The organism is Pantoea sp. V106_11 (assembly GCF_029967885.1).
Classification (GTDB): Bacteria; Pseudomonadota; Gammaproteobacteria; order Enterobacterales; family Enterobacteriaceae; genus Pantoea; species Pantoea ananatis.
The window spans coordinates 1-57,671 of sequence record NZ_JASCAK010000028.1 but is presented as its reverse complement, the minus strand read 5'-3'; the positions used below and the strand labels follow the sequence as shown (position 1 = coordinate 57,671).

At 52.7% G+C, this 57,671-nt stretch carries 52 protein-coding genes and 2 pseudogenes (1 of these 54 running past the window's edge); 16 read left to right on the top strand and 38 right to left on the bottom strand.

Annotated features, from left to right (window positions below; translation table 11 throughout):
- Positions 1-117, bottom strand: partial view of a fructokinase gene (gene mak, locus QLG08_RS10925; protein ID WP_024472066.1) — the start only. Its footprint begins 789 nt before the window's first position; 117 of the gene's 906 nt are visible here — the first part of the coding sequence; the start codon lies at positions 115-117; the stop codon falls past the left edge of the window.
- 144 nt (positions 118-261) lie between these two features.
- On the opposite strand from mak, the gene rdgC reads away from it, so the two are divergent.
- Complete coding sequence (rdgC, locus tag QLG08_RS10920; protein WP_013024839.1) at positions 262-1,173, top strand: recombination-associated protein RdgC; 912 nt, start codon at positions 262-264, stop codon at positions 1,171-1,173.
- 35 nt (positions 1,174-1,208) lie between these two features.
- Here the strand turns inward: rdgC and ppnP are convergent, their stop codons facing one another.
- The 3 genes from ppnP to aroL form a co-directional block, all read right to left on the bottom strand.
- Positions 1,209-1,499 carry a pyrimidine/purine nucleoside phosphorylase gene (gene ppnP, locus QLG08_RS10915; protein ID WP_013024838.1) on the bottom strand — a complete coding sequence of 97 codons (291 nt, stop codon included), beginning with the start codon at positions 1,497-1,499 and terminating at the stop codon, positions 1,209-1,211.
- A gap of 152 nt (positions 1,500-1,651) precedes the next feature.
- The gene (locus tag QLG08_RS10910) at positions 1,652-1,843 is read right to left on the bottom strand and encodes a YaiA family protein (protein WP_014606461.1); all 192 of its coding nucleotides are present in this window, start codon (positions 1,841-1,843) and stop codon (positions 1,652-1,654) included.
- Positions 1,844-1,954: 111 nt separating this feature from the next.
- Positions 1,955-2,479, bottom strand: coding sequence for a shikimate kinase AroL (gene aroL, locus QLG08_RS10905; protein WP_014593048.1), 525 nt, complete (start codon positions 2,477-2,479; stop codon positions 1,955-1,957).
- Between the two features lie 282 nt (positions 2,480-2,761).
- Here aroL and QLG08_RS10900 point away from each other — a divergent pair, with 282 nt between their 5' ends.
- The gene (locus QLG08_RS10900) at positions 2,762-3,481 is read left to right on the top strand and encodes a DUF2076 domain-containing protein (protein WP_022622675.1); all 720 of its coding nucleotides are present in this window, start codon (positions 2,762-2,764) and stop codon (positions 3,479-3,481) included.
- Position 3,482: 1 nt separating this feature from the next.
- Here QLG08_RS10900 and QLG08_RS10895 read toward each other — a convergent pair whose 3' ends face one another.
- The gene (locus QLG08_RS10895; RefSeq protein WP_014593046.1) at positions 3,483-3,932 is read right to left on the bottom strand and encodes a YaiI/YqxD family protein; all 450 of its coding nucleotides are present in this window, start codon (positions 3,930-3,932) and stop codon (positions 3,483-3,485) included.
- 296 nt (positions 3,933-4,228) lie between these two features.
- Here QLG08_RS10895 and proC point away from each other — a divergent pair, with 296 nt between their 5' ends.
- Positions 4,229-5,041, top strand: coding sequence for a pyrroline-5-carboxylate reductase (gene proC / locus QLG08_RS10890; protein WP_022622676.1), 813 nt, complete (start codon positions 4,229-4,231; stop codon positions 5,039-5,041).
- A gap of 49 nt (positions 5,042-5,090) precedes the next feature.
- Here the strand turns inward: proC and QLG08_RS10885 are convergent, their stop codons facing one another.
- From QLG08_RS10885 to QLG08_RS10870, 4 genes are all read right to left on the bottom strand, one after another.
- Positions 5,091-6,623, bottom strand: a complete 1,533-nt coding sequence (locus QLG08_RS10885) for an FAD-dependent oxidoreductase (protein WP_282472908.1) — start codon at positions 6,621-6,623, stop codon at positions 5,091-5,093.
- Positions 6,624-6,845: 222 nt separating this feature from the next.
- The gene (locus QLG08_RS10880) at positions 6,846-7,148 is read right to left on the bottom strand and encodes a PsiF family protein (RefSeq protein WP_014606464.1); all 303 of its coding nucleotides are present in this window, start codon (positions 7,146-7,148) and stop codon (positions 6,846-6,848) included.
- Positions 7,149-7,267: 119 nt separating this feature from the next.
- Positions 7,268-7,522: an anti-adapter protein IraP gene (gene iraP / locus QLG08_RS10875; RefSeq protein WP_013024830.1), complete on the bottom strand. Its 255-nt coding sequence runs from the start codon at positions 7,520-7,522 to the stop codon at positions 7,268-7,270.
- A 145-nt stretch (positions 7,523-7,667) separates the two neighbouring features.
- A complete protein-coding gene (locus QLG08_RS10870) occupies positions 7,668-8,057 on the bottom strand; it encodes a hypothetical protein (RefSeq protein ID WP_078829200.1) in 390 nt (129 codons plus the stop codon).
- A gap of 397 nt (positions 8,058-8,454) precedes the next feature.
- Here QLG08_RS10870 and QLG08_RS10865 point away from each other — a divergent pair, with 397 nt between their 5' ends.
- Positions 8,455-8,706, top strand: coding sequence for a biofilm development regulator YmgB/AriR family protein (locus QLG08_RS10865; protein ID WP_014606466.1), 252 nt, complete (start codon positions 8,455-8,457; stop codon positions 8,704-8,706).
- 12 nt (positions 8,707-8,718) lie between these two features.
- Here the strand turns inward: QLG08_RS10865 and QLG08_RS10860 are convergent, their stop codons facing one another.
- Both QLG08_RS10860 and QLG08_RS10855 read right to left on the bottom strand, forming a co-directional pair.
- Positions 8,719-9,039 carry a hypothetical protein gene (locus QLG08_RS10860; RefSeq protein WP_015700863.1) on the bottom strand — a complete coding sequence of 107 codons (321 nt, stop codon included), beginning with the start codon at positions 9,037-9,039 and terminating at the stop codon, positions 8,719-8,721.
- 208 nt (positions 9,040-9,247) lie between these two features.
- Positions 9,248-9,544, bottom strand: coding sequence for an I78 family peptidase inhibitor (locus tag QLG08_RS10855; protein ID WP_014606468.1), 297 nt, complete (start codon positions 9,542-9,544; stop codon positions 9,248-9,250).
- 520 nt (positions 9,545-10,064) lie between these two features.
- Here QLG08_RS10855 and QLG08_RS10850 point away from each other — a divergent pair.
- Both QLG08_RS10850 and QLG08_RS10845 read left to right on the top strand, forming a co-directional pair.
- A complete protein-coding gene (locus QLG08_RS10850) occupies positions 10,065-10,712 on the top strand; it encodes a type II CAAX endopeptidase family protein (RefSeq protein ID WP_014606469.1) in 648 nt (215 codons plus the stop codon).
- A gap of 94 nt (positions 10,713-10,806) precedes the next feature.
- Positions 10,807-11,820, top strand: a complete 1,014-nt coding sequence (locus QLG08_RS10845) for a LacI family DNA-binding transcriptional regulator (RefSeq protein ID WP_064374273.1) — start codon at positions 10,807-10,809, stop codon at positions 11,818-11,820.
- Between the two features lie 25 nt (positions 11,821-11,845).
- Here the strand turns inward: QLG08_RS10845 and QLG08_RS10840 are convergent, their stop codons facing one another.
- The 4 genes from QLG08_RS10840 to QLG08_RS10825 form a co-directional block, all read right to left on the bottom strand.
- Positions 11,846-13,276: a glycoside hydrolase family 1 protein gene (locus QLG08_RS10840; protein ID WP_282472907.1), complete on the bottom strand. Its 1,431-nt coding sequence runs from the start codon at positions 13,274-13,276 to the stop codon at positions 11,846-11,848.
- A gap of 13 nt (positions 13,277-13,289) precedes the next feature.
- Positions 13,290-13,604: a PTS lactose/cellobiose transporter subunit IIA gene (locus tag QLG08_RS10835; RefSeq protein ID WP_013024822.1), complete on the bottom strand. Its 315-nt coding sequence runs from the start codon at positions 13,602-13,604 to the stop codon at positions 13,290-13,292.
- 3 nt (positions 13,605-13,607) lie between these two features.
- Positions 13,608-14,912: a PTS sugar transporter subunit IIC gene (locus tag QLG08_RS10830; RefSeq protein WP_282472906.1), complete on the bottom strand. Its 1,305-nt coding sequence runs from the start codon at positions 14,910-14,912 to the stop codon at positions 13,608-13,610.
- An 83-nt stretch (positions 14,913-14,995) separates the two neighbouring features.
- Positions 14,996-15,304, bottom strand: coding sequence for a PTS sugar transporter subunit IIB (locus QLG08_RS10825; RefSeq protein WP_015700865.1), 309 nt, complete (start codon positions 15,302-15,304; stop codon positions 14,996-14,998).
- A 411-nt stretch (positions 15,305-15,715) separates the two neighbouring features.
- Here QLG08_RS10825 and QLG08_RS10820 point away from each other — a divergent pair, with 411 nt between their 5' ends.
- Both QLG08_RS10820 and QLG08_RS10815 read left to right on the top strand, forming a co-directional pair.
- Positions 15,716-15,895 (top strand): hypothetical protein, encoded by a 180-nt coding sequence (locus tag QLG08_RS10820; protein ID WP_013024819.1) that lies wholly within the window; start codon positions 15,716-15,718, stop codon positions 15,893-15,895.
- 98 nt (positions 15,896-15,993) lie between these two features.
- Complete coding sequence (locus tag QLG08_RS10815; RefSeq protein WP_014606474.1) at positions 15,994-16,224, top strand: hypothetical protein; 231 nt, start codon at positions 15,994-15,996, stop codon at positions 16,222-16,224.
- Between the two features lie 329 nt (positions 16,225-16,553).
- Here QLG08_RS10815 and QLG08_RS10810 read toward each other — a convergent pair whose 3' ends face one another.
- The 5 genes from QLG08_RS10810 to QLG08_RS10790 all read right to left on the bottom strand — a co-directional run bounded on the left by QLG08_RS10810 (position 16,554) and on the right by QLG08_RS10790 (position 22,035).
- Positions 16,554-16,982, bottom strand: a complete 429-nt coding sequence (locus QLG08_RS10810) for an OsmC family protein (protein WP_014606475.1) — start codon at positions 16,980-16,982, stop codon at positions 16,554-16,556.
- 63 nt (positions 16,983-17,045) lie between these two features.
- Complete coding sequence (gene lldD / locus QLG08_RS10805; protein ID WP_013024816.1) at positions 17,046-18,218, bottom strand: FMN-dependent L-lactate dehydrogenase LldD; 1,173 nt, start codon at positions 18,216-18,218, stop codon at positions 17,046-17,048.
- Positions 18,218-19,003, bottom strand: coding sequence for a transcriptional regulator LldR (lldR, locus tag QLG08_RS10800; protein WP_210494630.1), 786 nt, complete (start codon positions 19,001-19,003; stop codon positions 18,218-18,220). The genes lldD and lldR overlap by 1 nt, the downstream gene beginning before the upstream one ends.
- A complete protein-coding gene (gene lldP / locus QLG08_RS10795; RefSeq protein ID WP_210494631.1) occupies positions 19,000-20,655 on the bottom strand; it encodes an L-lactate permease in 1,656 nt (551 codons plus the stop codon). Before lldP ends, lldR begins: the two co-directional genes overlap by 4 nt.
- Before the next feature lie 216 nt (positions 20,656-20,871).
- Positions 20,872-22,035: a cyanate transporter gene (locus QLG08_RS10790; RefSeq protein WP_133344425.1), complete on the bottom strand. Its 1,164-nt coding sequence runs from the start codon at positions 22,033-22,035 to the stop codon at positions 20,872-20,874.
- Between the two features lie 86 nt (positions 22,036-22,121).
- Here QLG08_RS10790 and QLG08_RS10785 point away from each other — a divergent pair, with 86 nt between their 5' ends.
- Both QLG08_RS10785 and QLG08_RS10780 read left to right on the top strand, forming a co-directional pair.
- Entirely contained in the window at positions 22,122-22,982 is an 861-nt protein-coding gene (locus QLG08_RS10785) for a LysR family transcriptional regulator (RefSeq protein WP_042677574.1), read from the top strand.
- A 91-nt stretch (positions 22,983-23,073) separates the two neighbouring features.
- Complete coding sequence (locus QLG08_RS10780; RefSeq protein ID WP_282472905.1) at positions 23,074-24,456, top strand: amidohydrolase; 1,383 nt, start codon at positions 23,074-23,076, stop codon at positions 24,454-24,456.
- Between the two features lie 66 nt (positions 24,457-24,522).
- On the opposite strand, the gene QLG08_RS10775 is transcribed toward QLG08_RS10780, so the two are convergent.
- A complete protein-coding gene (locus tag QLG08_RS10775; protein ID WP_014606481.1) occupies positions 24,523-24,741 on the bottom strand; it encodes a hypothetical protein in 219 nt (72 codons plus the stop codon).
- Between the two features lie 408 nt (positions 24,742-25,149).
- Here QLG08_RS10775 and dbpA point away from each other — a divergent pair, with 408 nt between their 5' ends.
- Positions 25,150-26,529, top strand: coding sequence for an ATP-dependent RNA helicase DbpA (gene dbpA / locus QLG08_RS10770; protein WP_210494633.1), 1,380 nt, complete (start codon positions 25,150-25,152; stop codon positions 26,527-26,529).
- Between the two features lie 33 nt (positions 26,530-26,562).
- On the opposite strand, the gene QLG08_RS10765 is transcribed toward dbpA, so the two are convergent.
- Positions 26,563-26,955 (bottom strand): NirD/YgiW/YdeI family stress tolerance protein, encoded by a 393-nt coding sequence (locus QLG08_RS10765; RefSeq protein WP_022622687.1) that lies wholly within the window; start codon positions 26,953-26,955, stop codon positions 26,563-26,565.
- Between the two features lie 160 nt (positions 26,956-27,115).
- Between QLG08_RS10765 and QLG08_RS10760 the strand changes: the two genes are divergently transcribed.
- Positions 27,116-28,078 (top strand): chemotaxis protein, encoded by a 963-nt coding sequence (locus tag QLG08_RS10760; RefSeq protein ID WP_013024807.1) that lies wholly within the window; start codon positions 27,116-27,118, stop codon positions 28,076-28,078.
- A gap of 63 nt (positions 28,079-28,141) precedes the next feature.
- On the top strand, positions 28,142-28,270 hold the full coding sequence (locus QLG08_RS10755) for a hypothetical protein (protein ID WP_019106665.1): 129 nt from the start codon (positions 28,142-28,144) through the stop codon (positions 28,268-28,270).
- A gap of 102 nt (positions 28,271-28,372) precedes the next feature.
- Here the strand turns inward: QLG08_RS10755 and QLG08_RS10750 are convergent, their stop codons facing one another.
- The 3 genes from QLG08_RS10750 to QLG08_RS10740 all read right to left on the bottom strand — a co-directional run bounded on the left by QLG08_RS10750 (position 28,373) and on the right by QLG08_RS10740 (position 29,810).
- Entirely contained in the window at positions 28,373-28,540 is a 168-nt protein-coding gene (locus tag QLG08_RS10750; RefSeq protein WP_110983139.1) for a cold-shock protein, read from the bottom strand.
- Positions 28,541-28,549: 9 nt separating this feature from the next.
- Positions 28,550-28,762, bottom strand: coding sequence for an RNA chaperone/antiterminator CspA (gene cspA, locus QLG08_RS10745; RefSeq protein ID WP_009091867.1), 213 nt, complete (start codon positions 28,760-28,762; stop codon positions 28,550-28,552).
- A gap of 265 nt (positions 28,763-29,027) precedes the next feature.
- Positions 29,028-29,810: an NAD(P)H-dependent oxidoreductase gene (locus QLG08_RS10740; RefSeq protein ID WP_041457505.1), complete on the bottom strand. Its 783-nt coding sequence runs from the start codon at positions 29,808-29,810 to the stop codon at positions 29,028-29,030.
- A 102-nt stretch (positions 29,811-29,912) separates the two neighbouring features.
- Between QLG08_RS10740 and QLG08_RS10735 the strand changes: the two genes are divergently transcribed.
- Entirely contained in the window at positions 29,913-30,794 is an 882-nt protein-coding gene (locus tag QLG08_RS10735) for a LysR family transcriptional regulator (RefSeq protein ID WP_210494635.1), read from the top strand.
- Positions 30,795-31,034: 240 nt separating this feature from the next.
- On the opposite strand, the gene QLG08_RS10730 is transcribed toward QLG08_RS10735, so the two are convergent.
- The 12 genes and pseudogenes from QLG08_RS10730 to dhaK form a co-directional block, all read right to left on the bottom strand.
- Positions 31,035-31,244: a hypothetical protein gene (locus QLG08_RS10730; protein WP_210494637.1), complete on the bottom strand. Its 210-nt coding sequence runs from the start codon at positions 31,242-31,244 to the stop codon at positions 31,035-31,037.
- Positions 31,245-31,467: 223 nt separating this feature from the next.
- Positions 31,468-31,770 carry a hypothetical protein gene (locus QLG08_RS10725; RefSeq protein WP_210494639.1) on the bottom strand — a complete coding sequence of 101 codons (303 nt, stop codon included), beginning with the start codon at positions 31,768-31,770 and terminating at the stop codon, positions 31,468-31,470.
- A gap of 283 nt (positions 31,771-32,053) precedes the next feature.
- A pseudogene (locus QLG08_RS10720) lies at positions 32,054-32,377 on the bottom strand (transposase); the annotation flags it as partial.
- A gap of 195 nt (positions 32,378-32,572) precedes the next feature.
- Positions 32,573-33,034 carry an immunity 42 family protein gene (locus QLG08_RS10715; RefSeq protein ID WP_210494641.1) on the bottom strand — a complete coding sequence of 154 codons (462 nt, stop codon included), beginning with the start codon at positions 33,032-33,034 and terminating at the stop codon, positions 32,573-32,575.
- Complete coding sequence (locus QLG08_RS10710; protein ID WP_210494643.1) at positions 33,031-33,294, bottom strand: hypothetical protein; 264 nt, start codon at positions 33,292-33,294, stop codon at positions 33,031-33,033. The genes QLG08_RS10715 and QLG08_RS10710 overlap by 4 nt, the downstream gene beginning before the upstream one ends.
- 301 nt (positions 33,295-33,595) lie before the next feature.
- Positions 33,596-34,083, bottom strand: a pseudogene (locus QLG08_RS10705) (transposase); the annotation flags it as partial.
- A gap of 139 nt (positions 34,084-34,222) precedes the next feature.
- A complete protein-coding gene (locus tag QLG08_RS10700; protein WP_210494645.1) occupies positions 34,223-34,825 on the bottom strand; it encodes a hypothetical protein in 603 nt (200 codons plus the stop codon).
- A complete protein-coding gene (locus QLG08_RS10695) occupies positions 34,809-46,946 on the bottom strand; it encodes a hemagglutinin repeat-containing protein (RefSeq protein WP_282472904.1) in 12,138 nt (4,045 codons plus the stop codon). Before QLG08_RS10695 ends, QLG08_RS10700 begins: the two co-directional genes overlap by 17 nt.
- 15 nt (positions 46,947-46,961) lie before the next feature.
- Complete coding sequence (locus QLG08_RS10690) at positions 46,962-48,626, bottom strand: ShlB/FhaC/HecB family hemolysin secretion/activation protein (RefSeq protein WP_210494649.1); 1,665 nt, start codon at positions 48,624-48,626, stop codon at positions 46,962-46,964.
- A gap of 443 nt (positions 48,627-49,069) precedes the next feature.
- The gene (gene dhaM / locus QLG08_RS10685; protein ID WP_028714860.1) at positions 49,070-50,491 is read right to left on the bottom strand and encodes a dihydroxyacetone kinase phosphoryl donor subunit DhaM; all 1,422 of its coding nucleotides are present in this window, start codon (positions 50,489-50,491) and stop codon (positions 49,070-49,072) included.
- A 10-nt stretch (positions 50,492-50,501) separates the two neighbouring features.
- The gene (gene dhaL / locus QLG08_RS10680; protein ID WP_013024796.1) at positions 50,502-51,134 is read right to left on the bottom strand and encodes a dihydroxyacetone kinase subunit DhaL; all 633 of its coding nucleotides are present in this window, start codon (positions 51,132-51,134) and stop codon (positions 50,502-50,504) included.
- Between the two features lie 10 nt (positions 51,135-51,144).
- Positions 51,145-52,215, bottom strand: coding sequence for a dihydroxyacetone kinase subunit DhaK (dhaK, locus tag QLG08_RS10675; RefSeq protein ID WP_109707042.1), 1,071 nt, complete (start codon positions 52,213-52,215; stop codon positions 51,145-51,147).
- Positions 52,216-52,802: 587 nt separating this feature from the next.
- Here dhaK and QLG08_RS10670 point away from each other — a divergent pair.
- Both QLG08_RS10670 and dhaR read left to right on the top strand, forming a co-directional pair.
- On the top strand, positions 52,803-53,900 hold the full coding sequence (locus tag QLG08_RS10670; protein ID WP_041930715.1) for a glycerol dehydrogenase: 1,098 nt from the start codon (positions 52,803-52,805) through the stop codon (positions 53,898-53,900).
- A 97-nt stretch (positions 53,901-53,997) separates the two neighbouring features.
- Positions 53,998-55,914: a dihydroxyacetone kinase operon transcriptional regulator DhaR gene (gene dhaR, locus QLG08_RS10665; RefSeq protein WP_041930714.1), complete on the top strand. Its 1,917-nt coding sequence runs from the start codon at positions 53,998-54,000 to the stop codon at positions 55,912-55,914.
- A 67-nt stretch (positions 55,915-55,981) separates the two neighbouring features.
- On the opposite strand, the gene lpxO is transcribed toward dhaR, so the two are convergent.
- The gene (lpxO, locus tag QLG08_RS10660; protein ID WP_014593021.1) at positions 55,982-56,893 is read right to left on the bottom strand and encodes a lipid A hydroxylase LpxO; all 912 of its coding nucleotides are present in this window, start codon (positions 56,891-56,893) and stop codon (positions 55,982-55,984) included.
- Positions 56,894-57,671 lie beyond the last annotated feature (778 nt).

Sequence of the window (57,671 nt, the reverse complement as noted above, 5' to 3'; positions counted from 1 at the left end):
GGTCGCCCGGTAGTCGTCACGGGGCGTGGAAATCCGATGGCGAAACAGCTCTTTTCCCTCGCCGGACAGCGCAATCACTTCTGTTTTGGTGCCGCCCAAATCAATGCCTATGCGCACGGTTTATTCCTCATTATTCGTTAGGGTGTTTTCTACACTAAAAGGCGAATGCCTGAAAGGCAATGAAACCGCTCCGATGTTTCGCTATCATGCGCACACTTAGTGAGATTTGTGCGCCCGATCGCGCCACGGTAAGGAATCCCGATGTTGTGGTTTAAAAATATGATGGTTTATCGTCTGAATCGTGACATTCCGTTGTCCGCAGACGACATGGAAAAACAGCTGGAGGCTTTCACCTTCTCGCCCTGCGGCAGTCAGGACATGAGCAAGACCGGGTGGGTGGCACCGATGGGCAATCGCAGCGATGCCCTGACCCACGTCAACAACGGTCAGATTGTCATTTGCGCGCGCAAAGAAGAAAAAATCCTGCCCTCTCCGGTCGTGAAGCAGGCGCTGGAGGCAAAAATCGACAAGCTTGAGGCAGAGCAGAGCCGCAAGCTAAAAAAGACGGAAAAAGATTCGCTGAAAGATGAAGTGCTGCACAGCCTTTTACCGCGTGCGTTCAGCCGTTTCAGTCAGACCTATATGTGGATCGACACCGTGAACAACCTGATCATGGTGGACTGCGCCAGCGCTAAAAAAGCCGAAGACACGCTGGCTCTGCTGCGTAAAAGCCTGGGTTCGCTGCCGGTTGTGCCCCTGACGCTGGAAAGTCCGATTGAACTTACCCTGACCGAATGGGTGCGTTCCGGGGATGTTCCGGCCGGTTTTGCCCTCATGGACGAAGCCGAGCTCAAGGCCATTCTGGAAGATGGCGGCGTGATTCGCTGCAAGAAACAGGATCTGGTGTGCGATGAAATTGCCAACCATATCGAAGCCGGTAAGCTGGTGACCAAGCTGGCGCTGGACTGGCAGGAGCGTATTCAGTTCGTCTTATCCGACGACGGCTCGGTGAAACGCCTGAAGTTCAGCGATACGCTGCGTGACCAGAATGATGATATCGATCGGGAAGATTTTGCGCAGCGTTTTGATGCAGACTTTATTCTGATGACCAGCGAACTGGCGGCCCTGACCAGCAATCTGGTTGAAGCGTTAGGTGGCGAAGCTCAGCGTTAATGCATTTGGCCGCAGATTGCCTGCGGCCGTTCTTCTTAGTCTTTCAGATAGCGGCAAAGATATGCGCTCGGCTCGCCTACCTGCAGATGAAACTCGCTGTGGCCCGGTACGTTAAACACCGATCCCGCCTCAAACCATTTCCACTCTGTCTCACCCGGCAGCAACACTTTCATTGAGCCGCTTACCACGGTCATCTCTTCCGGTTGGGCGGTGCCAAACGTGTATTCACCTTCTGCCATAACACCGACGCTGGCACGGCCGGTGCTCGCACTGTCAAAACCGATGGATTTAACTTTTCCGTCAAAATACTCACTTACATTGAGCATAAACCTTCCTCACAGCACATTAGGGTGACTGGCAGTGTAGAAGGGAACTTGCTGATCTGTCACGCGAAATAGTGAGTGATTGTGATCGCCGCGCGGCAATGGCTGCCGCGGGAACCGGGGGAAATCAATGGCTTCCTTGCCAGAGCAGAGGCTTACTCTTTTTCTACATCTTCATAGCGATCTTTTGCATCATGCGCTTCCTGCTCTGATTCGTGCTCGCTGATTAACGAATCTGGCTTGGGATGGTCGGCCCGCAGTTGCCATGACGTCACTTTTTTGCCTTCGGGGCCTTTTTCCACAGTGACAACGCGCGCTTCTCGGGGGTAAGGAGGTCTTGTCGGCATAATGTGTCCCTCTTCGCTAAATGACATTCCACACGACAGGCGATTGCCTGCCATGGGATAAGTATAGTCAATACGGCGGAAAGGACGGCGAAAGCGGGATAAATCTGAGGGTTAACTGGCACGCGCCAGAGATAACGACTGCAGGATCTGTTCAACGACGCGTTCAGGTGCCAGCATGGCGTTCACCTCGTGATGCGCGGCAGAACGGTACAGGTGCGCACGGGCGCGCAGCACTTCACCCATTTCTTCCGCGATGGGGCGTCCGGTTAACGTGGGGCGCTGAGCATTTTCCGGCTGGCTTTCCAGACGACGGGCCAGGATATCAGGCGGTGCACTTAACCAGATCACCTGACCGTGCTCACGCATATAACGGCGATTACCTTCCGCCAGCACCATTCCGCCACCGGTGGCGATAATGGTTGACGGGGCGGTTACGGCTTTGAGCGAGTCGGTTTCACGCGCACGAAAGCTCTCCCATCCTTCCGCAGCCACAATTTCCGCTACGGTACGCTGCGTCGTGAATTGCAGGTGATGATCGGTATCGCGAAACGCATAACCCAACGCATGAGACAGGGCTTCACCGATAGTGGTTTTTCCGCATCCGCGCGCACCGATCAAAAAAATGGACAAGGACATCAGGGCAGTTCCTCCGCCGCGCAGCCCATCACAGCTGCAGGTTAGGCTCAATAATAGGACGCATCATAGCGGGAATTTATTTCGTCCTCTACCCATTGAGCGTATTTTACGCATGATTGCACCCACTCTTGCAAAAAAACAAATAAATACAGAAGGTTAACGATGCACATTTTGTGCATTGGGTAAAAAAGTTTACGTCAGCAACATTTGCTTACCGCCACGAATTTACATTGCTGCACGTCGCCCCCATATACTGTTAACAGTCGCAACGGGAGAGTCATCATGCAACGCGAAGAACAAGAACTGATTGAAAATCTGTTTAGCCGTTTGAAACAAGCTGAAAGCCAGACTGCGGCACGCGATGCTGCTGCCGAACAACTGATCAAACAACACCTGCAGGCGCAACCAGGCGCGCCCTACTATATGGCTCAGGCCATTTTGATTCAGGAAGCGGCACTTAAAAAACTGAATGAGCGGGTTCAGGAGCTGGAAAATCATCTGGCTCAGCAACAGGCTCAGCAACAGCAGCAGCCAAAAAGCAGTGGCGGGTTTTTATCCAGCCTGTTTGGCGGCGGCAGTCAGCAGGCCCAACCGGCTCAGCCATCGCCCCAGTGGAACAGCGCACCGCAACAGCCGCCGCAGCAGCCCTATGCCAGCGCACCTGCGCCCCGTGGCAGCGGATTTCTGGGCGGCGCACTGCAAACCGCCGTGGGCGTAGCAGGCGGTGTGGTCATGGCCGATATGCTGACCAGCATGTTCCACCACTCGCAGCCGGAAGAGATCGTTAACATCATTAACGAACCCCAGTCGCTGCCTCAGGTCGATGACAGCCTGAATACCTTTAATGGCGGGAACGATCAGTCGTTTCTCGATCAGGGAACGGGTGCCGACAATCAGTCCTTCCTGGATCAAAGCAACGGCTGGAGTGACACCTATGCCGACAATGGCGATCTGAATGACTTCGGCGGCAATGATTACGATGACGACGACAGTTTTGTTTGATTTAACGTTGTCGCTGTCTGAGCCAGCTGTCTAGTTCATTGGCAAACTGCTGGCGGTCCCGCGGGCTCATGGCGGCGGGACCGCCTGTCTGTACGCCGCTGGCGCGCATCGTGTCCATAAAATCACGCATCGTCAACCGCTCGCGTATGGTGGCAGGTGAATACCGTTCCCCGCGCGGATTCAGCGCCGACGCCCCTTTTTCAATCACCTCTGCGGCCAAGGGAATATCTGCCGTAATCACCAAATCGCCAGCCTGCACACGCTTCACGATTTCATTATCGGCAACATCAAACCCAGCCGGCACCTGTAGCGTGCGCAACCAGGGCGATGGCGGTACGCGTAAAAATTGATTCGCAACAAAGGTGACCATGGTTTGCGTTCTGTCCGCCGCCCGGTACAGCACGTCTTTTATGACGTTTGGGCAGGCGTCCGCATCGACCCAGATAGACATTGATGTTCCTTATTCTGGAAAATAGCGACGATGTTAACCTGTTTTGCAAAACGGGGTTAAGTAAAATTCCCCGGCTTCCGCTATGGCCAGATCTCGCGTTGAGAACGCACGTCAGCCCCCCGAATATCGTCAACGATGAAGGGAGTGCTCAACGCGCGTTCACCACAAAAACGTGCCGCCATCACTCTCTTTTGCTCTCTGGCACCGGCCGCCGTGCGTTACCGCTAACTTGTTATTAATCCTGTCTGCAGTAAGCTACAGCGTTGATAACGGTGAAAACAGGAAAGGAGACGGTGATGCTGGAAAAGAAAATCGGATTTATTGGCGGTGGCAACATGGCAAAAGCCATCATTGGCGGGCTGATAAACAGCGGGCAAATGACACCGTCAGCTATCTGGATTTACGACCGCAAACCGAGCACCAATCAGCAAATGGCCGAACAGTACGGTATTAACGCCGCGGAGAGTGCGGAAGCGCTGGCCCAGCACGTGGATATTCTGTTTGGTGCGGTCAAACCCAATGTGATCCTCAAAGTGCTGAAAGAACTGGCTAACAGCCTGAAAAAAGAGGCAGTAGTCGTTTCAATTGCCGCGGGCGTGACGCTGGATAACCTGGCTTCCGTGCTGGGGCACGATCGTAAGATCATTCGCGCAATGCCAAACACCCCTTCCCTGGTCGGTGAAGGCATGACCTCCGTTACGCCCAACGTGCTGGTTGAACAGAGCGAGACCGATGAAGTGGTCGCGATATTTGAGAGCTTTGGTCAGGCGGCGGTCGTCGATGAATACCTGATCCACTCGGTGGTTGGCGTCAGTGGTTCAGCTCCGGCTTACGTGTTTATGTTTATTGAAGCCATGGCCGATGCCGCCGTGGCGGGCGGCATGCCGCGCGCGCAGGCTTACCGGTTTGCGGCCCAGGCCGTGAAAGGCTCCGCACAGATGGTGCTGGAAACGGGTAAACACCCCGGTGAGTTGAAAGATATGGTCTGCTCGCCCGGCGGCACCACCATTGAAGCGGTGAAAGTGCTGGAAGAAAAAGGCTTCCGTTCAGCCGTGATCGAAGCCATGCAGCAGTGCATGGCGAAGTCGAACAAGCTGAGCCGCAGTTAACCGATATGTCTGGCAAACATGCCGTTTGCCAGACGGTTTTGCGGGCCCATTATTGTGCAGAATGGTGGGCCTGATACCATGCCAGTGCCTGTTCCATCGTCATGGGCTCCTGCATCTTTTCGACCAGCGCGGCGGTCAGCGTGTAGAGTCCACACGAGAAAACCGCAGCCAGCCGCCCTTCCTTGCCGTAAAAGGCCATAAACGTTTTCTCTTCCAGCGATCCCACCTGCTGGTAGTCGTCCCAGTCTGTGGCATGACCAATATATTCATAGCGGGTACCATAATGCGCGGTCCAGAAAAACGGCACGCGGTCATAGTGATGAATATTTCCCAGCATGTTCATTGCTGCGGTCTGGCCCTGCTGCTCTGCCACGCGAAAATGCTCGATGCGCAGCGGCCCCTGGGCGGAAGGATAGGTTGCAATATCGCCGGCTACCCAGACGTTTTCGGCCACGCGTAGCTGCTCATCCGTTTGCAGGCTGCCATCTTCAACCCGCGGCAGGTCGTGAATAAACGAGGTGGCCGGTTTAACGCCGGTAGCGAACAGCACCACATCGGCAGCGATCTGCTGACCGGTTTTTAACCGCACGCCCGTCACGTGGTTTTCGCCCTGAAGCGACGCAATCTCACCTTCCACAAATGTTACGCCGTTAGCCTGATGCAGTTGATGAAAATAACGGCCGATCGCCTCACCAAACTGCGCCGCAAACGGCAGCGCGTGACGTGCGATGACGGTCACCTCAACGTCACGGTTACGCAGCGACGAGGCCAGCTCCATGCCAATAAAGCTGTTACCGATAATCACAATCTGCTGGCTTCGATCGACGGCCGCTAGCAGGGACGCGGTATGCTGCTTGTTGCGCAGAATATGTACGCCCGCTAAATCAGCGCCAGCAAGCGACGGCTTGACAGGTTCTGCGCCCGTTGCAATTAATAATTTATCGAACTGCAACGTGCTATCGTCGGCAAACACCAGACGGTGCGCCTCATTATCAACTCGCTCAACGCGCTTTTGGATGCGCTCGACGTGATCGAGTATGTCACTGCCAAGCAGCGATGGCACATCATCGATATCCATTTTGCCTGAGGGAACAAATTTCGTCAGCGCCGTGCGGTCGTAAGGGGCTTCAGGCTCACTCTCTACCAGCACCAGGCGGCCCTTAAAGCCGTCGTGGCGTAATCGCCACAGTGCCGCACTCCCGGCCGCGCCCCCGCCCAGTACCACAAAGACCGGGGCGCTGGCACCGCTGCCCACTGGCGAAGCAGGCGACATCGCTTTAGGGTTAACCAGAATCTGGCCATTTTCGATGCGAACGGGATACTGTTTCAGGTCGGCCAGCGCCAGCGGCTCGCACATTTTACCGCTGCTCAGTTCAAACGCCGCTTTATGCCAGGGACAGATGAGCCTGTCGCCGCAGATAGCGCCCTGCTCAAGCGGCGCGCCTGCATGAGGGCATTTTGCCTGGAAAGCCTGGACGCTGTCAGCCTCACGGATGAGTAAAAACTCTGTTTCACCCAGCTTTTTTTTAACCGGCTGACGTTGCGGTAAATCCTGGAGAGCAATAACAAATTGATAGTTCACGACATGGCTCCTTTTCCAACCGTCACGGGTAAAAGCACCGCGCCCGCACGCGCGCGGCGCAATCCCTTATAAACAGTAAGTGTGGCAAAGGATTGGAAAAGCTTGCGCCTCAATGGCGATTTTTTTCGCTAATCATCTGTTTCTTCAGTAATTAAAAGCGTGCTGCAGCGCACTGATGGCAGGCGAAGAGAGGAGGCGGCCACCGAAATGGCCGGCTGAGTATTAGCTTTTTTTGAGGCATTGACTCATAAAGGTTTTACGTGCGTCACCGGTCAGCTTTTTATCTCCGGCCTGGAGATTACAGGTTTTCATTTTTATTTGTTGCGGTGACATGTCCGCGACTTTGCTGTCTTTCTTCAGGCAATCGCTCATAAATTGCTTACGCACATCGCCTTTTAACGATTGGCTGCTGGCATGTTCATTACACATCGCCATTTTTTGCTGCTGCGGCGTTTTATCTGCTGCGCTGGCGTGGCTGCTCATCATTATTCCTGCCAGGACTATCATCAGGATATTGCCTTTCATTGTTTTCACTCCGTTGTGATAAAGACAGTATTTATTCTGGCATGCCAGAAAAGAATCAGACGACTTTTGCTTTGGAATAATACAGAGATCGCAATTTTATTCTGGTGATCGGCGTGATTTCAGCTGTGGGGCCGGTGAAGTAATCGGGTGACAGCGTTTTTTAATAACGCGGCATTGTGATCGTTGTGATCCACTTCGGCATGAATCATGGCCGTATCAATGCTGTTAACGAGGGACTGATGCTGCTCAGGCGGCATCATGCGCAGCATTGCGGTGATCACAAGTTCCAGCGCTTCGATCTGCACGACCTGCTCTTTAGACGCCTCTTCTTTTTCTGCCAGCGTAATTAATAGCTCAGCAATCAGATTTTTCATGCCGGTGCCTCTTCAGCAGGGTGAAGAAAAAAATATCACCCGCCAGAATAAAAACAAAGGAATTTTTTATTCTGTTTATCAGTACATTAAAATAACAGCGCGGGGGCGGTGTTATCTTATTTCATTTATTATGAGCGAAACGTTTTTATTCTACTGACAAGCGAGGCGTAACCATTTTGTCATCATGGTAAGCGTCGATAAATGCCCTGTTTTTGTTGCCAGCACGTTCTGCTCTTAACTGGCAAAGCGTATCAGACGCTTCTCTGGCCACGGATTTGTCATCATGGTAAGCGTCGATAAATGCCTTGTTTTTGCTGCCAGCACGTTCTGCACTTAACTGGCAAAGCGTATCTGACGCTTCTCTGGCCACGGATTTGTCATCATGGTAAGCGTCGATAAATGCCTTGTTTTTGTTGCCAGCACGTTCTGCTCTTAACTGGCAAAGCGTATCTGACGCTTCTCTGGCCACGGAAAGACAGGGCAGGAAATCTTTCAGCGTCACCGCCTCTCGAAAGGTCAGATCCCGCAGTCGCATGCCACGAACCCTGCAGATTCCCTCTCCACACTACGCGTGTGTCGGGCGACGTTTCCCGAGGTAAGCACGATTTTTTTGCCTCTGCCCCGGGTTTTATCTGCGGTAATAATAAATCTATTAATCAGTTAACTACGTGCTAAAACCCTGACGTAACCTGGCGGCATTATTTGAAAATCACTCATCACATTTGAAAAATATTTCAGGTTGTTACTGACAAGACGTAACGGCAGACCTATGTTTAAAAAACCGCCAGATTCGTGCGGGACGTGGGTCGTTCTGATCAACGTAATGCGCCCGATTAAACCCTTGCCGTGCATATCGGGAGCCACTAACTCACCTGACTCTGCCTGCTGCGCATTCGCGTACCGGGCGGGCTGTCTGTTTGCGGAGATGGAGAATGAGAGTGCAATCTAACAGCGCCAGCCGTGCTATCACCGATTATTTCAACAGCCCGGACTGGAATGTCCCGCCAGAGTCGGATTTGCTGGCCGTTATTATGCGGGAACTGATGGAAGCCGGACAGCCCACGACCAATAAAGCCGTTATCGCACGCGTGATCAACAAGCTGGAATTTGAAGGGGATGAGCAACGCCTGCAACGCTATCGTGCCCTGTTAGCCCGGCTGATGGAGGCGCGGCCCCACGAGTGAGCCGCTGTTAACTTACTTCGCCAGCCGGTACTGGTTGGCCTCGCTTACGCTGGCCCGACCGCTGCTGCGCTGAAACAGGCAAAGCTCTCGTCCCCGGCGGTTTTTCATGTGCTTCTGCGGATAGAGCCCTTCAAGCAGTAACGCGCTGTAGCCTACGCTGTCATCGTACTCAACAACCTGACCCAGTACTTTTACCTTGCTTAAGGTGCTGGCGTTGATGCACGCCTGCCGCATCACCTGCTGGCTTTTCTGCCATGCCTCCGGGCTTGAAGCCAGGGCAACCGGGCTGACCAGCAGCAAAAATAAGACTGAAATCCTCTGGAAATATTCCATGCGTTGCTCCTTCTTCGGGCTTAACCAGAAAAAAATTCCCGCCTGAGCGGGAATAAACAAGACGAGCATTGCATATTGATGTAACGAGGAAATCCTTACCCTGTTGATTGAACCGATCGATAACGGTTATCGCCTATCCACAGGGTACAGGCGTTATCTTCGCCTGACGCCATGACAACTCTATGACAATGCGCTGTTTATTTGCCACTTAACCGCAATAGACACGGCTGATATTACCGCTTTTGTCGGCCATAAAGTTCAGACGGGTGAAATTAAAGTCCATCGTTACCGCTGAATTCCACGGGATGGCACGCACTTTTTGCGTGAAACGCTGATTATCGATGGCAGACAACGGCTTGCCCACAAAGTGTTGGTACTGAGATGCGCCACAGCTGTCCGCCTGCGCATCCAGCGGCACGGCGGCCTTGTCGGATTGTGTGGCCGACTGGCAGCCCGTAAGCAGTAAAAAACCGGCGGCCACCAGCGCTTTTCCATAATGATTCACGTGTTTTCTCCTCATGGACGTGTAAAACCTGACTCCGAAGAGTAACAAGCCTGTCAGCAGGTATGAACCGCTAAAATCAAACTTACCGCACAATACCAGGGATTAAATGCTAGGGAATGCGGTTATTGACAGATGAATCGCACTTGCTGGCTAAAATTACCGCGAGAAGCCTCTGATAGTATTTGCGGACTCCCCCATGACACGATGAGTTATTGAGGAAGCGCGAGTGGAACTGATCCTTTTTATTAGCTTTGCCCTCTTGTTGACCCTGATCGCGGTCAGCATCCGCTAGCCAGTCATCATGCCCTTGGTGCTGCACGTCTTTTTTTCAGGCTGCAGCGCAAGCGTCTGGCAGCCTGTTGCAACCCTCTCTGACGGTGGGTTTGCCCCCTGAATCCATGCACATCAAACCGGCATAACGCCCTGACGGCGTTGAACAAAAAATATTGTATCGTACGCTCTCTCGACAGCGATCCGACGCGTTGCTACTATGCGTTTATCATCGCTGGCTGGGTCGCCTATGAACACCAATTCCGACAGAGTGACGCTGACACTGTTTTATGTCGGCAGCTTTGTTGTCTATTACCTCGTTACCATGCTGATTACCCTGTTTCCGAATTACGGTATTCTGCGTAATGACGGTTTGCTGGTGCCTGTACTCTGCCTGTTCGAGTTTGCGGTCATCTATCCGCTGTATCGGTTCTACTGCCAGCGTCGTACGGATATTCCATTGGGCTTTTTACGCTCAGGTCAGACGTTACTTTTTATTGGCGCCCTGTTTATTTTAATGGCGGCGCAAACCCAGTACTTACAACCTGAAGGCTGGCTGGTCGCGCAAACGCAGCAGGGACGCAGCTCGATGCTTATCCTGTTGCTCACCGCCGTCTTGCTGGCCCCGGTATTTGAAGAAGTGCTGTTTCGCGGCTTTTTGTTGCAGGGCTTTCTGCTCTGGGCACCCAACAGCCGTTTTGCCTGCATGCTACTGACCTCCCTGCTCTTTGCACTGATGCATACGCAGTATGTTCACTGGGAAACCGTGGTAGCGCTGACGCTCTTCTCTCTGCTGCTTTGCTATGCCCGCCTGCGCAGCAATTCGCTGGCCTTGCCGGTCTTTCTGCATACGCTGAACAACCTGATTGCTATCCTGCCCGCCTGGTATTTCGCCTGACAGGCTTCATTTTTTTATTGCCCCTCCGTCAATAACCTGCGAAAAATCAGCTAGTATCCTTTTTTAACCGCAGGGATGGATGGTCTGTAAGCCAATGATTACCATGCTGGATGTGGCCCGCAAGGCCGGAGTTTCTAAAGCCACCGTCTCGCGCGTGCTGGCGGGAAATCGTTACGTCAGTAAAAGTACGCAGCAAAAGGTCTATCAGGCCATTGCCGAAACCGGTTATCGCCCCAATCTGCTGGCGCGCAGCCTGGCCACGCAAAAGTCCCAAAATATTGGCTTAATTGTTACCCACTCGCTTTTTAACGGCCCCTACTTCAGCGAGCTGCTGTTTCAGGCTGCCACCCTGACCAATAACTACGGTCGCCAGTTAATTCTGGCTGATGGCAAAACCTGCGCGGACGACGAGCGCGCCGCTATTGAGTTTCTGCTCGACCTGCGCTGTGACGCGATCATTATCTATCCCCGCTTTCTGGACACCGAGGCACTGGATGCCATTATCGAGCAGCACGAAATCCCAATTATGGTGGTGAATCGCCAGCTGCCGCGTCATCCGGCCCACTGTGTCTGGGCTACACATCAGCACAATACCTTTCAGGCGACGCGTTATCTGATCGCGCGCGGGCATCACGACATTGCCTTTATTCGTGGTATGACGGGTTCCCCTACCGCTGCCGCTCGCCTGGCAGGTTATGAGCAGGCCCTGGCTGAGCAGGGGCTTGCGGACAGGGCCTGCATCGTGCAGGGCGCGTGGACGCCGGCCAGTGGGATGGCGGCGGCAAAGCAGCTGCTGGACGCGGGCGTGACATTCAGCGCCCTGATGGCGAGTAACGATGACATGGCAATCGGGGCCGCGCTGGCGCTTCATGCCGCGGGAAAACGGCTGCCACAGGATGTTTCTCTGCTGGGATTTGATGATATCCGTATGGCCGAGTTTTTCCTGCCGCCGCTGACCACCGTGCATGTGCCGGTCGCAGAAATGATTCAGCACACGCTGGCGCAGCTGGTCGCCATGCTGGAAGGTCAGGAGGTGGAAGCCTTGCCGCCCTTTAGTGGACATCTGATTGAGCGCGCCTCGGTCGCGGACGGGCCTCATAAGCGGTAAGTCGCGGCATCCCTGCCGCGCGGTCTTAGTAGTCCACCGACGCGTTCAGCGTTGCGCCGTTACTGCGAATCAGCTTCTGATACCAAAAGAAGCTTTTTTTGCGGTAGCGTGCCAGGTCCTTTAACGCTTTTTCATCGCGGTTCACATAAATAAATCCGTAACGTTTGCTGATGCCCTGATGGGTACTTACCAGATCAATAGCAGACCACGGGCAATAACCGAACAGCTCGACGCCATCGGCAATGGCCAGCTGCAGCTGAGCGATATGCTCACGCAGATAGTCGATACGGTAATCATCATGCACCTTGTTGTCGGCCGCCAGGGTATCAAACGCCCCTAAGCCATTTTCGGTAACGATGAGCGGCAAGGCATAACGTGCATAAATCTGGCGCGCGGTGATGCGAAAGCCCACCGGATCGATATACCAGCCAAACTGATTTTGCTGCAGATGCGGATTATTACAGCCCACGTAGACGGAGCGGTCGATGCCGGCCATTTGCTGATCGGCATGGGGCCGACTGTCGGGGTCATGATGTTCGCCCTCTGCCCCGACGGTGGCCGAAGCATAATAGTTAAAGGCGATAAAATCGGGCTGACCGGCAGCGATGATGGCCATATCCTCATCCTCGATCGTCGGAAGCCAGCCGCGTTGTTTTAAGAAAGCCCATACCACAGGGTTGTAGCGCCCGTGAACGGCTAAATCCAGATAAAGCCAGTTACGGATTGCAGAGAAATTGTCCGCCGCCAGCACATCCTCTGGCCGCGAGCTTGCCGCATAGACGCAGGAAATATTCGGTGCCGGGCCAATTTTAGCGTCTGGCAAGCGTTCGTGGCAGGCAATCATCGCCTTTGCCTGCGCCAGCATCATGTGGTGATTTTGCTGATACAGGGTTTTCTGTGGATCGGCGGTGCCAGGCGGTAACGTCCCGATCACGTCGCCTTTCAGGATCATCATGTTCTGTTCGTTGATGGTCAGCCAGTATTTGACCTGGCTGCCAAACTGCTCAAAACAGGTAATGGCAAAACGTTCAAATGCCGCTACCGTGCGGCGAGAAGACCAGCCTCCGTCCTGCTGCAGGGCCCAGGGCAGATCGAAGTGATAAAGCGTGACCAGCGGTGTAATACCGTGCCGGCAAATCTCATCAATTAACTGCTGGTAAAAGGCCACGCCCGCCTCGTTTAACGCGCCGTCGCCTTCCGGGTAAAGACGGCTCCAGGCGATGGAGAAGCGGTAGGTTTTTAGTCCCATTTCCGCCAGCAGGGCGATATCCTCTTTAAAGCGGTGGTAGTGGTCACTGCAAACGGTAAAATCCGTAATTGTCTGGCTGAACGTGGCTTTGTCAATAACCGACGGCCCTTTACCATCTGCATCCCATCCGCCCTCCACCTGATATGCCGAGGTCGAGGCGCCCCAGAGAAAACCGTCCGGAAATGCGGTCAGTGTCGAATGTTGCATAAAATCTCCTTTTTTAACGTGCGGCAAGCTCCCGACGCAGTTGAATAATTTCTTCTGCCAGCTCGCGGCAAAGCATCGCGTTCATCAGGTGATCCTGGGCGTGAACCATAATCAGGTTGACCGGGATTTTTCCGCTGCCCTCATCAGCACCGATGAGCCGGGTCTGTATCTGATGCGCCGCCTTTGCCGCCGCCGTCGCGGCGGTCAGCATGCTGTCTGCTCGTTCCCAGTTTTGCTGGCGGGCCGCACGCAACGCTTCCATCGAGCAGGAGCGCGCTTCGCCCGCCTGGATAATCAGTTCGATTACCGTGCTTTCATCGATTTCCATGCATTACTCCTTTACCGGTTGTGCTGCGCTCAGTTCCTGCTGCAGCAGTTGACGCTCGTACATTTTAAAAAACGGGTAGTAAATCAACGTGGCAATCGTCACCAGCACGGTAATCAGCACGATGACGCGCCAGTCCCAGCCGGTTGACCAGGCCGCACCAATTGGGGCGGGCGTGGTCCACGGTGCCAGCGAGATGACGTGGTTAATCAGATTGGTTTTAGTGGCGACCCAGGCAATGACGGCATTGACCAAGGGAGCAAGAACGAAGGGAATAAACAGAATGGGGTTCATGACGACGGGCGAGCCAAAAATAACCGGCTCGTTGATGTTGAACATACTGGGCACGATGCTGAGTTTGCCAATGGAGCGCAGATGGGCAGACTGGCTTCGCAAATAAAGTAATACCAGCCCCATGGTGGAACCGGAACCGCCAATTACGATAAAAAACTGCCAAAAGGGTTCGATAAACACATGGCTGACAGGCTCACCCGCATTCAGTGCCTGCTGGTTCAGGCCGAGATTGGTCAGCCAGAAGGCCTGCAAAATCCCGCCGACAATCACGGCACCGTGAATGCCTGCGAACCACAACAGGTGGCACAGCAGGACGGCGACCAGCACGGCGGGCAGTGAATCCGAGGCGGAGATGATCGGAGAGAAGATCGCCATGATAGCCTGCGGCAGCAGCATGTCAAACTGTGCCTGTACCCACAGGCTAAGCGGAAATAAGGTAATAAAAATGGTAATGATGGGAATGAGCAGGTCAAAGGACTGACGAATTTTCGGCGGCACCTGTTCGGGTAATTTAAAGCCGATGTTGTGTTTCTGCAAAAAGTGCATCAGCTCCGTGGCAAAAAGCGCGACCAGAATGGCGGTAAAAATCCCCTCCCCGCCCAGCGATCCTACCGGCAGCATTTTGCCCGTTTGCGGTGCGGCCACGACCAGAAACGCCATCAGCGACAGGCTGGCCGCCATAAAGCCGTTCATCTTATAGCTGTTTGCCAGGTTGTAGGCGATAGCACTGGCGATATAGAGCGCCATAATGCCCATCGTCATGTTGTACGGCATCATGATTTGTTCTTCATGTGCCTTGACCATGCCGAGCCACCACTGTGCGAAGGCCCAACTGCTGTCTGCCGAAAAAGGAGGATGCGCAAACAGCAGCATGAAGGAACCCACAATCAGAAACGGCATTGAGGCAATAAATCCATCGCGGATGGCGATGACGTGGCGCTGGCTGGAGAGGCGCCCCGCCAGCGGACTGATGCGGTTTTCGATAACGCCGAATAACGATTCGCTTAAGCGGCTCATCCCTTAACTCCTGCTCAGGAAAACGAGAATAACGCTGCACAGGCAAATACAGGCCTGCGATATATTTTTCAGTTTCTTACTCATCAGGGATGAATAAGCTTAAGTGCATCACTTAATATCTTTTCACCCTTCATCATTCCGTAATCCATGCTGTTAATCACTGCGATGGGTTTACTGTGTTGTTGGGCGACAGGCTCAAAATCCGCCAGCTTATATTTAATCTGCGGCCCCAGCAGGCAGCAGTCATAGTCGGCAATAAGATCAGTAAACTCTTCAATTCCCACAGCTTTTATCTCTACCGCTATGCCTTGTTCTTTAGCGGCTTTTTCCATTTTCTGCACCACCATACTGGTGGACATTCCGGCGGCGCAGCACAGCAAAATCTTTGGCATTGTTAATTCCTCCGTGTGATGAATGATTAACGAATACACAGGGTAAAGATTTTCTGCAACCGGTTTCAGATTTGCATGTCAGAAGTGTGAGAAATATCAAAACGTACCGGCATCGCTGTTGAGCAATAAAACCTTCAACAGGCGCGATCATTTTCTGACCCTGAACATCGCCACGGCAGAGATAAAAATCGATGGGGTTGCGGCGTCAGAAATTAACGCGACGACGTGGCTGCGCGTGCTGTTAACAATAAGATTTCACTGCTGTTCAGGCGCGCAAGCCTTATAATGCGTCAGAGCAATCCGATACCGTCCAGCGTGATGAGTGCCCCGACGGCAATTAGCTATACTGGTTTTATAAAAAAGGAACACTCATCCATTTCGTGATGTGCGAACCGGGAGAAGGAGTCGGTTATGTTGATTGGTTTTGTATTGTTGGTGAGCGCCTGTGGACATGATGCCTGTGAAGCGTTGCCGGTGTCGGAGCGCATCTATCCAACGAAAGCCGCCTGTGAAGTCATGGCAAACCGCATTCATAAAGTCCGCCCAAACGTGGTGCTGCTTTGTGGTGAAGTGCATCGTTCAGATAACTGAACAGGTGCAAGGACACAAAAACAGGCAGACAACATTGCAAGGATGCCGTTTAGCGTTCAAAATATAAGCTGTTTTACACCAACACAGTCGTGAATCCCATGAAAAGTAGTCGTCCCCGCCGTCCAACTGGGCGTTGGGTTTATTACATTTTGTATGAAGGCATTCTGTGGCCCTGTCCGGTACGCTGGGAATGGGAAAGCGCCTATGGCGGCTGGCTTCCGTTCTACTATTCGCCAACATTTGAATTTGTGGCGGGCGATCCCGGTAAGGCTTACCGTATTGCGCGCAGCGACGTGCGGACTAAGCGTGGAGAAGAGATGTATGCCTGACGTGTCAGGTGGCGTTCCAGGGAAACCAGGATGCGGTAAGCAGAAAGTAGAGTAACTCCAGCAGCAGTACCACCATTAGCAGCACACCAAGCTTGTGGCGAGAAAGCCACGATTTCATGCGCATATTATCGCTGTCCCCTCATTCGACAACAGTACGTCACGCGTTACTGGCAAGACGAACCGCCTTTTCCCGTGTTTTGCAGAACCGCCTGCCCCTGCGACGATTGGATGCAGCACACGAAGATGCGCCCGCAGGCGCATCTGAATTCGGCACGATCACTGATGACATCACGACCGATTGCATCACGAAAAGTGACGCAGGATCGTCGTCAGTTGTTCAGTGTGTAGTCGAGCGTGATTTCTGCATTCAGCACCTGAGAAACCGGACAGCCTGCTTTGGCTTTATTGATGATTTCATCAAAGGTGTCGTTATCAATGCCCGGCAGAGAGACGGTGCTGGTTAAGGCGATTTTGGTGATCGCGAAGCCTTCACCTTTTTTATCCAGCGAGACGTCTGCAGTGGTATCGATGCTTTCAGGCTTATGGCCTGCGTTACCCAACATCAGCGACAGCGCCATAGAGAAACAGGCCGCATGTGCCGCACCAATCAGCTCTTCTGGGTTAGTGCCTTTTTGTCCTTCAAAGCGGGTGTTAAAGCCGTAGGGCTGTTGGTTCAGTACGCCGCTCTCGGTGCTGACTGTGCCTTTGCCTTTAATATCGCCTTCCCAATGCGCCGAGCCTTTCTTATGAATGGTCATGTCATTCCTCCTGTTGGTAAAGAAGGTAAGTATAGACAACGCATCTGATTTCGCAGCGGGCGACTATGCCGGACGCAGATTGGCTTCCTGCAGGAGCGCATTTGCCTGCACCAGCGAAGCCTGGGTGATATCGGCAATGCGCTTCGCGCCGGTTAAGGTCATCGCGACTTTCATCTCTTTTTCAATCAGCGTCAGTAAATGCTCAACGCCGCGCTGTCCCTGTGTCGCCAGCGCATAGATAAAGGCGCGCCCCAGCAGGACGCTGTCTGCGCCCAACGCAATCATACGCACCACATCCAGTCCATTACGAATACCGCTGTCGGCAAGGATCGTGATATCGCCTTTGACCGCATCCGCAATCGCAGGTAAGGCACGGGCCGAGGACAGCACGCCGTCCAGCTGGCGTCCGCCATGGTTAGAAACCACGATACCGTCAGCGCCAAAGCGCACCGCGTCACGGGCGTCCTCAGGGTCCAGAATGCCTTTGATCACCATCGGGCCATCCCAGAAATCACGAATCCACTCCAGATCCTGCCAGGAAATGGAAGGATCAAAGTTCTTCGCCAGCCAGCCAATATAGTCCTCCAGGCCGGTAGGCTTGCCGAGATAGGTGGAGATATTCCCCAGATCGTGCGGCCTGCCCTGTAATCCTACATCCAGTGCCCACTTTGGATGGGTGATGGCCTGCCAGTATCGCCGCAGTGCGGCATTTTCACCGCTCATGCCCGAATGCGCATCGCGATAACGCGCGCCCGGCGTCGGCATGTCCACGGTAAACACCAGCGTAGAGCAGCCTGCCGCTTTGGCCCGCTCCAGGGCATTACGCATGAAGCCTCTGTCCCGCAGCACATAGAGCTGGAACCACATAGGGCGATTGATCTGCGGCGCCACCTCTTCAATAGGACACACAGAGACGGTGGACAGCGTGAAAGGAATGCCTTTGCCTGCGGCGGCGCGAGCAGCCTGCACTTCGCCCCGACGAGCATACATGCCACACAGCCCGACCGGTGCCAGCGCCACCGGCATGGACAGCGTTTCATTAAACAGGGTGGTTTCGAGACTGAGTTCGGACATGTTGCGCAGGATGCGCTGGCGCAGCGCCACCTCCGAAAGATCGGCGACGTTGCGCTGGAGTGTGTGCTCCGCATAAGCCCCGCCATCCAGATAGTGAAACAGGAAAGGCGGCAAAATACGTTGTGCAGCGGCGCGGTAGTCACTGGCGGCAGAAATGATCATCAGCGTTTCTCCTTGTGGTTGTCCAGGTGATGGCCTGGTAAACGCGTAATACGCGCCTGTCTGGCTTCGTCTTCATCAAGCGTTTTCATCGTGGTATGAACAAAACCAAGATGATCCATCGCCGCTAAGCGGGCGGCCTCGGCATCACCCAGTAAAATGGCGTCAAGCATTGCCCTGTGCTGAACGGTGAGGCGGTCGAAAATCGTCGGGCTGGTGTACATCAACCTGCGGCTGTGCAACATCGAGGACTGCAGCAAATCAAAAAATCCGCGCATGGTTTGTAGCAGCACCACGTTATGCGAGGCTTCCGCGATAGCGAGGTGAAAGCGCAGATCGGCCTGACCGGCCAGATGGGGAACGTCGCTCTCCTTCAACGCCAGCGTGGCGTCAAAAGCGTACTGCAGTCGTTCCTTATCTGACTCTGTTGCCCGAAGTGCCGCATGCCATGCGGTGCTGGCTTCAATCGCGTGGCGCGCTTCCAGAATGTCATAGCGGTAATCCGGATCGTTGGCCAACAGCTGACGAATCGGCTCAACAATGCGATGTTCAGACCAGGGCTCCTGGGGCTGACGCAGCCAGGTGCCGTCGCCGCGTCGGCTCGTCAATATTCCGCTGCTGATAAGCTGCTGAATAGCTTCGCGCAGCGACGAGCGCGAGACGCCAAGCGCCGCAGCCAACTGGCGCTCGGCAGGCAAACGCATGCCGGGCTCAAGCTGATGGTCGTGAATATACTGTTGGAGGCGAACCCGCAGCGGATCGGCGGACGGCAGTAAGTTTGGTGTCATGGGATCATCCAGGGAAAAACGTAAGCCTGAAACGTGGTAATGATGCCCACCAGGCAGGTAAATATCAGGCTGTGCTTGACGGTAAAACGGAACAAATCCGACTCCCTGCCTACCAGCCCGACGGCGGCACAGGCAATGGCTATCGACTGCGGCGAGATCATCTTACCGGTCACGCCCCCGGTGGTATTTGCCGCCACCAGCAGGATATCGGAAACGCCGATCTGCTGCGCGGTCGTCGCCTGCAAGGCGGCAAACAGGGCATTCGATGACGTATCCGAGCCGGTCAGAAACACGCCGAGCCAGCCCAGGAAAGGCGAGAAGAAGGTAAACGCATGGCCGGTGTGGGCCAATGCCAGCGCCAGCGTGGCAGAGAGGCCGGAGTAGTTAGAGATAAAAGCAAACGCCAACACCATCCCGATGGAGTAGATGGGCAACATGAGCTCTTTCAGGGTTTCAGCAAAGGTCACTACCGCAGTCCGGGGCTTCATCTTCAGGAAGATGATAGCCACGAGGGCGGCAACCAGAATAGCCGTACCGGTTGCCGAGAGCAGGTCGAGTTTAAAAATGGCCGGCCAGCTACTGGGCTGCGCGACCACCGGCGGCATTCTGGTTACCCAGCCATCAAGGCCAGGCACAGGGAGGCTGAGCACCGATTCCGCTAAGGCCCCGCCTTTTGCGAACAGCGCTTTAAAAGGTGGAATGCTCCATAACGTGACGGTTGCCGTCAGAAACAGGAACGGCATCCAGGCGCGCACCACCTGACCTGTCGTGTATTTTTGCCGCTTCACAGGCTGGCCCGCGTGCGGGCTTTCTGTTTCGCTGAAGCGAAAGATGCGCACCGGCTGCCAGACGCGCAAAAACAGCGTCAGCGAAATGAGTGAGGCGAGCGAGGAAATAATATCGGGCAGCTCCGGCCCCAGAAAGTTGGAGCTGAGGAACTGGGCAATCGCGAACGATCCCCCCGCCACGATCACGGCGGGCCAGGTTTCTTTGACACCGCGCCAGCCATCCATAATCGCCATGATCCAGAACAGCACGACGATCGTCAGTAGCGGAAGCTGACGGCCTGCCATCTGACCGATGGCAAAGCTGTCCAGCCCGGTCACCTGGCCCGCCACAACTATCGGGATCCCCATCGCGCCAAACGCCACGGGCGCAGTATTGACGATCAGGCACAAGCCTGCGGCATAGAGCGGATTAAAACCGAGCCCCACGAGCAGCGCGGCCGTGATGGCGACCGGCGCGCCGAAACCTGCCGCACCTTCTAAAAAGGCGCCAAAAGAGAACCCCACAATCAACATCTGTAAGCGCTGATCGGGCGTGATCGATAAGATGGAAGCGCGGATGATGTCGAACTGACCTGTCTTAACCGAGATCTTATAAACAAAAACCGCCGCCACGATGATCCAGGCGATGGGCCACAGGCCGTACATAAAACCGTAAACTGCTGACGCCAGCGCCTGCTGTAGCGGCATCCGATACAGCAACAGCGCGACCAGCAGCGCAAGGACGACCGTGAGCGTGGCGGCCTGATAGCCTTTCATCTTTAACCTGATTAACGCAAAGAAGAAAAACAGAACAGGAAGCAAAGCAATCAGGCTGGAGAGCCAGATATTGTTGAGCGGATCGTAATTTTGCTGCCAGATCTGCATGCCATGATCTCCATAAGAGGATGAAAGCGATGCGCGATCGGCAAACCAGGTGGCGCATCTGTCACTTCAGCCGCGCCGATTGGTCCTACCAATTTGGCAATCAGCGCTTGCTTGCTACAGATACTTAACCCGCTGTTAACTCTAGGCAACAGTTACTGCACTATTTTTAACGTTATGTGAGCCGCTGAAAACGTTTTGCTGGTTTGGTAGGACCAATTACCGTTCAGGAAAAGCCTGTTTGTAGCTTTCTGGATGAAAACGCAGGTTCAGGCCGATCAGCATGACCGTTACGCTCCCCTGCAACAGCCAGATAGAGGAAAAGTGGCCCGTAAGTTCATGCAATTGCCCGGCAAGAAACGGCATACTGCCCGCGATAATAAAGCCGACGCCCTGCATGAATGCCACCAGACGCGCCCCGGCCTGAGGATGCGCCAGGTGGTCCAGCGCCAGCACCAGGGCAAGGGGAAATGCGCCGCCCAGGCCAACGCCTGCTATCCCTGCCCACAGCCAGGCTGGGTAGAGCGGTGCCACCAGCAGGCCTGTTAATCCGCAGAGCTGGAGTGCCAGCGTCAGCAGAAGCAGCGGTCGCCTGTCCGCCCCCCGCACCAGCAGGGGAAACACCAGGGCACCGGCAACCTGACAGGCAATCATCACGCCCAGCAGGCCGCCGCCCGCCTGTGCGCTCCAGCCCTGTTGATGATAAAAATCCGGCAGCCAGGCCACACAGATGGCGTAGCCGCCGTTTACTAACCCAAAGCTCAGCGCCAGCGTCCATGCGCGCGTATTGCGCCAGACCGAGGGCATAACGGCTGATGTCTGCCCGGACGGGGACGCCGCAGGGATCCTCCACCACAGCATGACGGCCAGCAGCGCAGGCACACTCCAGCTGCTGAGCGCGCCCTGCCAGCCCAGGTGCGCACTGATCCACGGCGTCATCGCCGCGCCCAGCCCACCGCCGCCCATTAACGCCGCCGCCCAAAGCCCGGTGATCATGGCGCTGCGCTGCGTAAAGCGCTGACGGATCAACCCCGGCATGGCCATTTGTACAATCCCGATGCCGATACCACCAGGAACCGTGCTCCACACCAGCCAGGCGCCTTGCGCGATAAAAAACCGGCTGGCCAGCGCCAGTACTAACAGAGCCAGCCCGCTACACAGCAGCCTACGCAGCGGGATACGTTGCAGCAGCGGGGCGCTCACTAAGGCTATTGCCCCCATCATCATCATGGGAATCGCGGGCAGAAGTGAGGCCGCCAGCGAAGATAATCCAATACTTTCCCGTAGCTGCTCCAGCAGTGGACTAACGGATGTCATCAGTGGCCGCATGTTCAGTCCGGCCAGTATCAGGGCGGCAATCATCAAAAAAGGGTCTTTTTTCATAGGGGATCCTGGAATTAAACGTTGTCAGCCTGACAGCAGCGATTACTATTTGGAAATGAAATAACAGGATGACAGGCAGTGGAAAAATGAATCGCCAGCCCATGTTTACGCCCCAACAGCTGTTGAGCTTTGTTGCCGTATGCGAAACCACCAGCTTTACCCGCGCCGCCGAACGGGTGCACCTGTCGCAATCGACGGTCAGCCAACAGGTGCGGCGGCTGGAAGAGATGGTCGGTAAAACGCTGCTGGCACGCTCGTCCCACCAGGTGCAGATCACCGAAGAAGGCGAAAAACTGCTGGGCTATGCCCGCCGGATCATTGCCCTGAACGGTGAAGCCCACGATGTACTGAGCGATAAGTGGCGCGATGGCATCCTGCGCCTTGGCGTTCCGGAAGACTTCGCCGCCCCCACAGCGGGACTGCTGGCGCGGTTCAGCCGCGAACATCCGCACCTGCGGCTGGATGTCATGAGCGGAATGCAGGTGGAACTGCGGCGCGCCTGGCAACGGGAAGAGCTGGATATCATGCTGATCAAGCAGCCTTACGGTGAGCGCCCACTGGCTTCGCGCCCGGAGCCGCTGCTGTGGCTGGACAGCGCCGCGCATCCCTGCTTCGAGCAGTCGCCGGTTCCGCTGGTGTTGTTTCCGCAACTAGGGCTGTACAGGGAGGAGATCTGCCAGACGCTGGATTTACTCGGTCGCAGCTGGCGGATTGGGTACAGCAGTGCCAGCCTGGTGGCACTCTCCGCCGCCAGCGCCCAGGGCTTAGGGATAACGCTGCTGCCGGCCAGCTGTCGCTTACCTTCGCATCGGGTTCTGGATAGCCAACAGGGTTTACCGGTGATTGATACGTTTGAGTTGGCACTGTTTTGTCGTCAGCCCGAAGATGTGCTGCAGCGCCAGCTGGCGGATGCCCTGGCCGACTTCGCCGGTCTGAACTGGCAGTGATTTTTTAAATAGCAGGCAGTGGAAAACAACCCAGCAGAGAAAGCCGCAGTTTGTCAGATTAAAGACTCACTCACTTTCGCAGGAGTCGCTGATGCAGACCGCTTTGCCCACCAGCCGCCGCCGCTTTCTCCGCCAGGGGGTTCGCCTGACCGCCGCCAGCAGTATGATCATGGCCGGAATGACCGCCCCGGGCATGGCCGCCAATCGCAGCGCACCGCCCGCGTCCTCTGGCAAAGCTTTGCCGCAAACCGATCACTACGTTTTACGTAATGTAGTGCTTGAAGAGGGCTTCGGACGTGACGGTGACGAGATTGTTGAGACGAAAACGGCGCGCTACGACATCACACTTCGCGATGGTCGATTTCATCAGATCAGTCCGGCCGGACAAGGTGACCGTTCACTGCCGTTTTGGGATGCGCAAGGTGCCCTGCTGCTGCCGTCTACGCAGGATATGCACATCCATCTCGACAAAACCTTTTACGGCGGCCCCTGGCAGGCACCGCGGCCGCGTAAAGGCAAAACGATTATGGACATGATTGCCCGCGAACAGGTGCTGATTCCACAGCTGCTGCCCACCTCTCAGGCTCGGGCCGAAGGGCTTATCGCCCTGCTGAACGCCATGGGCACGACCCGGGCGCGCAGCCATTGTAATATCGATCCGGTCAGCGGCCTGCAAAGCCTGGAACATCTGCAGGCCGCGCTGGCAAACCATCCCGATTTCCCCTGTGAGATTGTCGCCTTCCCCCAGCATGGATTGCTGCATTCTCAGGTTGATGGGCTGATGCGCGAGGCCATGCAATCTGGCGTGCAGTATGTTGGCGGACTCGATCCTACCCATGTGGATGGCGCGATGGAAAAATCCCTGGATGCCATGTTCCAGATTGCGCTCGACTACCAGCGCGGTGTCGATATCCATCTGCATGAAACCTCTGCTGCTGGCGTGCAGGCGATTCGCTACATGATTAAGACCGTGCAGAATAATCCCTCGTTACGCGGTAAGGTCACCGTCAGTCATGGTTTTGCGCTGGCAACCCTAATGGGCGCAGAGCTGGACAAGATGATTGCCGATCTGGCCGAGCAGCAGTTCAGCATTGCCTCCACGCTGCCCATCGGCAAGCTGACCATGCCCGTGCCACAGTTGCAGGCGGCAGGGGTAAACGTCATGACGGGCACCGACAGCGTGATCGATCACTGGTCACCATTTGGCACCGGCAGCATGCTGGAAAAGGCCAATTTATATGCCCAGCTGTACGGGGGATCGGATGAATTCTCTTTAAGCCGCGCGCTGGCGATTGCGACTGATGGCGTGCTTCCGCTTTCTGCCAGCGGCGAACGCCAGTGGCCGCGCATCGGCGACAGCGCCAACATGATGCTGGTTGAGGCCAGTTGTTCGGCGGAAGCGGTGGCACGGATTTCGCCCGTGATAGCGAGTTTCTCGCGGGGTAAACCGCAGTTTGTGCGACAGCAGGTTTAACGCAGATGCGCCTCACTTTACGCAACGGCGCTAAAGTGAGGCGCGGACATCTCAGGCACAGCGATGTTAAGCCCGGCCAGCCTCCCTCTTTTTCGACATTAACTCCATCGCCAGCGCATAGAGCGGCGCGCCGTCAGGGGCAACAGGATCGTCTTCTGCATAACATCCGATCATAGAGGCAACTTTATCTGCCGATAAGGTTTCGCCATAAAGATGGAGCGTCAGGACAGCACGACCAACGATTTTTAGTACGTCTTCATGCAAGATCTGCGGGATATTATTCAATGAAAAAACCCTCTGCCAGTGGTTATATCGATCTATGTCGCTCAATATAAAGGAGTTACTCAATGATTTTTACAGGGGCTGAAGCCAATACTTTTACATTACTAATGCTATTTACCCTGTAAAAAAAACGGGCTTCACCGGTTAACTCAATATTCGCTCTTATAAACAAAAGATTATGAATTTATTAACGTTGTCAGACGGTTATCGGACCCGATCCTGGCGAATGTATTCCGCTGTCATTCATTAAAATAATCCACCTAACGCACATCATCTTCAGTTTATTCTTAAAAAAACTCGCGTGAAATGGATATTATTTATTCATAAGGTTAACGTTGCCGTTGCGCACGCTTTCTGACAGACTTGCGCACGCAATGATGCCCCCCACTTTTAGCCGCAGAGGCCGCACCCGTGACCGCTTTTTCCTCGCTTAATTCTCTTCCCGACAGCCAGCTCGATAACCTGCGCGAAATGGGCTATACCAGCATGACGCCGGTTCAGGCCGCCACGCTGCCCGCGATTTTAGACGGACGCGACGTGCGTGCGCAGGCCAAAACCGGCAGCGGTAAAACCGCCGCATTTGGCATTGGGTTGCTGCAGCATATCGACAGCGCTCACTTTCAGACGCAGGCGCTGATTTTATGCCCGACCCGGGAACTGGCCGAGCAGGTCAGTAACGTCCTGCGGCAGTTAGCCCGCTTCACGCGCAACATTAAGATCTTAACCTTATGTGGCGGCCAGCCTATGAGCGCCCAGCGCGATTCGCTGGTGCATGCGCCTCATATCGTGGTCGGCACACCGGGCCGTATTCTGGATCACATTAAGCGTGAGACGCTGAAGCTGGAGAGCCTGCGTACGCTTGTACTGGACGAAGCCGATCGCATGCTGGAAATGGGCTTCCGCGACGATATGGAAACGATTATCGCTGCCACGCCAGCATCACGTCAGACGCTGCTGTTTTCCGCGACCTGGCCGGAAGGCATTGCCGCCCTGAGCCAGCGCTTTCAGCGTGAGGCGCTGAGCGTGGTCACGGAAGAAGTGAGTGAACTCCCTGCTATCGAGCAGCAGTTTATTGAAGCCAGCCACGGTGAAAAGCTGTCACTGTTGATCAGTCTGCTCAGCGAACGCCAGCCCTCTTCCTGCGTGGTGTTCTGTAATACCAAGCGGGAGTGCGATGATATTGCGGCTGCGCTCAATGCACGCGATATCAGCGCCCTGCCCCTGCATGGCGATCTGGAACAACGCGATCGCGAACGGGTGCTGATCCGTTTTGCCAACGGCAGCGGCCGCGTATTAGTCGCAACCGATGTTGCGGCCCGTGGGCTGGACATCAAGTTGCTGTCGCTGGTGGTAAACTATCAGCTGGCCTGGGATCCGGAAGTGCACCTGCATCGCATTGGCCGCACCGCGCGCGCTGGCGAACAGGGCGCAGCGGTGAGCTTTGTCGCTGCAGACGAAATGGCACGCGCTCATGCTCTTGAAGACTTCCTGCAACAGAAGCTGCCCTGGGTTGCGGCCAGTTCGTTAAAGAAAAGCAGTAAAGCGTTACCGGCCGCCATGATGACGCTCTGCATTGATGGCGGGCGTAAAGCCAAAATCCGCCCCGGCGATATCCTGGGGGCACTGACGGGCGAAGCGGGTTACCGGGCTGACCAAATCGGTAAAATCGATCTCACCGCGACTCATGCATATGTGGCGATAGAAGCGGCCCAGGCTAAGCACGCACTGGTCAAGCTCAAGCAGGGTAAAATTAAAGGCAAGACCTGCCGCGCAGTCCTGTTAAAAGATTAAAAAAAAGGGCGAGACTCACTCTCGCCCACGCTTTTATGGCTCATCTATCCGCGTCACGTGCAGCGTTGTTTTGTCGCCTTTCCCCTGCACCTTGCCACTCACTCGCACTTTGTCATTAGCGGTATAGGTTTTACCACCGAACGTTTTTTCCGGCGCGATGAGGGTCACATGGCCGGTATCGTCACGAAACTGATAATTATCGCCCTTTAATTTTTTAACGATATAGCCTTCCAGCGTGACGTAACCGCCCTGGCGGAAGTCACGGATCTGATCGATGTGGGTTTGCCCGGTATCTTCCGATCCTTTGTAGCCCGCATCCTGTTTGCTCTGCGGCGGCGGCGTATCGCCTGTCTTAAAACCACCTTGCTCTGCATATGCACCATACGTTGCCATGGCTAACAAGGCGGCCAGTAATACTTTTTTCATCTCGTACTCCTTTAAGGGAAGGTGTCCATGTTGAATAGTCACTGTTAAGCCTGGCACAAGAATATGCGGCCGTTAGATTTTCCCCTCTCACCTTTTTGCACTTGCTGCCGATAACTTCATCACAACCCTTTTCACCTGCTGCGCTGATGCTGAGGCAACAATGGATAATTTTCAGAAAGAGATCGACGAGAGAGCAAATCTCGCGTTATCGAACAAATTTGAGCTGCTGCTGTTTCGCCTGGGCTCTGACCAGTTAAAAGGTAAATCAGAGCTGTTTGGTATCAACGTATTTAAACTGCGTGAAATTGTACCGATGCCGCCGATTACCAAAGCCGCAGGCATGCGTTCGCCGTTGCTCGGCATGGCCAGTATCCGCGGACAGTTTATTCCGGTGATTGATTTACCGGCTGTCGCAGGCTGTGTTCCAGAAACGGGACTTAACCTGCTGCTGGTGACCGAGTACGCGCGAAACACCCAGGCGTTTGCCGTCGAGTCTGTCGAAAACATCGTGCGCCTTAACTGGAGCCAGGTGCATACCGCTGAAGCCGGGATCGGTGGCCGTAATATCACCAGTATCGCCTGCCTTGATGACGATGAACAAAAAAGCAATCTGGCCATGGTGCTGGACGTTGAGCAAATTTTGTATGACATCATCCCGTCTGTGCGCGGCGTTGAGCCGGAAGCCCCGAAAGAGCGTCAGTTCAAAATGAAGCCGGGTTCAGTGGCGATTGTGGCGGAAGATTCTAAAGTTGCCCGTCAACTGCTGGAGCAAGGCCTGAAGAGCATGGGTATTCCCGCCATCATGTGCAACACCGGCCTGGAAGCATGGGAAAAAATCAAAGAGATGCATCAGCAGGCTCAGGCCCAGGGTGAATCCATTCACGACAAGATTGCGCTGGTGTTAACCGATCTGGAAATGCCAGAAATGGACGGCTTTACGCTGACACGCAATATCAAGCGTGATACGACGCTGCGCCATATTCCTGTGGTGATCCACTCCTCGCTTTCTGGCAGCGCAAACGAAGATCACGTGCGCAAAGTCGGTGCCGATGGCTATGTGGCGAAGTTCGAACTGAACGAACTGTCTGACGTGATTTTTAAAGCAATGGAAGCCGCGAGCTAAGACGTAACGGGCAGCTTATCCCTGCCCAGTAAGGCTTGATATCCACCACTCGAGAATATAAGAATGCATAGTGAAACGCTTCCCGTCATCCGTAAGTCACTGTTTCGTGGTCGTGTCCGTCAGCTGAGCTGGATTGCAGCGATCGCTTTCTGCCTGCTGTTCTGGGGCGGCGTGCTTGCCCTGATGGTTTAGTCAATAGCAGCGGAACGTTGTCGGAAGGGAAACAAAAAAGGCTGCCAGTGGCAGCCTTTTATTACGGTAAATGCAACAACGCTATAGAACTCTTTAGCCTTTTCAGAGCGCCTGAGGCTGGCTCTGAGCTGCAATCCTTGTCGCGTTAATTTGAACAACGACCGTTTTGCAAAAAATGCATTTCGCTCCATGCGGGTTGGCTCTTGTCACATCGAAATGTGATGTACGGTACTGCGAGCCACTACAGTGAGGACATTTAAAACGCGTAATTTTCAGTCCTTAGAGACCAACAACGTTCGCAGCAGCTGGGCCTTTGGCACCATTTTCTACTGTAAACTCAACTTGTTGACCTTCATCTAATGAACGGAAATCTGTGCCCTGAATTGCAGAGAAATGTACGAATACATCTTTGCTGCCGTCCTGAGGAGAGATGAAACCGAAGCCTTTCTCAGCGTTGAACCATTTAACGGTACCGCGGATTTTGTTAGACATGTTTAATTCCTTAATAATAGAGCCTTCCGGCGTAATGGCCTGAGAACAGATTTTAATCAGAACGTAAGAGAAGACTCAAAAAGAAGGAATGTCTCGCGACAGGCTTAGAGATGAGAACTGCTTTGGTTACTTACTTTGATAGTGTCTGTTAATCAAACCGACGATTCATTAGGTCATATCCTGCTGATGCATGCAAGGGTTATTTTAAAATAGTTGCGAGTGGGCCAGATGAACGTCATGCACAGAAATCTGGCCCGTTCATTTGTTACGGTTTGCGAATATGCACGTGGTGCCCCTGCTCGCCTGCCGCCAGATCGTCGCGCAAAGTAAGATCCGGTATCCTGTAATCGCCGCCGTTTTGCCGATAATAGGCGACAGGTTCGGTCACAAACAGATTATCCAGACGCTCGCCCAGCTCTGCACACAGTGCTGCAAAGCGCGCGCTGTCGGTGCGGCCGGTGCGATAAAGCGTAAAAGGCGGCAGCACGTCAAAACCGGGATAAAACAAGATGCCATGCTGAATGGGGAACAGAATGTCATCGATATGGCCGTTGATGCCGCGTGGGCTGTAGTGGGATTCCCATCCGCCCATCGTGACAACCAGCATCGCACGCTTCCCTGCCAGCGTTCCTTCGCCATAGCGGTCGCCCCAGTGCGTATCTGAGTGCTCCCCCACGCCATAAGCAAAGCCGCAGGCGTAAACACGATCGATCCAGCCTTTCATGATTGCCGGCATAGAAAACCACCAGAGCGGAAACTGTAAAATCACCGCATCGGCCCACAACAGTTTTTCCTGTTCCTGCACAATATCTTCACTCTGGAAGCCGCCTTCAAAAGCCTGGGTGGATTCAAAAGAGGGATCAAAGCGTTCGGCATTCTGGCGATGCTGCGTGTCTGCCGACGAGACGCGCGCCTCCCAGTTCATGGCATAGAGATCGGAAACGCGCACCTGATGACCCAACTGCTCCAGGTGGCTGACGGAGAAACGCGCCAGCGCGCCGTTAAGAGAATGGGGTTCAGGGTGGGCAACAACGATTAACACATTCATAAAATCACCTGCTTTGATGGGAATCTGAGATGTAGCCTGCATCCGAATGTGCTATCAGTAAAAGTAAATGAATGGATATTCACTATAGGCAAGACTGATACCATGAAACCCGATCTCAACCTGTTAATGACTCTGAATGTGCTGTTACAGGAAAACAGCGTGAGCCGGACGGCGCAGCGGCTAAATCTTTCTCAGCCTTCTGTCAGTGCCCGGCTTGAGCGCCTGCGTGAGTGGTTTAACGATCCCCTGCTGATCCCGGTATCTCATGGCATGCGCCCCACCGCGCGCGCCGAGGCGTTACGCCTTTCGCTTGAGCAACTAAGCGGCATGATCGATGAGGTGGTTGCTGCGCCAGGCCCGTTTATCCCTGCCGACGCCGTTCAGGAGTGGCGCGTGGCCGCCACGGATTACGGTGCCCAGACGGCACTGGTTCCCCTGATGGCAGCATTACGTCAGGAAGCACCGGGCACCCGGCTCGCCATTCTGGATATGAAACCCGCGTTGATCGCGCAGCAGTTGGAAAAAGGCACGGTCGATCTGGTACTTCATTTGCGTGACGGCGTACCTGACGGGCTGCATATCCGCCCGCTGTTTCAGGAGCGCTACGTGGTGGCAGGACGTCAGGGTCATCCCGTCCTGCATTCTGATATCACCGCCGAAGCACTCTGCGCGCTGGAGCATGTAGTGGTATCGCCAGACGGCGGCGGCTTTCGCGGTGTGACGGATAGCGTGCTGGAAGCCAGAGGGTTGAGCCGGAAAGTGGTGCTCTCTGTGCCCCACTTTCTGTTAATGGGCAGCGTGCTAAGCACCAGCGATTTGGTGGCGTTGATGCCGGAGAGAGTGGCGGCGATGATGCCGGGATTGATGACCGTGAAGCCCCCGATGGCGATTCCGGGCTTTGAGCTGGTGATGCTGTGGCATGAGCGATCGCACCGGGATTTGGGGCATAGGTGGTTGAGGGAAAGGGTGGTGGGGAGGTTTTAGAAGCATGTCTATATAGTGAGGAGTTTCGGCGTTCATGCTGAATCCAGATGGTATTCGGCATTTAACGTGGACATGGTTTTTACCATTTTTTCTATAAGCTGCTTTAAGAGCCTGATAAGATGTTTGGCATAATTATTTATGAATTACCAGGAATGCTCATGTCACCACTAATGAGCATTCCTGGGCGTTTTGAAGTGAACGTAAAGGTTAAAATTCTAACTCGCATCATATATCTAACAATCAAACTTTTCTTTTTTCAATTCTTGGCTCGCTATACCACTCTGATTTTTCGTATGCTTCAAGCCTATCCATCCTTCCTTCAAGCATACAAGTAAAATGGTTTTTCAATGCGTTTGAAAAATAACAAAGGCTTTTTAAATTTCTTATATAAACGAAGTTGCCTTTAAAATTTTCAATATCAGGCTCAACTACCCTATCATCATCAGTCATGTATGTCACAATAAAATCCCTCACATAATAAACCAACACATCCTAATGTGATTTAATTAGGAAAAAATTAACCTCAACGGTCTCCCCCCACATTATAAATTCAATTTGATAAGAGTCCCTTACTAAGAGAATGGTATAATCTCCCCTCGGCTTAACATCAAAATAATAAATTTTAATAATCGAATCAAAAATACTACAAAATGGCAATTGATAATTATTCATTTCATTTATCCTTAATCATTTGCATTGTCTTACTATCAAAACCATACCCATTATCAATTAAATAGTTATACTCACGACCAAATCCTGTCATTTCCATCTGTTGCGTACTTTCATTCATTCGATACAAATTATCTTTTACTGGCTTTGCCGCAAGCAATATCGGATCATTTCTTAATATTACATTATCAAGCCATGGTTTATTGTATTCTTTCCAAAGCTGGGTTGGATTTTTATACAAATCATCAGGTGTATTCAATAAATTAAACCCACCTTTCCTTGGTCCAAAATCAGTTGATTTCGGCAATCCGAGTTCATTGATAATTGATTCGATATCATCGCTGAATGTACCTACCCCACCCACTTGTATTGGGGCGTGTGGTAAGACCTGAGGTTGCCGAATTTACTTAATGGTCAAACCTAAAAATTCATCTGCATGAATCATGGACGCATCTATGAGGTTATTCCATATTGAAACACACGTAAGTTAGATAGAATATCTACAGTTTAATGAACAAGCATCTGCCTGTTCATTCAAGAATAAAATAAAATTATTTTTCCTGTCCTTTTCCCTGATATCTATCTTTAGATAAGCTCATAGAAAATTGCACCGTCAGATAGCTGACAAGCTCACGCTTCATCGCTGGTTTTAAAGCTTTTTCAATAACGTCTTTCAGGGCACGGCACTCGAGACTCAGGTCCGCAAACATATGCTTGATACGGCAATTTTCGTCTTCAAGAACCCTCGTCTTTTTGATATCAGAGGCTTCCATGCCGCCATACTTCGCTTTCCAGTTATAGTATGAAGCCTCAGATATTCCCGCTTCGCGGCAGACATCTTTGACGGTACGTCCGGCTTCAACAGACTTCAGAACGGTGATGTTCTGGTGCCCGGTAAATCGGGCTTTACGCATGGTGATCTCATCAGGGGCATAATTAGTATGTCGGAAGATCTCTAAAAATGAATGGTTCAATTAAGCGGGATACTTACACACCCCGGCGAAAATCACCTGACACCTCAATATTTTTCCATCTGCATTTAATGGCCCTTATTTCATATATGGATCCGCGTTTGCTAAAGAAAACCCGCCATGATGACCGAGATAGCATTATAAATGACAATCTTGTAATTTACTGATTACATTAAGAATTGTTCCTGGCGGTAGAACTGTTTCGTTTATCTGATCACTAGTATTAGCACTCCATACAAGCCGATCGCCAACACTTGTCTTGATAAAGTAAAGATAGCAACGTTTATCTTCCATCGGGACACATGTCATATCAAATAATCCATCAATCAATTTTTCACCGCCTCCAAGAAAATAATCTTTTGCATTGTTATAAAGCTCATCAGCACCAAAATCTAAATCGTTGGTAACAAGCTGGTTTATTGGTGATTTTGAATAAAAGCTGAACGTTGTTCGTAACTCAAAAGCGTCTACGTCATCAAACACCTTTTTACCTTCAATATATAAAGCAAAAAGACCATTTTTCCAGATATCATCTGGATCGTTCCAGCATTCAACGACGTCAAACTGGAGAGCAAAATGAAATGGATCGCCATAAATCATTTTATTCTTACTCCTAATTGTTTCTGGATTGCAGCTGGTATTTGACCACTAGTCAAAGCATTCTTATCTGCAGTACTTCCGTTCCAATGATATTCACCATTCGTACCAACAAAGCGATGCACATTCCCTTGGCTATCAACAGCAAATCTAACCTCCTTATTTGAATATTGTTGTGTACTCGGAATTGATTGCTCAAAAAGCTTTAGTGAATATTGAGGTTCAATACCAGCGCCAAGCTTATTTCCCAACTGACCTGGCATATATTTTCCATTCGATTTAATAAATCAACCTATTGGTTGATAATTGCTCCGGTATCATCGCTGAATATACCTAACCCTCACACTTGTATTGGTGCGTGTGGTAAGACCTGACGTTGCCGAATTTACTTAATGGTCATACCTAAAAAATTCATCTGCGTGAATCATGGACGCATCTATGAGGTTATTCCATATTGAAACACACGTAAGTTAGATAGAATATCTACAGTTTAATCAACAAGCATCTGCCTGTTCATTCAAGAATAAAATAAAATTATTTTTCCTGTCCTTTTCCCTGATATCTATAAATCCGGGGCACGCGCTTGTGATTCCAGCATTATCCTGTCTGTTCAGCACCTGGAACAGCTTCTTAAAACCGTACCGGGGATAACGTTCAGCCGCTTCTGTCAGCGCCAGGATCACGTGCTCATCCCGGCGGAGATCGGGCTGGTAAAAATACACCGTCCTGCTCAGCGATAATGTCCTGCATGCCTGGCGTAAGCTCATAGAAAATTGCACCGTCAGATAGCTGACAAGCTCACGCTTCATCACTGGTTTTAAAGCTTTTTTCCGAAGACATCTTTTAACGCACGATTCTCCAGACTCAGGTCGGCAAACATCTGCTTCAGACGACGATTTTCGTCCTCAGGGTCTTTTATTTTTGATATCAGCTGCTTCCATCCCGCCGTATTTCGCCTTCCTGTTGTAATAGCTGGCTTCAGAGATACCGGCTTCACGGCAGACATCCTTAACAGTTCGCCCGACTTCGACGGACTTCAGAACAGCGATGATCTAGTGCTCAGTAAATCGGATCTTACGCATAGCGATCTCCTCAGGGAACATGATCAGTATGTCGGAAGATCTCTAAAAGTGAATGGTTCGTTTAAGCGGTATACTTACAATCCCGCCACTGAGTGCGGGATTTCACCATCTACATCTGTAATTTCCAAAAATTCATGCCATCAATAAGCCAGTATTGCTCTTTGTCTGGTACTAACAAGCCAAAATCACTATTTGCTTGAGCGTTCCAATCAGAAGTTACAGACGCTTCGTGACTTCTATCCCAATCAGTATGGCGATATATTTTTTTGTCAAAATTGATATAAAACTTAGGTAGCCGCATTCTCCAGCTATCCCACTCAACTGATACTGGGTCTGTTAATGTAGATAAAAATCGCTCAACATAATCATAAAAACTGACAAGCTGCTCGTCAGATCTGCCCAATGTGAAGAATGATCTCATCCAGTCAACTGTATAAATAGTAACATCATTTTTGGTTATGTAATCTTTAAAGCTATCTTTAGATAATACAGGAACTCCATTTCTGAATGAACTTACTGCATCATCATACAGAGACTCTTTCATCCATCCTTTAGCTATATACGCCTTATATTCCGGCCTAACATCGATGCAGTAATTACCCTTATTATCAACAACATAATAATGAATACCATCCATAACAAAGATAGCTATATCTTTATCACCATTAAAAATTGCATCGAGTAAATTCTGATAATCATTTGTTAAACTCATTCAGAAATTCCTCTTTTGTTAATACACGAGCTCTTGATGAGTTTTGCTCTATCAACCTATCCCACACCTTAGGTAGTTCAAGCGAAACGCTAGGTTGACCTTTTGTAGGATCAACAATCTTAGGAGCATCCGGATCTTTGGGTACCCCAGGAATTGGCCTTTGAGGTACTGCTGCATCCATTATTTGTTTATGGAGAGCCGCATCGACTTCAAATACGACTACGCTGCCATCTTGCCTTCTATTGGTCAGATAATAAGCAGCATGATTTGGTCCATTAGTGCTAACACACAATTGCCCACTACAACCCGAGTTAATAGTTACACTTCCGTCAGAGTTCACATTAATTCTATTCTGGCTTGTTTGTGTACCATTTCCTCCACCCTCAACCCGAAAATAAGTTTCAGATGAGTTTGGTGCATTTTCTATAGGTTTTGCCGTCGAGTTTCCGGGTTTCGCACCCAGTGCAACATCCTTCCCAAACTGTTTCGTCAGTGCTCCAGATGAAACTAAAGCACTCACACCACCCGCGATGTATATTGAACCAACGTAGGCTCCTGCTCTCGCTCTGGCTTCTTCCTCTGTGTAACCGAAGGTCATAAACGCTTGCGTATACCCTTCCAGAACGTTAAACACTTCTTTCGCATTCGGATCTGTCGAGTTCAGCAAGTTCATTATCTGCTGATAGCCTGCCTGAGCCTCTTTCGGGTTCTGGTAAGTCTGGTTAAAGTAGGTATCTTGCGCGGCCTTCGCTTTTTCTCTTTCTGCCTGACAGTCAGCACCTGTGCCACTACAAGCAGCGTAAACAGCCAGATCGCTTTCCAGATCCTTACGATTTAAAGCATCACGCTCTTGTTGCTCCTGAGGCGTCAGATTCTGCTTATGGTTCAACTCCGCCTGGAGGCTCTTCTCCGTGCTGCTCAGATAATTGTTCTCCACCGTAACCTTCCCGGCCTGAGCAGCAGCAACCATATCTGCAGCCCCACTCCCCGCCAGACCGCCAGACAGACCCGCGGCCAGTGTTGCCAGCGCCGAGACGGTTTCTTTCTCCCTGTCATTCATTTCGTACGGCTTCTTGCCGTAGATTTCACTCGCCAGCATGCCGGTCAGCTCGCCTGTCACCGCCCCTGCAGCTCCTGCTGCGATATTTTTGTCCTGCGCGGCCGCAAGCGCCGCATTAACAACCGCATGCGCCATTAACCGGCTGGCCGGGTCTAAATCTGAATGTCCGATCAGGTTAGCAATATAAGGGGCTGCGCCACCGGCAGCGGCGGCGCGGATATCACCCGAGGCAAGCCCCTGCACGGCAGCCGTTGCGGCTGTAACAATGCGCTGCACGCTCCCGCCAACGGCGTAAGGGGAAGCACTGAGCGCTTTATCGTAATAGCTCTGCCAGGCCTGTTTGCTGATTTGCTCACTGGTCGGCGTCTTACCCGGATTCGCTTCTTCCCAGTCCTTTTTAGCCTGCTGCAGCTTTTCCGGACTGACCTGCTTCATGTCATTATTTGCAGCACGCGTCGCTTCAATTGCGCCCTGTGTTTTGACAATATCGCCCACCTGACTGCCAATCTCGCCAATCATCTGCGCGGTCTGCAGTCGCTGCTGTTCTTTCTCTTTGTTAAAGATCGGGCTGATGCTGTCGTTGGCATGTGCCGTGTCACGACTCAGCGTGGCGGTATCCTGCTTTTGATTAGCCTGATCGCGCACCACTATCGTACCGTCAGACACTGCTGACTGGGTAGTCCCTTCAGCATGCCCTTTTCCACCTTCGCCTGCCAGCATGGTATTTGCCATATTCCCGGCAAACTGACCGCCCAGACTGGCACCCGAGCTCATGCCGATGCCCTGATGCTCGGTTTTGTAGTCGGCCTCGTTATGCAGATCGGTAAAGCCCAGTGTGCCGGTATCCAGACGGTTTTTATCCGCATCGGCCTGACTGGCGATGACCGCACCGTTAAGCTGTGTATGGTTGCCCACCGTGACATCAAAGCCGCCATTGCCAGCATAAAGACCGCTTTGCTCCTTCACGCTGTCGAAATTGCTGTGCATCTTGTCCTGGCTGGCGTTGATATACCCGGACCCAGTCATGGAGCCAAAGGTAAAGCTGCCGCCTGCACCAAAACTGGACTGCTTCGAGTCGTATTTGTCGCTGTCCTGCAGGCTGGTAATAGTCAGATCCCGACCCACATCCGCCTTCACGCTGTTGCCGTTGACCTGAGCGCCACTAAATGTGGTATCGCGACCGCTGCTGATGGCAACCTTGCCGCCGCTGTCCAGGGTCGTTTCGCTCCAGACCGTACCGTTGCCTTTCTCATTGCCCTTAGCGCCATTGACGCTGGCAAAGACGCTTACTCCCGCACTGCCTGCCCCAACGCCGAAGCTGACACCAATGCCGCCGCCGCTGCTGCTGTTTTTACCTGTGGTTTGCTGGGTGTTTGCCGCACCGGTTAGGGTGATGTCGTTTGCCGCCTGTAACGTCGTATCGCCGCCTGCTTTCAGCTGACTACCAGAAATCACTAGATTGCCGCTGTCTGGCCCCTGGCCTTTGCCCGTGGCATTGATACTCAGATTACGGCCTGCATTGATCGTTGAGCCGTTAACCGTGTCTGACTGCTGATGCTGCTCCGATTTCGACTGCTGGGTAGAAAGTGAAATACTGATGCCGATGCCGTTATTAGGATCACCCTGTACCTGAGCAAGCTGACTGGCCTGATTCGCCTGCACGCCAGACAAGACTGCCTTGGTCGCCTGAAGCGCGGCCAGACGACCATCACTCTGCTGTTTGGCTGACTGCGCCGCAGCGACTGCACTGTTCACGGCTTCCGCTACCGCACCAGACAGCGCCAGCGTTAAACCACTGGTACGTTGCTCCGTTCTTTCATCGTGGGTACGCAGATCGTGTCCTGGCGTAACAGTAACGCTATCACCCTGGAGCGCCATATTACCGCCCGCCACCAAATCGGCACCGTTAACCTGCAACTGCTTGCCAGCGGTAACTGAAACATTCCCTTTAGTACTGCCGACGGTACTGATGCTCTGGCTTTGCGTTGTTCCTTTATCGCGCATCTCCTGCAGTGATTTACTGCTACCGATGCTGATACCAATGCCGCCCGTTCCCATCAGGCCGCTCTTTTTCGTTTCCGAAAAACGCCATGTGGAATCGGTATTAGTTGCGGCAGCAATATCGACATTGTTACCGGCATCCAGTGCCACATTGCCATCACCAACGACCTGAGAACCTTTTACCAGCAGGTCATTACCTGCTTTAACTGAGACATTGTTGCCGCTCAGCAGGGTGCCTTTTTCATTCGTTGCACTGTCTTCCTGAATGGTGTGCGTGGTCTTTTTACTCAGGAAGCCTTTTTTAGTTTTGGTTTCTTCTTTGTAGTAATAATCGCTTTCGGTCGCCGTATTCAGGTTAACGTCGCGACCGGCCTGTAGGGCGATATCCTGTTTTGCCGTCACATCGGTTGCTTTGGTATTGATATCGCGACCGGCTACCAGAGTGGTACTGCCGCCGCTGGCGATCTCGGTGCCCTGCTGACGCACGGTTTCACTGATAACAGTTTTCTTGTCGCCTCTCTCGCTGTAACCGGAACCGGTGGCTTCGGCATTCAGGTTGATATCACGGCCCGCTTTCAGCGCGGCATCACCTGTGGCGGCGATGGCGGCGGCCTGACTGTTGATATCCTGACCGGCAGCCAGGCTGAGATTACCGCCGCTGCTGACGGACGTGCGATCCAGACCGGTGGAATGGGATTCCTGGTTACCACTTCTATTATTCTGAGTGTTAGTAGCGCTATTGAGGTTCAGATCATTGCCCGCTTTCAGCGTGGCATCATTTGCGGCGTTAAGGTTACTGGCGGTGACGTTCAGATCGTGACCAGATTGAACCGACAGATCGCGACCTGCTGAAATCTGGCTGGCTGTACTTATAGTTTTTTGGTTATTGATATCTAAAATACCTGAGCCGTTAAGTCTATAACCTGATATTTCCTGATTGTTTTTTATAATAATATCACGCCAGGCATTCATCATTAAATTGCCACCAGCATTGATGTTGGATGCCGTATTGTTGATATTATTACCAGCCCGAACACTCAAACTATCAAGCGATTTTATTTCCGCCATTGTTCCTGAGATAGTATCACTTACAAAAGAGAATTTTTTATCCTTAGTTAAATCACTAATTTCCCAAGATGATGCCACAGATATATTATTTACATCACCACTAACACTCTCAAGAGTAACTTTTTTACCTTCTATACTTGAACTAATATTATTTATATTATTTAATGCATTAAGATTTAAGTCTTCACCTGCATTTATCATACCTCTATTCGTATTATCAACACTCCCATTAGCATCAACAAAAATATTATTTTTTGCAGTTATGGAACTACCACCATTAATAAATCCGCCACTTGATATCGCTATATTATCCCCAGCAACAACCCCCCCAACCCTAAGCATTACATCTTTGGGCGACAAATATATTTTAGGTACCATTACCGTTTCACCATTTATCCTCACAGCCTCCCACCAAATTATACTTTTATCAAGTGAAGCAATCTGATCCGCAGATAATGAAATGCCAAACTGTAAACCCAATGCCTGTTGTTGAGATGCTGCACTGTCAATTAAATAACGCATCTGTTCAAGATCAGAACCAATACCATTAAGATAACGACTACCTGTCTGATTCAATAAAAAATTAGTAGCATAACGTGTATCAAACGCCGCATCACCGAGAAAATGATAATCATAATCAGGTTTCAGATTAAGTCTATCGAGAAGATAAGACGAGCCAAGAAATGTTGTTTTATCATTATAGAGCTGACGAGTTTCTTGTGGTGCATTACCGGGTTGTCTGTTGAGCAGTGCATTGAGCTCATTAAAATATCCTGTATCTAAGTTACCCAATTCATTGAGCTTAGGATTAACTGAAATAAGATACCGACTTCCAGGTTTTTTTGAAAAAATGAAATAGTCATTATTAGACTGAGGTAAAGGATATGCGGTTAGGTCTACAGAGGCAGGTTTAGTTAGAATGTTGTCTGCTTGTAAAGACTCATAAGTATTTCTCTCAAGAGATTTTATTTCAAATGATAAAGGATACTTTTCTGAATGTGTAGAATGAGGGATGAGCGAAGAATCGCTATAACGTATATTATCCAATGACTCAATTGAATTGATTTCACGCAAAGCATCAATCAATAAACTGCGCCATGCCAAATTATCAACAGGATAAGAATCAAAGGTATTCATCTTGGATGGAGCTAAACCGGAAATGATATCATGCTGGGCAATTGTACTTATCACAGGACGAGATAGAGCAGGTGTAATTTTCCCTTTAACATCAATGCTATCACTATTGTTAATAAAATCAGTAAAGTTGAGAGATAAATTCCCATTACTTTGTAAAACACCTCTATAAGACGATGCTGTTTCAGTCCTAAACCTATCTGTAGCTTTGAATGTTATTGCATCTAAAAACTCATTGGGTATGTTGAACTGTGGCCTTGACGTGATAATTTCTTTATCCCAAGAATATGGCTTAAAGAAAGAAAGTAAAGACCAATCGTAAGGCGTATAAATCCTATAAACAGTTTGAACCCCTGACTGCCAAGTCTGGTTATTCAATTTACTCCCTTTAAGGGAAATGTTACCCTGCGAAAATATAACACTGGCAAGATTATCTAAAACCTGAACATTCCCTGTTATATTTCCGTGTGAAACTATACTGCCTTTATTCCCAGTAGCAGTCGTATTGTAAATAACTCTGGATACGACCACTTCTTTTTCTTTATTAGGATCAACCTGAATAGCATATGAATGCGGTGGTGGTTTACAGTTACAATCATAAAACACCTGAGGATTCGCGACATTCACATAAGCAATTTCTTCAGGCTTAAATAAAATTGATGGTACGTGTATTATATCTGGCTCATCCCCCTCGAATTTAGGATAAGAGTTTAGTATATTTTCGGTAACTGTACTGCCTTGATTTATACTTTCCCATTGATTCAACAAATGCCCGGTATTGATATTAATATCCCCACCCTGGGTCTCAATCGTCCCTGAGGTGTTGATCACTTCCCCGTTGGCATTGCCCGCGCCATCGCGCTGCATCCACAGGCTGTTGCCCGCCAGAATATCGCCGCGCTGGTTGCGGATGCTGTTAGCAAATAAATAGAGATTCTGCCCGGCGTAAAGCAGCGCCGTGTTGACCAGGCTGCCTGGCGTGCTGATGGTCAGGTTACCGAGCGTGCCGGTAAAACCGTCTAGGGTGACATCACTACGGCTGTTCAGGGTAACGTTGCCGCCGCCCTGCAGGCTGCCAGCACCGTTCATGGCGATGCGGTTGCCTGTCAGGCTGCTGTCAGCGCCGCCGGTGGTGATCTGGCCGTTGTTGGTGAGGTCGCCGCCCGCATTCAGCGTCACGCCCTGGCCCTGCATTGTGCTCTGATTTTCCAGCGATCCGTTGCTGTTAAGCGTCAGCCGGTTGCCCGCTGCCAGCGTGTTATGACTGACGAAGCTGTTCGCCAGATTCACTAGCACATCGCCCAGCGCAACGACCTGACCGAACTGGTCAAAACCGTTACTCACCAGCGTCAAACCGCCGCCGCTGAACAGCCGTCCCGATCCGGCCAGGTTAACCTGCGCGGCATTCACGTTCAGTTGTCCGGTGCCGAGCACGGTGCCGCTGTTACCGAGATTCTGATAATTAACGGCCAGGTTGCCGCCCTGCGTCATGCCCTGGTTCTGGAAATTGGTGCCGTTCAGAGTGCCCTGTTGATCGGCTAGCAGCGTACCGTTGTTAGTTAAGCCGGACGCGTTCAGCGTGAGCTGTCCGGCCTGCAGCCAGCCATTATTTACCAGTTGCGGTGTGGTAAAGGTCAACGCGCCGCCAGCCAGTAATCTGCCGTTATTGGTGGCTGAGTTGGTGGCGTTGACTGTGCCACCAGCCCCCTGAATCAGACCATAGTTATAGAGATCTGGTGTGGTCAGCGTCAGCGCGTTCTGAGAAACCAGAGTGCCATTCGCGGCGTTGGTGAGATGCCCGGTGGCGCTGAGCAGCAGGTTATTGTCACCCTGCAGGCGGCCCGCGTTATCTAACGCACCGGTGTTAATCTGAAGATCGCTTCCCTGAATACGGCCCAAATTATTCAGCGATGCCGACTGCAGGCTGATTTTTCCGGCACTGAGCAGGTTCTTATCCTGCTGCTGTGTCAGCGCGCCGTTGAGCTGCACGCTAAGGCTGTCCGCGCCAGTAATTTCCCCGTTATTGTTTAGCGTGTCGCCTTTCAGGGTGAGGTTTTTAGCCACCCATTGCCCCTGATTCGCCAGCGTCAGCGCCTGTAAGGCTGCGGTGCCGTTGGCAGAGATCTTGCTGCCTGCGGCGGCATCCAGCCTGTCGCTCAGGGTAAGTTGCAGGCCATCGGCACTTTGAATCGCTCCACCGTTGGCCAGTTTTGCCGCATTCAGCAGGATCTGTTGCCCCTGCCACGATCCGTTGTTGGTGACGTTATCGGCCGTAATCGTTAACGCGCCCTGCGTGAGAAGCTGTCCTCCCGCGTTATTCACAAGTTCACGCGTCGGAGCGCTCTGCGCCAGCAGCATTCTGAACCGCTGCGGGGCAGGTCCGAGCGTCAGGGATTTCAGACCGATAAGGTTGCCCTGGTTGGTCACGCTGGCGGGAGTAACCGACAGCGTATCGCCCTGAATGGCGCCACTGTTGTTCAGCGAACCGCCGTTAAGCGTCATGGCTTTTTCGGCGAGGACAGAGCCGCTATTCACCAGATTTTGCGCACTGAGTTGTGCACCGCCCTGACTGAGGAGTGATCCTCCGTTATTAATATCGTTATCGATCGCGGCGGTAAGCTCGCCGGTGCTCAGCAGCGAGCCCTGGTTTTGCCAGCTACCAGACGTTATCTCGGCATTCACCCCCTGCAGGGTGCCAGCCGTGTTTAATGTCGCCGCGCCAAGCAGCAGATCGCCACCGCTTAACGCTCTGCCTGTTGAAGACTGGGTGAGATCGCCGGTGCTGAGCGCATCAAGGGAGGTGGAGCCCTGCCACAGGCCGCTGTTATTCAGCGATCCGGCACGCAGCGTCAGCCCGCTTGCCATGATTTTGCCACTGTTAGTCAGGCTCTCGGCATTCAGGCTGGCGTTACCGCCCGTAATCAGGTTGCCGCTGTTATCCAGCAGCCCCGTGGTTTGCCCGTCCAGTGCACGAGTGCCGTTGAGGGTACCGGTGTTTTTTAAGCTGCCGAAACGGTAACTGAGCTGGCTGCCCTGCCAGGTTCCTGCGTTACGGGCGTCCGTACCCTGCAACGTCAGTGCGCCACCGGTAATCAGTTGGCCGCCCGCAAGGTTATTCAACTGACGGAACCCTGCCGTCAGCGCGTTATCGCCCTGCAGCAGCCCCTGATTTTGTAACGTATCGCCCGTTATCTGCAATTGCTGGCCTGCAACGCTACCGGCGTTAGTCAGTGACTGCGCCTGGACCTGCGCCAGCTGACGCGCCAGCAGCTTGCCGTTTACGCCATTATTCAGCGTGCCGGTCAGCGCAGTATTCAACGCGTCCGCATTCACCTGGCCGTTATTGGTAAAATCGCCGCCGTTGATGCTGAAGGTGCCCGCCACCTGTAACAGCCCATCATTTACCAACTGGACAGGTGCCAGGCTCAGTCCGCTTCCGCTGTCAAGCCGACCGTTCGCCAGGTTAGCAATTTGCGCGCTGGTTATCGCCAGTGCGCTGTTGCCCTGTAGCAGGCCAGCATTACTGAGCTGGGGAGCCTGAATAGTTAGCTGATCCGCAGCAAGCGTGCCCGCATTGGTTACTTTGCCAGCCTGCAGGTTCATTGCCTGCTGGGCCGTCAGGGTGCCACCGTTGTTAAGCTCCCCAGCCACAGAGGCGGTGATATTTTTTGTGGCCTGCACACTGCCGCTGTTTTGCCAGCTTTGTGCTGTGACAGCCAGATTATCGCCCTGCAGCTGTCCCTGGTTGTTCAGAGAGGAGGCCGTAATGTCAGCACTACCCGCCGTCTGCAACTGGCCCGTCGCCTGATTGCTCAGACTACCGCCTTTCAACGTCAGCGCCGTATCGCCCTGAATCAGTCCGCTGTTGATTAAATCGCCCTGAAAGGCCAGCACTTTTGCCAGTAACCAGCCGCTGTTGTCTGTGGTATTTCCCTGCAGATCGACGCTTTGCTGACCCAGTATCTTGCCGCTGTTGGTCAGGGTTTTCGCCTTCAGCGTGGCATCGCCTGCGCTGAGCGCATTGCCGCTGTTTTGCCAGTTATCCGCCGTCAGAGCCAGTTTATCTGCCTGAATTAATCCTGCGTTAGTCAGGTCACCGCTGTTCAGGGTGAGTTGTCCCGTAGTCAGCAGTTCGCCCCCCTGGCGGTTAGTGAATGTACCGGCCTGAAGAGTAAGGCTGTCGCTGCCCTGAACGCGGCCTGCGTTATCAAGCGTTGCGGCATTGAGCCCCAGCCCTTTTGCGGCAACCAACCCGCTATTGTTAAACTGATCGTTTGCCAGTTGCAGCGCACCTGTAGCCAGCAATTTACCACCGGCCAGGTTAGTCAGCCGGCCATTGTCGGACTGAAGCGAAAGCGCGTTGATTTCGCCGTCGTTGGTCAGACTGCCGCCGCTGAGCTGCAGTGCACCGCCCGTGCTGAGCAGTCCGCTGTTGCTGAAGTCTGGCAGCGTAAGGGTTAAATCGCCCGCCGTCGCAATACTGCCTGAGCGCTGGTTGGTCAGGTCCTGGCTGCGCAGCGCCAGATTCTGCGTTCCCTGTATCAGACCGCTGTTGATAAGGCTGTCGCTGCTCAGTGACAGCTGCGGCGCGGTCAGCGTGCCGCTGTTATTTAATGATGCGGAGCCCACCTGCAACTGATTTTTCGCGACCAGCGCACTGGCGTTTATCAGCGTACCGGTGGCAGTGAAGTTAATATCCTTACCGCTCCCCGTTCCCGTATTACTCAGATTTGCGGCGTTGGCCTGTAACCCATCATTCGCGACCAGGGAACCCTGGTTACTCAGCGAGCCTGACGCGCTGAGTATCACGTCATCACCACTGCTTTTGCCGGCGTGCGTCAGATCCGTTCCCGTAATGTGTAGCCGTTGCTTAGCCGCCTGCGTTCCTTCCAGCGCGATCTGCCCCGCCCGCAGAGTAATGTTTTGCCCCTGCAGATGTGCCGTCGTGCCCGTGTGTAAACTGCCGCTTGTCGACGTCAGCATCCCGTCGGCGTTGACGTCGCCGTTAATATCAACGTGTTTACCTACCTGAAGCGCGATATCACCCTGGCTGGCACTTGAAGCACCGGCTGCGCTGCTCAGGTTGTCACTGTTGATTGCCAGCCCCGAGCGCCCCGACAGGTTCCCGTCCTGAAACAGATCGCCCGTCGACAGAGTTAATGCGCCATCACTCAACAGACTGGCGCCCTGCGTGTTGCTTATGCGATCGCGAAAAGTTAAAACGCCGTCGCCCGTCGCCCCAAGCGTGCCCAGTTGATCCAGCGAATTGCCATTCAGGGTCAGTAAACCGGCACTCTGCAAAGTTCCGCTGTTACGTAAGGCATCACTTTTTATGTCAACACCACTTCCCTGCAATGTGCCCCTGTTATCAAAACTGTTGCTGACAGCATTTAACTGACCTTTAGCAATGAGCGTCCCGTTGTTTTCCAGCGTAAAAGCATCCAGCGTTACAGCATCGGCACCCTGCAAAGTGCCGCCGTTATTCAGGCTGTTACTCTTAATTCTGACGTTATTGCCCTGCAGAATCCCCTGGTTCGTAACATAATTACCGACCATGGCGAGCTGCCCTTTAGCGAGTAACCCGCCGCTGTTGCCTGTCGTAAATGTATTAACAGACAGGTTATTGCCCGCGGTTACCTGTCCGGCATTATCAAACTGACCGGCCGGGTCCAGGCTTAAGCCGCCGGTGAAGTCTGGCTGCGCGTTGAACGAGATGTTATTGGTGGCATTGAGTGCACTGCCGTTGTCGAGCGACAGGCTGGTCGCGGCAAGGTTGATGCTGTCACCGGCCACGATCTTGCCGCTGTTGATTTGCAGACGCTTGCCGCCCTGCAATGCAATAGTGCGATCGCTCCCCAGGCTCCCATCGTGCAGACTGATAGCGTTTTGTACGGTTATCGTCGCCGGGCCAGCGGATTTATGTTCACCGCTCAGCTCTACGCTTTGCGCACTGGCGGTCAGTGCCCCGCTGCTGAGACTGTTATGCACCGCCAGTTTACCGTTCGCATCCAGGGTGATATCGCCCTGTCTGGCCAGTAAGTTACCCAGATTGACGCCGACGCCTTTTTCGCTCGACACCAGATGAATGCGGTTGGCGTACATGCCGCCCAGTGCGCTGGTATCGACCGCCACGCCGGGCGCAGGCCCTTCGCCGTTAATGGGCGTTATCGATCCATCCTGCCCGACGCGGTTTGCTCCCAGCGTAACGGTGAGATCTTTGGCGTGAATCCCGGCATTGATTTCCGTTGCGCGTGCCACAATCGATACTGCATCGGCTTTACTGCCGTCCAGTCCCTGGCCCTCGATGGTAATGGTGCCTTTACTGACCTCCAGCGCGGCCAGGTTGCCGTTGGCATCAAACTGCGGTTTACCGGTGGTCAGCGTCACGTTCGGCGTATTGATAAAGCCACAGCCGTTACAGGTAATGCCGTAAGGGTTAGCCACCATGACATTGGCGGCTTTACCGGCCACTTCGGTATAGCCCTGCAGTTGTGAACGATTAGCCCCCACCACTTCGTTAATAATGGCGCGCGCTTCCTGGCCGGCTTTAAGGTTGGGGTTGTTCTGGATCAGCCCGCCAAGCTGGGTCTGCGTGAGCTGGCCGGTGGCGTTATTGAGGATAAGGCCCTGTTGCCCGACGTTATATTGATCGTACTGGTTATGAGAAACACCCGCCTGATTCGGCGTTGCAATATTGACCACGGGCACGCCATTGCCTGCCGCATCCATCCTGGTGCCTGGCGTGACTGGCGTGATTTCTGCGGCCATCACGGGCAGCATCGGTTGCACCGCCACCAGATAGCAGATGAGGTAGCTCAGCGCGCGACGGGCAAGGGAAACAGGCTGACGATCGTCCATAATCAGTTCCTCTTTTTAGAATACCAGCCCGACGCGGGCGTAAATGCTGACGTGATCCGGCTGTAAATAGCCGGGATAGCTGAGCGGAATGCCGACGGTGTACTGGGTATAAAAATGTTGATTGCGAGTGCCAAGCCCCACGGCACCGCCCCAGAGCGTGCCGGTAAACTGTGGGTTTTGCGGATCGCTTCTCAGCCAGCCGCCGTCCACCGCCGCCAGTGCGGTGACTTCACCCAGCCCAGGTAACGTAAACAGGCTGTAATCCAGCTCATTGCGTAAGTAACCGCCTACATCGCCCGACAGGTATTGCTCTTTGAAGCCACGCACAGAGCTGTCGCCGCCCAGCGTGAGTCGTTCGCTACCGTAAAGGTGATCGGGTGACCACTGTCCGTAAAGGCTGCTTAGCCACCACAGCTTGTTGGTGAGCGGTTTTTGATAGCTGGCGCTGATGCTCCATTTACGAAACTCTGCTTTCGGCAGGTTACCGTTTTTGCCTTCATCGCTTTCGGCATCAAACCACGGCATACCACGGCTAAACGATGGGTTAAGCGTGGCGACGCCACCGGCAATTTTCTGAGTGTGGTTCAGGCCAAACTGCAGGCTGGTTAATTTGCGGCTGCTGCTGACTAACGGCGCATCGTTGAGATAGTTATGGCTGGAATAGTGATTCAGGCCAATCTGCACGCCCGTTTTGATATCGCCGTTGCGAAATAAAACCCAGGAGCCGTTAAGGCGATGTGCAATATTGTTGCCGTTGCTGAACCACGTGAAATCGTTATTGATAAAATGGCTGTGGTAGTTGCTCCAGCTGTAGCTGTAATCCAGCAGGCCATAACCATAAGGCACGCTGACGCCGGCCTGTAAGTTCTGCGCATCGCGCCAGTGGCTGAATGCGCTACTGCGCCCGCCACTGACAAACCAGCGATCCGCCACCCCCAAAAGATTATTTCCGGTCAGAGAGGCGTTAAGCTGGCCCAGGCCGGTGCTGCGCTGCCCGCTGTTATCAAAACCCAAGGTCGCGCTGAGGGGAAATTCAGGTTTTGCTGTCAGATTAACAATGGAATAACCCGGTTTGGGTGACGGCTGAATTTCGATTTGAACAGGTACCGTGCGTACGCGATTAATCTGCTCCATGCCCTGCTCAATATCGCGCAGGTTCAGGATTTTTCCTTCCAGCCCCGGAAATACCATGCGCAACAGGCGTGGATGTTTACCGTCCAGAATAATGGTGTCCAGTTTGCCTTCCAGCACGGGAATAATTAGCTGGCCAGAAGAGAGATCCTGTTCTGTTAAAAAAGCCCGGCTGGTAATATAACCCCTTTGCATATACCAGTCGGAAATCGCATGTACCAGCGCATTAATTTGCGTTAAGTCCAGACAACGATTGACATAAGCAGAAGTTAGTGACTGCTGCTGGCTGGCGGAAAGCAGTGTGGCGTTGCGGATTATGATCTGATGAATAGTAAAGCAACGGCCTGACGCATCAGCACGGGGAGCGGGGACTATACGCGGTGACACAGCTTGCCAGAGTGCATCACGCTGCTGCTGATCCTGCTGCAGGCGTTGCTGTTGCTGAGTCTGGATATAATCGCGATCGCCTGGCGTCAACGGCGCAGCCAGTGCGCTTACCGTGATAAGCGCGGCGCTCAACGCCAGCCACTTCCCTGTCTTTGCTCTCATAGGTAAGCCCAATGAAAAGAAATGTAAGTTTTTTGTAAGGCAGTGAAAGCATAATATCACCTAAACTATTGGAAAATTCCTGATAAAAGTAAAAGACGACAGCTTGATATATATTTTATTTAATCACTCACTGTTTCCCGCCTTAACCCAAATATGATTTTAAAAATATCCCCTTAACTAAAATGCACTCCCTTGAGCCTTTCCCGAATAAAAATAAACATGAAATCCCAAGGTAGTCTCTGGCGGAAACCCATTTGTGGGACGCGATTTATTTATGTTTTCTGATTGAAATATCGAGTAATTATTGGATAAAAATGCGCCAAAATGAGAGGGGAGTTGTCGAAAGGTTAAGGGAACAAAAAGAGATTTAACTGAAATTTTTTGTCAGGGCCAAATAAATTAAAGCCCCTGAAACAGATACCAGAGGCTAATGAACACTAGCGTTATGCGCAACTCACGCGCTGTGCAGCGGGATCAATCAATAGCCTGTCCTCTGGCTGAATGATATCCAGCACTGCGCCCTGCTGACAGATAAAGGCAATACCGGCCTGCTGAGCAATGATTGCGGCATGTGACAGCGTGCTGCCCTCCCGCAGGCAAATGCCTTTTACCAGTTGCGCATTCAGATTAACGACCGCTGACGGAAAGATATCGTCTGCCACGATAATGGCGGGCACGTCTGGTGTCGGCAGCCTGATGTCGCGCCCTTTCAGATGACACAGAGTACGATACAGTATGTCTTCGATATCAATAAACCGCGCCTGCAAATACGCATCATCCAGGTGCTGATATTGCTGGCTTAATTCCATTAGCACCTGATACCAGGCTGATTCAGCGCAACACGAGTCATTACGGATGACCTTACAGGCAGCGTCAAACAGGTCGGGATCGTCCAGCAACGTGTGATGGCCTGAGAAAATAGCCGCCACCGAAGCACCATATTTCTTCTCTGCCAGGGCAGCCAGCGCATTCAGGTCATTGAGCGTATCTACTATCGCCTGCTGCAGCCGCCGCTCTTCCTGCCCGACATCGCTGCAAGGGTGCCTGGCAGGCTGCGCCAGCGGCAGGGGATAAAACACCGCTTTACCCTGTACCTTTTCGACGGTGGACGCCGATGTTTTTAACGCCATCGACTCGGGATGCTCGCCAAAATCTTCCGCCGCAAGGGATTCAAATGCCGCCAGGGCACGCTCAGCATCGGGCCCACTCGCCGACAAGGTAACGGCGTCATGACAGCGAACCTGAAGCAGAGCAATCTGGTTGAGGCTGTCTGGCTTCACGCACTGCCCCTGTTTCTCTAACACCAGATCAGCGTTCATTCCCGCCAGTGCAGCGACCAGCCGCGAAGCAGGACGAACGTGCAGACCGTGGTGGTTCCTGATGGTGACCGTAACCGAACGCGCGTCCGAATCAGGCGCTTTTGCGGGCAGCGAAGCGGCGTGCGCGGGAGGCGTTATCCCTAACTGGGCCTGTTTCGCCGCCAGCGCATTCATGGCAACGTCAATGACTGTGTCGATGTCCGCTCCCGCCGCCGCGCTGACGGTGGCCGCCAGCGTGCCTTCCACCAGCGGTGCTGCACACAGGCGCACTTTTTCAGCAATGACCGGATCGAGCAGATCAAGTGCCGTCTCAGCACTGAGCAGGGCACTTCCCATATCCATCATGACCAGCACATGATCGGTATCCGCGACAGCCTCAATCGCCTCCATCACTTTTATCGGATCCGTGCCGATGGGATGATCAGGATCGTCAATGCCGGCGGCGACCGCGATCCTGCAGTTATCGCCGGTTAACATTTGCCGGGCCAGCATTTCCACGCCCTCGCCTAACATTGCACTGTGTGACACGATCACCAGGTTTACCATTCCTCTCTCCTTACTCCCTGGCGGCGGCGGCCAGCATTTGCATCATGAACATGACCGAGGTTGCACCGGGATCCTGATGACCGATACTGCGCTCACCCAGATAGCTGGCGCGCCCTTTGCGGGCCTGCATGGTGATGGTTGACTGGGCGGCTGACTCCGCCTGTTGGCAGGCGGCATCAAGAGCGGCGGTGAGTGAGACATTCTGCTCACTAGACTGACGCAGTGACGCCACGACCGCGAGCCAGACGTCGCACATGGTTTTATCGCCAGGCTCGGCTTTACCGCGGTTAATGACCCCTTCCGCCCCTTCACGAATCATCTGATAAAGCTCTTCCAGCGTCAGGCTCTGGTGCGCCTGGGTAACCTGAGCCGCACGAATAAAGAACGTACCAAACAGCGGCCCGCTGGCTCCGCCTACGTTTGAGAGCAGCGTCATACCGGTATTTTTAAGAATAAAGCCGATATCTTTATCTTCGACAGAAGGCAGCTTCTCGACAACTTTACTGAATCCCCGATGCATATTTAACCCGTGATCGGCATCGCCGATTTCACGATCCAGTCCGGTCAAAAAATCACTTTCACGGGTAAAAACTTCACCACAGCGGTAAAGCCAGCTCACAATTTGGGCGCGGGTCAGTGACATATCGATCTCCTTATTGGCCCCAGTTCAGGGCTGGTGTATGGACCGGCGCATCCCACAGCGCCAGGGAATCATCGTCCACGCTCAGCAACGTGATGGAAAAGCCCACCATATCCAGTGAAGTGCAGTAACTGCCTACCAGACTGCGCTCAAGGGTGATCCCCTGCTCTTCACAACGCTGCGCCAGGCGGCTGTACACGCCATATAATTCTGATAGCGGCGTCGCGCCCAGGTTATTGACCAGCGCAATGACTCTGTCGCCGCGCGTTAAAGCCTGCTTGGTGTGCTGCACTTCTTGCCAGCTACCGGTCTCGACATCCCAGTGACGCAGCGGGCGGCTGTAGGTGCCATTCTCCAGCAGGGTTTCAAACATCTCATCGACCGTGTTATCCAGCGAAGTAAAGGTGCGGCGATCGATACCCGGCTCGCCATGAATACCGACACCAAACTCCATTTCATTGTCCTGAAGTTCAAACGAGCGCTTTCCTGCAGCGGGAACGGTACAGGCGCCCAGCGCGATGCCAATAGAGTGACCACAGTTATTCAGCTTACGTCCCAGCGCAGCGCAGGCTTCAAGGGAATCGCCCCGCTCTGCGGCAGCGCCAACCAGTTTTTCAATCAGCACGGTATTTGCCACGCCACGACGTCCAGCCGTATACAGGCTGTCTTTTACGGCGACATCATCATCCACGACTATCGTCGTGACCTTCACGCCGCTTTCGTGCAGCAGTTCGGTTGCCGTTTCAAAGTTGAGGATATCGCCGGTGTAGTTTTTAATGATCATCAGTACGCCCTCACCGCCGTCAATTTTCATGGCGCACTCAAACATTTTGTCTGGCGTGGGTGAGGTAAAGATTTCGCCGGGGCAGGCGCCAGACAGCATGCCATGACCAATAAAACCGCAGTGCATCGGCTCATGGCCGCTGCCGCCGCCCGAAAGTAGCGCAACCTTTCCCACTACAGGCGCATCGGCTCGCGTCATGCAGACGGGATCCTGATGAAGCGTCAGTTCAGGATGGGCTTTTGCCAATCCTGCCAGTTGTTCACTCAATACATCTTCCACACGGTTAATCAGCTTTTTCATTCTTTATGCTCCGTTGGATGCGGTTAGCTGTCACTCTGCCTGAGGCAAAGACAACCCGATTACGGGGGGAACGGTAACGGCGGCAGACCGCTCGTCGACGCACTGATTCTCATGGAGTCGACGAGAAAAAAAATGTCAGGATGAAGAGTTTCATAACGGAACATCGTGAGATTTTTTATGTTCCATAATGAAACATATCACGCGTCTGTTGGGTAAAAATGAGAGGCAAAGCAAGTCATGACAGCGGAAGCGATAAATAAAGACCGTTGAGCAGGCAGGTTTTTTAGCGGCAGACAGCATCACGCGTCATGTAGTCAGGAAAATCGTCGCCGCATTTTGCCGTTTTACACTGCTGGAGACGATCGCGATCGCAACATAGCATTCAAACCTGGTTTATTGTTCCAGTATGAAACGTGCGGAGCGGTAAGGTGTTCCATATCAGAACGTTGGCCGCAAAACTTTTTCACCTCCATGTCGCGCGTAAAGTGAAACGCGACGTCGGCCATCATTCGGCTTTCACTGCAAGTCGGGCCAGAGAGATGCCAGCGTTCACTATGCGAACATGTTCTTACTTGAGGGTGAAAGGAATGCCAAAAATTATCCAGTCTCCAGCGAAATATATTCAGGGCCCCAATGCCGCCATGTCCTTCGGCCAGTACGCAAAGAACCTGGCCGATCGTTTTTTTGTGATTGCCGATGACTTTGTAATGAACATGGCGGGCGATAAGGTGTTGAGCGGCCTTGCTGAACATGACGTCACCTGTCATGCAGAACGTTTTAGCGGGGAATGTTGCCGGGCTGAAATCAACCGGCTGATGACGTTAGCAGAACAAAACGGCTGCCGCGGCGTCATCGGATTAGGGGGCGGTAAAACGCTGGATACGGCCAAGGCGATTGCGTGGTATCTCAAACTGCCAGTGGTGGTTATCCCCACCATCGCCTCCACTGACGCGCCCACCAGCGCATTGTCTGTGATTTATACCGAAACCGGTGAGTTTGCAGAGTACCTGATCTATCCCAAAAACCCCGATATGGTCGTGATGGATACTACGATCATTGCCAAAGCACCGGTACGTTTACTGGTCGCGGGAATGGGCGATGCCCTGTCCACCTGGTTTGAAGCCAAAGCCTGTTACGATTCTGGCGCAACCAGCATGGCAGGCGGCAAGTCGACGGCCGCAGCGTTAAGCCTGGCGCGGCTGTGCTATGAAACGCTCCTGGCGGAAGGCGAAAAGGCTCGCTTTGCGGCTCAGGCAGGCGTGGTAACAGATGCGCTGGAACGTATCGTTGAGGCCAACACTTACCTCAGCGGGATTGGCTTTGAAAGCAGTGGTCTTGCCGCCGCGCATGCCATTCATAATGCGTTTACCGTACTGGAAGAGTGCCATCACCTTTATCACGGTGAAAAGGTCGCGTTTGGTACGTTATCCCAGTTAATTTTGCAGAACAGCCCGACAGAAGAGATCGAAACCGTGCTGGCGTTCTGCCAGAAAGTAGGATTGCCTGTCACCTTGGGGCAAATGGGCGTGAAACAGGATATCGAGAAAAAAATTCAGGCGGTTGCCGAGGCGGCCTGTGTGGAAGGCGAAACCATCCACAATATGCCGTTCCCGGTCACACCAGACAGCGTTTATGCGGCGATTATCACTGCCGATCTGCTAGGACAGCAGTGGCTGTCGCGTTAATCTGTCGCAGGTAAACCGCTGGCCCGAGTCTCCGGGCAACGACTTCCCCCTGGCTGCGCTGCTGGGGGGATCCTATGGTCTTTCAGCGGAAATGGATATGACAGTGTTCGCGCCCGAGAGCGATAAACACGTTTCAGCGGTGATAGCTCAGTCATGGCACCGCTGCAGTAAATACATGCAGCGGGATAACTGGCAAGCACCGCATCAGGCACAGGGATTAACTTACGCGTCGATTTGCCGCCGCAAAACCGCCCTGCTCACCATTGGCCAGGCCACGCTTGAGGATGCGTGGGAATATATGACGAACCGCCCTTGTGCGCTGTTTATTCTTGATGAATCCGCCTGTATCTTAAACCGTTGTGGCGATGCACAGACGCTGCTGGATCTTGAGAAATTAGGTCTGCAGGAGGGAAGTTACTGTGCGGAAAGTATCATCGGTACCTGCGCCCTGTCGCTGGCCGCGCTTGAAGGCCAGCCATTAAAAACCAGCCGGGAACAGCATTTCAAACGGGCTCTTCATCCCTGGTCTTTCTGCTCTACACCCATATTCGATAATCACGGTCGTTTATTTGGCTCCATCGCGTTGGCCTGTCTTTATCAGGATCAGGCGCCCTCCGATCTCTCGCTTACGCTTTCTGTTGCCCGGGAAATAGGCAATTCACTGTTAACAGACAATTTGTTAGCCGATTCCAACCGCCATCTGAACCAGCTTTATGGCCTGCTGGAGAGCATGGACGACGGCGTCATGGCGTGGAATGAGCAAGGCTTCCTGCAGTTTCTGAATGCTCAGGCAGCCCGGCAGTTGCACCTTGATGCCTTAACCAGTCAGGGAAAGAATATCGCTGACCTGATCACGCTGCCGGCTCTGCTGCGCCGGGCGATTAAGCAGGTACAGGGATTAAAACATGTGGAAGTCACCTTCGAGAGCCAGCATCAGTTTGTTGATGCGGTGATTACCCTGAAACCCATTGTTGAAGTTCATGGCAACAGCTTTATTTTACTGCTCCATCCGGTTGAGCAGGTCCGTCAACTCATGACCAGCCAACTGGGTAAAGTCAGTCACACCTTTGAACAAATGCCAGAAGAGGATGCCGACACGCGTCGTTTAATACATTTTGGTCGTCAGGCAGCCAAAGGCAGCTTTCCTGTCTTACTGTGCGGGGAAGAAGGTGTAGGTAAAGAGTTGCTGAGTCAGGCAATTCATAATGAAAGTGACCGGGCAAGCGGCCCTTACATTGCGGTTAACTGTCAGCTTTATGCCGACAATACACAGGGAGAGGATTTTACAGGCAGTGCACCCGGCGAGGTTAGAGATGGCCGTTTAAGCCGTCTGGAACTGGCCAGCGGCGGCACGTTGTTTCTGGAAAAGATTGAATATCTGACACCCGGACAGCAATCTGTCCTGCTTCAGGTCATCAAGCAAGGCGTGCTGACTCGCCTTGATGCGCGACGGCTGATCCCCGTTGATATTAAAGTGATTGCTACGACTACCGTTAATCTGGCCCATCTTGTGGAACAGAATCGTTTTAGCCGTCAGCTTTATTACGCATTACATTCCTTTGAGATTGCCATCCCGCCCTTGCGCGCGCGGCGTAACAGCATTCCCTATTTAATTAATCACCGCCTACGCAGGCTGGAAAAACGTTTTTCCTCGCGCTTTAAACTTGATGACGAGGTGATGACGCAATTAATGGGTTATGGCTGGCCCGGTAATGACTTTGAATTAAACAGCGTGATTGAAAATATTGCTATCAGTAGTGAACATGGCCATATCCGATGGAATAACCTGCCAGAATCGCTTTTATCTGAGCAACCTGACAATGCCGCAAACGCCTCTCTGCTGCCGGATAATCTGTCATTTAGCGCGATTGAAAAAGAAGCGATCCTCCAGGCTGCCCGCATGACGCAGGGCAAAGTGCAGGCGATGTCTGATCTGTTACACATCGGCCGCACCACGTTATGGCGAAAAATAAAACGATACGCGATTGATGTAAGGCAGTTTAAACCCAAATAACGGTGTTCACTGCCTGTATTATGGGTTCAGCCAGACGCTGAGTGCTGTTCTGGCTGTCATTCCCTTTCTACATCACGATACTCGGCACGATGATCGCAAGGAATATCAGTACAATCGAGGAGTGCTTAACCCAGTAATAGACTGTCCTGTTCCGTTTTTTTAAATTCTGTCCAGCATCGCGAATCGCATTGACGTATTTAAAAATGCGGTTGATGAAACCCGTTTTGTCATTTTCGTCATTGGGTGAGGCTGCTGCCGACATCAGGGTACTGCCTACCCAGTGATTAATGGCCTGTGCCCAGCGCCACTTCATAGGACGCTCAATATCGCAGAATAAAATGATACGCGTTTGCTCACTTTCATTCTGTGCCCAGTGCACGTAGGTTTCATCAAAAATAACCGCCTGCCCGTCGCGCCAGCTGTGACGTTGTCGATCCACCTCAATAAAGCAGCGGTCATCGTTGGGCGTCACAAGGCCGAGGTGATAGCGCACCGATCCGGCATAGGGATCGCGGTGTTTACCTAAATGACTGCCCGCCGGCAGCTCTGCAAACATCGCCGCTTTGACTGAGGGGATTTTACTGACCAGAGCCGTGGTGACCGGGCAGAGCTGCTGGGCAGACGGATGTGCGTCGCTATACCATTTAAGGTAAAACCGTTTCCAGCCACGCTTAAAAAAGGTATTAAACCCTGCATCATTATGGCTTTTGGCCGCTTTGATATGATCCTGAAGACGTATTGCCTCTTCGCGAATGACCTGCCAGTTATCGGTCAACTCGCGAAGCTCTGGAAACTCCTCTGCCGGAAAATAGGGCTGTTTCGCTGGCAATCTTGAAAAGCCTGTCATGAACATATTAACAGGTGCCATAAAGGTCGAGTGATCAAACAACTGACGCGAGAACTTTTGTTTTTCTACACCGCGCGAGTGTGCATAGATTACGCTAATAATAAAAATACCAATAATGATGGCAGCCACCATACAACGTGTTCCTTATGTTGCAAGAATGGATGGTTTCTTGCGGAGATTTAATGGAAGAATAATTTTTAGTATTAAATTGCAAAATTTTTTGTCAAGTAGTGCGCTTTCAGGTGTTACTCCCGCAACCTGAGTTGACGTCGTTTAACAATCGTTTAAATAACAAAGACTGGCATCAATGCGTTGCACGAATATATGCGGCTGGCCACTGGTGAAGATGACCTGATTAACGCCCTACAGCAGGGGAAATAAAAATAAACAAAACGAAGCACAATTTCGCTCGCCTGCCAGCGGAACCTGCTCAATGCAAAACCGTAGATCCCCGCCGGGCAGGCAAGCTACAGGACTCAAGGATTTCGCAGCCTTGAGGGCGAACGCATTCAAGACAAATGCCGCAGGCAAAGCCGCACCAAATAAAAAACACGCCCCCACAGACGCGTGTTTTCAGGAGGCATCCGCCGCCAGACAGTCAAGATACAGAGCACAAGGATTTCGCAGCCTTGAAGGCGAACGCATTCAAGACAAATGCCGCAGGCAAAGCCGCACCAAATAAAAAACACGCCCTCACAGACGCGTGTTTTCAGGAGGCATCCGCCGCGCTGAGGAGAGAGCGAAGGCCAGGACGGCGCGGCAGGGAAGCCGCGACGAGGACGGCTGCGCCTGGGACGGCGCATCCGGACGGTCCGTCAGGCCGCAGGGAACGACGAAGGAACAGCGGCGGCTGCCGGACGCCGGGATTGTTAAGGGGCTGGCGCAAGCCCCTTAACCCGACCGCCTGCAC

Excerpts from the sequence above, each read along its gene's own strand:
- rdgC (WP_013024839.1), top strand. The coding sequence starts at position 262 with ATGTTGTGGTTTAAAAATATGATGGTTTATCGTCTGAATCGTGACATT.
- ppnP (WP_013024838.1), bottom strand. The coding sequence starts at position 1,499 with ATGCTCAATGTAAGTGAGTATTTTGACGGAAAAGTTAAATCCATCGGT.
- QLG08_RS10910 (WP_014606461.1), bottom strand. The coding sequence starts at position 1,843 with ATGCCGACAAGACCTCCTTACCCCCGAGAAGCGCGCGTTGTCACTGTG.
- aroL (WP_014593048.1), bottom strand. The coding sequence starts at position 2,479 with ATGTCCTTGTCCATTTTTTTGATCGGTGCGCGCGGATGCGGAAAAACC.
- QLG08_RS10900 (WP_022622675.1), top strand. The coding sequence starts at position 2,762 with ATGCAACGCGAAGAACAAGAACTGATTGAAAATCTGTTTAGCCGTTTG.
- QLG08_RS10895 (WP_014593046.1), bottom strand. The coding sequence starts at position 3,932 with ATGTCTATCTGGGTCGATGCGGACGCCTGCCCAAACGTCATAAAAGAC.
- proC (WP_022622676.1), top strand. The coding sequence starts at position 4,229 with ATGCTGGAAAAGAAAATCGGATTTATTGGCGGTGGCAACATGGCAAAA.
- QLG08_RS10880 (WP_014606464.1), bottom strand. The coding sequence starts at position 7,148 with ATGAAAGGCAATATCCTGATGATAGTCCTGGCAGGAATAATGATGAGC.
- iraP (WP_013024830.1), bottom strand. The coding sequence starts at position 7,522 with ATGAAAAATCTGATTGCTGAGCTATTAATTACGCTGGCAGAAAAAGAA.
- QLG08_RS10870 (WP_078829200.1), bottom strand. The coding sequence starts at position 8,057 with ATGCGACTGCGGGATCTGACCTTTCGAGAGGCGGTGACGCTGAAAGAT.
- QLG08_RS10865 (WP_014606466.1), top strand. The coding sequence starts at position 8,455 with ATGAGAGTGCAATCTAACAGCGCCAGCCGTGCTATCACCGATTATTTC.
- QLG08_RS10860 (WP_015700863.1), bottom strand. The coding sequence starts at position 9,039 with ATGGAATATTTCCAGAGGATTTCAGTCTTATTTTTGCTGCTGGTCAGC.
- QLG08_RS10850 (WP_014606469.1), top strand. The coding sequence starts at position 10,065 with ATGAACACCAATTCCGACAGAGTGACGCTGACACTGTTTTATGTCGGC.
- QLG08_RS10845 (WP_064374273.1), top strand. The coding sequence starts at position 10,807 with ATGATTACCATGCTGGATGTGGCCCGCAAGGCCGGAGTTTCTAAAGCC.
- QLG08_RS10840 (WP_282472907.1), bottom strand. The coding sequence starts at position 13,276 with ATGCAACATTCGACACTGACCGCATTTCCGGACGGTTTTCTCTGGGGC.
- QLG08_RS10835 (WP_013024822.1), bottom strand. The coding sequence starts at position 13,604 with ATGGAAATCGATGAAAGCACGGTAATCGAACTGATTATCCAGGCGGGC.
- QLG08_RS10830 (WP_282472906.1), bottom strand. The coding sequence starts at position 14,912 with ATGAGCCGCTTAAGCGAATCGTTATTCGGCGTTATCGAAAACCGCATC.
- QLG08_RS10825 (WP_015700865.1), bottom strand. The coding sequence starts at position 15,304 with ATGCCAAAGATTTTGCTGTGCTGCGCCGCCGGAATGTCCACCAGTATG.
- QLG08_RS10820 (WP_013024819.1), top strand. The coding sequence starts at position 15,716 with ATGTTGATTGGTTTTGTATTGTTGGTGAGCGCCTGTGGACATGATGCC.
- QLG08_RS10815 (WP_014606474.1), top strand. The coding sequence starts at position 15,994 with ATGAAAAGTAGTCGTCCCCGCCGTCCAACTGGGCGTTGGGTTTATTAC.
- QLG08_RS10810 (WP_014606475.1), bottom strand. The coding sequence starts at position 16,982 with ATGACCATTCATAAGAAAGGCTCGGCGCATTGGGAAGGCGATATTAAA.
- lldD (WP_013024816.1), bottom strand. The coding sequence starts at position 18,218 with ATGATCATTTCTGCCGCCAGTGACTACCGCGCCGCTGCACAACGTATT.
- lldR (WP_210494630.1), bottom strand. The coding sequence starts at position 19,003 with ATGACACCAAACTTACTGCCGTCCGCCGATCCGCTGCGGGTTCGCCTC.
- lldP (WP_210494631.1), bottom strand. The coding sequence starts at position 20,655 with ATGCAGATCTGGCAGCAAAATTACGATCCGCTCAACAATATCTGGCTC.
- QLG08_RS10790 (WP_133344425.1), bottom strand. The coding sequence starts at position 22,035 with ATGAAAAAAGACCCTTTTTTGATGATTGCCGCCCTGATACTGGCCGGA.
- QLG08_RS10785 (WP_042677574.1), top strand. The coding sequence starts at position 22,122 with ATGAATCGCCAGCCCATGTTTACGCCCCAACAGCTGTTGAGCTTTGTT.
- QLG08_RS10780 (WP_282472905.1), top strand. The coding sequence starts at position 23,074 with ATGCAGACCGCTTTGCCCACCAGCCGCCGCCGCTTTCTCCGCCAGGGG.
- QLG08_RS10765 (WP_022622687.1), bottom strand. The coding sequence starts at position 26,955 with ATGAAAAAAGTATTACTGGCCGCCTTGTTAGCCATGGCAACGTATGGT.
- QLG08_RS10760 (WP_013024807.1), top strand. The coding sequence starts at position 27,116 with ATGGATAATTTTCAGAAAGAGATCGACGAGAGAGCAAATCTCGCGTTA.
- QLG08_RS10755 (WP_019106665.1), top strand. The coding sequence starts at position 28,142 with ATGCATAGTGAAACGCTTCCCGTCATCCGTAAGTCACTGTTTCGTGGT.
- cspA (WP_009091867.1), bottom strand. The coding sequence starts at position 28,762 with ATGTCTAACAAAATCCGCGGTACCGTTAAATGGTTCAACGCTGAGAAA.
- QLG08_RS10740 (WP_041457505.1), bottom strand. The coding sequence starts at position 29,810 with ATGAATGTGTTAATCGTTGTTGCCCACCCTGAACCCCATTCTCTTAAC.
- QLG08_RS10735 (WP_210494635.1), top strand. The coding sequence starts at position 29,913 with ATGAAACCCGATCTCAACCTGTTAATGACTCTGAATGTGCTGTTACAG.
- QLG08_RS10730 (WP_210494637.1), bottom strand. The coding sequence starts at position 31,244 with ATGACTGATGATGATAGGGTAGTTGAGCCTGATATTGAAAATTTTAAA.
- QLG08_RS10715 (WP_210494641.1), bottom strand. The coding sequence starts at position 33,034 with ATGATTTATGGCGATCCATTTCATTTTGCTCTCCAGTTTGACGTCGTT.
- QLG08_RS10710 (WP_210494643.1), bottom strand. The coding sequence starts at position 33,294 with ATGCCAGGTCAGTTGGGAAATAAGCTTGGCGCTGGTATTGAACCTCAA.
- QLG08_RS10700 (WP_210494645.1), bottom strand. The coding sequence starts at position 34,825 with ATGAGTTTAACAAATGATTATCAGAATTTACTCGATGCAATTTTTAAT.
- QLG08_RS10695 (WP_282472904.1), bottom strand. The coding sequence starts at position 46,946 with ATGGACGATCGTCAGCCTGTTTCCCTTGCCCGTCGCGCGCTGAGCTAC.
- QLG08_RS10690 (WP_210494649.1), bottom strand. The coding sequence starts at position 48,626 with ATGAGAGCAAAGACAGGGAAGTGGCTGGCGTTGAGCGCCGCGCTTATC.
- dhaM (WP_028714860.1), bottom strand. The coding sequence starts at position 50,491 with ATGGTAAACCTGGTGATCGTGTCACACAGTGCAATGTTAGGCGAGGGC.
- dhaL (WP_013024796.1), bottom strand. The coding sequence starts at position 51,134 with ATGTCACTGACCCGCGCCCAAATTGTGAGCTGGCTTTACCGCTGTGGT.
- dhaK (WP_109707042.1), bottom strand. The coding sequence starts at position 52,215 with ATGAAAAAGCTGATTAACCGTGTGGAAGATGTATTGAGTGAACAACTG.
- QLG08_RS10670 (WP_041930715.1), top strand. The coding sequence starts at position 52,803 with ATGCCAAAAATTATCCAGTCTCCAGCGAAATATATTCAGGGCCCCAAT.
- dhaR (WP_041930714.1), top strand. The coding sequence starts at position 53,998 with ATGACAGTGTTCGCGCCCGAGAGCGATAAACACGTTTCAGCGGTGATA.
- lpxO (WP_014593021.1), bottom strand. The coding sequence starts at position 56,893 with ATGGTGGCTGCCATCATTATTGGTATTTTTATTATTAGCGTAATCTAT.